The organism is Allobosea sp. P2_A10 (genome assembly GCF_056405115.1).
Map to the genome: position 1 here is coordinate 226,103 of NZ_JBFUCS010000004.1, position 54,859 is coordinate 280,961.

The 54,859-nt window shown below is 67.1% G+C and carries 56 protein-coding genes (1 of these 56 only partly in view); 30 read left to right on the top strand and 26 right to left on the bottom strand.

Annotated features, from left to right (window positions below; translation table 11 throughout):
* The first annotated feature begins 116 nt into the window (after positions 1-116).
* The 11 genes from AC1DZY_RS08510 (at position 117) to AC1DZY_RS08560 (ending at position 10,286) form a co-directional block, all read left to right on the top strand.
* Positions 117-995 carry an IclR family transcriptional regulator gene (locus tag AC1DZY_RS08510; RefSeq protein WP_476819660.1) on the top strand — a complete coding sequence of 293 codons (879 nt, stop codon included), beginning with the start codon at positions 117-119 and terminating at the stop codon, positions 993-995.
* A 28-nt stretch (positions 996-1,023) separates the two neighbouring features.
* Positions 1,024-2,661: an acyl-CoA synthetase gene (locus tag AC1DZY_RS08515; RefSeq protein WP_476819661.1), complete on the top strand. Its 1,638-nt coding sequence runs from the start codon at positions 1,024-1,026 to the stop codon at positions 2,659-2,661.
* On the top strand, positions 2,658-3,506 hold the full coding sequence (locus AC1DZY_RS08520; protein ID WP_476819747.1) for a PCC domain-containing protein: 849 nt from the start codon (positions 2,658-2,660) through the stop codon (positions 3,504-3,506). Before AC1DZY_RS08515 ends, AC1DZY_RS08520 begins: the two co-directional genes overlap by 4 nt.
* A 130-nt stretch (positions 3,507-3,636) precedes the next feature.
* Complete coding sequence (locus tag AC1DZY_RS08525; protein WP_476819662.1) at positions 3,637-3,897, top strand: AbrB/MazE/SpoVT family DNA-binding domain-containing protein; 261 nt, start codon at positions 3,637-3,639, stop codon at positions 3,895-3,897.
* Positions 3,894-4,304 (top strand): type II toxin-antitoxin system death-on-curing family toxin, encoded by a 411-nt coding sequence (locus AC1DZY_RS08530; RefSeq protein ID WP_476819663.1) that lies wholly within the window; start codon positions 3,894-3,896, stop codon positions 4,302-4,304. The genes AC1DZY_RS08525 and AC1DZY_RS08530 overlap by 4 nt, the downstream gene beginning before the upstream one ends.
* A complete protein-coding gene (locus AC1DZY_RS08535; RefSeq protein ID WP_476819664.1) occupies positions 4,301-5,182 on the top strand; it encodes a beta-keto acid cleavage family enzyme in 882 nt (293 codons plus the stop codon). The genes AC1DZY_RS08530 and AC1DZY_RS08535 overlap by 4 nt, the downstream gene beginning before the upstream one ends.
* A gap of 79 nt (positions 5,183-5,261) precedes the next feature.
* Entirely contained in the window at positions 5,262-6,629 is a 1,368-nt protein-coding gene (locus AC1DZY_RS08540) for an ABC1 kinase family protein (protein WP_476819665.1), read from the top strand.
* Positions 6,630-6,935: 306 nt separating this feature from the next.
* Positions 6,936-7,235: an aa3-type cytochrome c oxidase subunit IV gene (locus tag AC1DZY_RS08545; protein WP_476819666.1), complete on the top strand. Its 300-nt coding sequence runs from the start codon at positions 6,936-6,938 to the stop codon at positions 7,233-7,235.
* 29 nt (positions 7,236-7,264) lie between these two features.
* Positions 7,265-8,440 carry a Re/Si-specific NAD(P)(+) transhydrogenase subunit alpha gene (locus AC1DZY_RS08550; RefSeq protein ID WP_476819667.1) on the top strand — a complete coding sequence of 392 codons (1,176 nt, stop codon included), beginning with the start codon at positions 7,265-7,267 and terminating at the stop codon, positions 8,438-8,440.
* A 1-nt stretch (position 8,441) separates the two neighbouring features.
* Positions 8,442-8,873, top strand: coding sequence for an NAD(P) transhydrogenase subunit alpha part 2 (locus AC1DZY_RS08555; RefSeq protein WP_476819668.1), 432 nt, complete (start codon positions 8,442-8,444; stop codon positions 8,871-8,873).
* Positions 8,874-8,879: 6 nt separating this feature from the next.
* Positions 8,880-10,286 (top strand): NAD(P)(+) transhydrogenase (Re/Si-specific) subunit beta, encoded by a 1,407-nt coding sequence (locus AC1DZY_RS08560; RefSeq protein WP_476819669.1) that lies wholly within the window; start codon positions 8,880-8,882, stop codon positions 10,284-10,286.
* A 42-nt stretch (positions 10,287-10,328) separates the two neighbouring features.
* On the opposite strand, the gene AC1DZY_RS08565 is transcribed toward AC1DZY_RS08560, so the two are convergent.
* The gene (locus AC1DZY_RS08565) at positions 10,329-10,592 is read right to left on the bottom strand and encodes a PilZ domain-containing protein (protein WP_476819670.1); all 264 of its coding nucleotides are present in this window, start codon (positions 10,590-10,592) and stop codon (positions 10,329-10,331) included.
* 228 nt (positions 10,593-10,820) lie between these two features.
* On the opposite strand from AC1DZY_RS08565, the gene AC1DZY_RS08570 reads away from it, so the two are divergent.
* Positions 10,821-12,035, top strand: coding sequence for an amidohydrolase (locus tag AC1DZY_RS08570; RefSeq protein ID WP_476819671.1), 1,215 nt, complete (start codon positions 10,821-10,823; stop codon positions 12,033-12,035).
* Positions 12,036-12,053: 18 nt separating this feature from the next.
* On the opposite strand, the gene AC1DZY_RS08575 is transcribed toward AC1DZY_RS08570, so the two are convergent.
* From AC1DZY_RS08575 to AC1DZY_RS08595, 5 genes are all read right to left on the bottom strand, one after another.
* Entirely contained in the window at positions 12,054-12,893 is an 840-nt protein-coding gene (locus AC1DZY_RS08575; RefSeq protein ID WP_476819672.1) for a tetratricopeptide repeat protein, read from the bottom strand.
* A 271-nt stretch (positions 12,894-13,164) separates the two neighbouring features.
* Positions 13,165-13,401 carry a 30S ribosomal protein S21 gene (gene rpsU / locus AC1DZY_RS08580; RefSeq protein WP_476819673.1) on the bottom strand — a complete coding sequence of 79 codons (237 nt, stop codon included), beginning with the start codon at positions 13,399-13,401 and terminating at the stop codon, positions 13,165-13,167.
* A gap of 234 nt (positions 13,402-13,635) precedes the next feature.
* Positions 13,636-14,736: a 5-(carboxyamino)imidazole ribonucleotide synthase gene (locus tag AC1DZY_RS08585; RefSeq protein ID WP_476819674.1), complete on the bottom strand. Its 1,101-nt coding sequence runs from the start codon at positions 14,734-14,736 to the stop codon at positions 13,636-13,638.
* On the bottom strand, positions 14,733-15,245 hold the full coding sequence (purE, locus tag AC1DZY_RS08590; protein ID WP_476819675.1) for a 5-(carboxyamino)imidazole ribonucleotide mutase: 513 nt from the start codon (positions 15,243-15,245) through the stop codon (positions 14,733-14,735). Before purE ends, AC1DZY_RS08585 begins: the two co-directional genes overlap by 4 nt.
* Before the next feature lie 93 nt (positions 15,246-15,338).
* Entirely contained in the window at positions 15,339-15,557 is a 219-nt protein-coding gene (locus AC1DZY_RS08595) for a YdcH family protein (protein ID WP_476819676.1), read from the bottom strand.
* A 227-nt stretch (positions 15,558-15,784) separates the two neighbouring features.
* Here AC1DZY_RS08595 and AC1DZY_RS08600 point away from each other — a divergent pair, with 227 nt between their 5' ends.
* From AC1DZY_RS08600 to argE, 5 genes are all read left to right on the top strand, one after another.
* Positions 15,785-15,973, top strand: coding sequence for a DUF465 domain-containing protein (locus tag AC1DZY_RS08600; RefSeq protein WP_476819677.1), 189 nt, complete (start codon positions 15,785-15,787; stop codon positions 15,971-15,973).
* A gap of 201 nt (positions 15,974-16,174) precedes the next feature.
* Positions 16,175-16,975 carry an AraC family transcriptional regulator gene (locus AC1DZY_RS08605; protein WP_476819678.1) on the top strand — a complete coding sequence of 267 codons (801 nt, stop codon included), beginning with the start codon at positions 16,175-16,177 and terminating at the stop codon, positions 16,973-16,975.
* A 31-nt stretch (positions 16,976-17,006) separates the two neighbouring features.
* Entirely contained in the window at positions 17,007-17,732 is a 726-nt protein-coding gene (locus AC1DZY_RS08610) for an alanyl-tRNA editing protein (RefSeq protein WP_476819679.1), read from the top strand.
* 8 nt (positions 17,733-17,740) lie between these two features.
* A complete protein-coding gene (locus AC1DZY_RS08615; RefSeq protein ID WP_476819680.1) occupies positions 17,741-18,688 on the top strand; it encodes a DMT family transporter in 948 nt (315 codons plus the stop codon).
* 8 nt (positions 18,689-18,696) lie between these two features.
* Complete coding sequence (gene argE, locus AC1DZY_RS08620; protein WP_476819681.1) at positions 18,697-19,827, top strand: acetylornithine deacetylase; 1,131 nt, start codon at positions 18,697-18,699, stop codon at positions 19,825-19,827.
* A 239-nt stretch (positions 19,828-20,066) separates the two neighbouring features.
* Here the strand turns inward: argE and AC1DZY_RS08625 are convergent, their stop codons facing one another.
* Positions 20,067-21,695 carry an acyl-CoA synthetase gene (locus tag AC1DZY_RS08625; protein WP_476819682.1) on the bottom strand — a complete coding sequence of 543 codons (1,629 nt, stop codon included), beginning with the start codon at positions 21,693-21,695 and terminating at the stop codon, positions 20,067-20,069.
* A 98-nt stretch (positions 21,696-21,793) separates the two neighbouring features.
* A complete protein-coding gene (locus AC1DZY_RS08630) occupies positions 21,794-22,558 on the bottom strand; it encodes a sulfite exporter TauE/SafE family protein (protein ID WP_476819683.1) in 765 nt (254 codons plus the stop codon).
* 157 nt (positions 22,559-22,715) lie between these two features.
* Here AC1DZY_RS08630 and AC1DZY_RS08635 point away from each other — a divergent pair, with 157 nt between their 5' ends.
* The gene (locus AC1DZY_RS08635; RefSeq protein ID WP_476819684.1) at positions 22,716-24,632 is read left to right on the top strand and encodes a propionyl-CoA synthetase; all 1,917 of its coding nucleotides are present in this window, start codon (positions 22,716-22,718) and stop codon (positions 24,630-24,632) included.
* A gap of 155 nt (positions 24,633-24,787) precedes the next feature.
* Here AC1DZY_RS08635 and AC1DZY_RS08640 read toward each other — a convergent pair whose 3' ends face one another.
* The 3 genes from AC1DZY_RS08640 to AC1DZY_RS08650 form a co-directional block, all read right to left on the bottom strand.
* A complete protein-coding gene (locus tag AC1DZY_RS08640; RefSeq protein ID WP_476819685.1) occupies positions 24,788-25,678 on the bottom strand; it encodes an MBL fold metallo-hydrolase in 891 nt (296 codons plus the stop codon).
* 55 nt (positions 25,679-25,733) lie between these two features.
* Positions 25,734-26,456, bottom strand: a complete 723-nt coding sequence (locus tag AC1DZY_RS08645; protein WP_476819686.1) for a DUF1013 domain-containing protein — start codon at positions 26,454-26,456, stop codon at positions 25,734-25,736.
* 334 nt (positions 26,457-26,790) lie between these two features.
* On the bottom strand, positions 26,791-27,789 hold the full coding sequence (locus AC1DZY_RS08650) for an NAD(P)H-quinone oxidoreductase (protein WP_476819687.1): 999 nt from the start codon (positions 27,787-27,789) through the stop codon (positions 26,791-26,793).
* Between the two features lie 92 nt (positions 27,790-27,881).
* Here AC1DZY_RS08650 and AC1DZY_RS08655 point away from each other — a divergent pair, with 92 nt between their 5' ends.
* A complete protein-coding gene (locus AC1DZY_RS08655; RefSeq protein WP_476819688.1) occupies positions 27,882-28,082 on the top strand; it encodes a DUF1192 domain-containing protein in 201 nt (66 codons plus the stop codon).
* 294 nt (positions 28,083-28,376) lie between these two features.
* Positions 28,377-28,928 carry a protease adaptor protein RcdA gene (gene rcdA, locus AC1DZY_RS08660; RefSeq protein WP_476819689.1) on the top strand — a complete coding sequence of 184 codons (552 nt, stop codon included), beginning with the start codon at positions 28,377-28,379 and terminating at the stop codon, positions 28,926-28,928.
* Positions 28,929-29,180: 252 nt separating this feature from the next.
* Here the strand turns inward: rcdA and rpmE are convergent, their stop codons facing one another.
* Positions 29,181-29,417 carry a 50S ribosomal protein L31 gene (gene rpmE / locus AC1DZY_RS08665; RefSeq protein ID WP_476819690.1) on the bottom strand — a complete coding sequence of 79 codons (237 nt, stop codon included), beginning with the start codon at positions 29,415-29,417 and terminating at the stop codon, positions 29,181-29,183.
* A gap of 152 nt (positions 29,418-29,569) precedes the next feature.
* On the opposite strand from rpmE, the gene AC1DZY_RS08670 reads away from it, so the two are divergent.
* A complete protein-coding gene (locus AC1DZY_RS08670; RefSeq protein WP_476819691.1) occupies positions 29,570-31,348 on the top strand; it encodes an ABC transporter transmembrane domain-containing protein in 1,779 nt (592 codons plus the stop codon).
* A gap of 89 nt (positions 31,349-31,437) precedes the next feature.
* On the opposite strand, the gene AC1DZY_RS08675 is transcribed toward AC1DZY_RS08670, so the two are convergent.
* Positions 31,438-32,475, bottom strand: coding sequence for an LLM class flavin-dependent oxidoreductase (locus AC1DZY_RS08675; RefSeq protein WP_476819692.1), 1,038 nt, complete (start codon positions 32,473-32,475; stop codon positions 31,438-31,440).
* Positions 32,476-33,316: 841 nt separating this feature from the next.
* Here AC1DZY_RS08675 and AC1DZY_RS08680 point away from each other — a divergent pair.
* Positions 33,317-34,222: a S1C family serine protease gene (locus tag AC1DZY_RS08680; RefSeq protein WP_476819693.1), complete on the top strand. Its 906-nt coding sequence runs from the start codon at positions 33,317-33,319 to the stop codon at positions 34,220-34,222.
* A 309-nt stretch (positions 34,223-34,531) separates the two neighbouring features.
* Positions 34,532-35,005 (top strand): SRPBCC family protein, encoded by a 474-nt coding sequence (locus AC1DZY_RS08685; RefSeq protein WP_476819694.1) that lies wholly within the window; start codon positions 34,532-34,534, stop codon positions 35,003-35,005.
* Here AC1DZY_RS08685 and AC1DZY_RS08690 read toward each other — a convergent pair.
* From AC1DZY_RS08690 to AC1DZY_RS08725, 8 genes are all read right to left on the bottom strand, one after another.
* Positions 34,992-36,008, bottom strand: a complete 1,017-nt coding sequence (locus AC1DZY_RS08690) for a peptidoglycan -binding protein (RefSeq protein ID WP_476819695.1) — start codon at positions 36,006-36,008, stop codon at positions 34,992-34,994. The genes AC1DZY_RS08685 and AC1DZY_RS08690 overlap by 14 nt on opposite strands.
* A gap of 206 nt (positions 36,009-36,214) precedes the next feature.
* Entirely contained in the window at positions 36,215-37,234 is a 1,020-nt protein-coding gene (locus tag AC1DZY_RS08695; protein ID WP_476819696.1) for a flagellar motor protein MotA, read from the bottom strand.
* Positions 37,235-37,320: 86 nt separating this feature from the next.
* Positions 37,321-38,109, bottom strand: coding sequence for an inositol monophosphatase family protein (locus tag AC1DZY_RS08700; protein ID WP_476819697.1), 789 nt, complete (start codon positions 38,107-38,109; stop codon positions 37,321-37,323).
* Between the two features lie 187 nt (positions 38,110-38,296).
* Entirely contained in the window at positions 38,297-39,229 is a 933-nt protein-coding gene (locus tag AC1DZY_RS08705) for a tetratricopeptide repeat protein (protein WP_476819698.1), read from the bottom strand.
* Entirely contained in the window at positions 39,226-39,879 is a 654-nt protein-coding gene (locus tag AC1DZY_RS08710) for a thiamine phosphate synthase (protein ID WP_476819699.1), read from the bottom strand. The genes AC1DZY_RS08705 and AC1DZY_RS08710 overlap by 4 nt, the downstream gene beginning before the upstream one ends.
* A complete protein-coding gene (locus tag AC1DZY_RS08715; protein WP_476819700.1) occupies positions 39,876-41,027 on the bottom strand; it encodes a benzoate/H(+) symporter BenE family transporter in 1,152 nt (383 codons plus the stop codon). Before AC1DZY_RS08715 ends, AC1DZY_RS08710 begins: the two co-directional genes overlap by 4 nt.
* 408 nt (positions 41,028-41,435) lie before the next feature.
* A complete protein-coding gene (locus AC1DZY_RS08720; RefSeq protein ID WP_476819701.1) occupies positions 41,436-41,756 on the bottom strand; it encodes an EthD family reductase in 321 nt (106 codons plus the stop codon).
* Positions 41,753-42,466 (bottom strand): GntR family transcriptional regulator, encoded by a 714-nt coding sequence (locus AC1DZY_RS08725; protein ID WP_476819702.1) that lies wholly within the window; start codon positions 42,464-42,466, stop codon positions 41,753-41,755. The genes AC1DZY_RS08720 and AC1DZY_RS08725 overlap by 4 nt, the downstream gene beginning before the upstream one ends.
* 287 nt (positions 42,467-42,753) lie before the next feature.
* Between AC1DZY_RS08725 and AC1DZY_RS08730 the strand changes: the two genes are divergently transcribed.
* Genes AC1DZY_RS08730 through AC1DZY_RS08750 form a run of 5 tightly spaced genes read left to right on the top strand, consistent with a single transcriptional unit; the run spans position 42,754 to position 47,269 of the window.
* Positions 42,754-43,662, top strand: a complete 909-nt coding sequence (locus tag AC1DZY_RS08730; protein WP_476819703.1) for a fumarylacetoacetate hydrolase family protein — start codon at positions 42,754-42,756, stop codon at positions 43,660-43,662.
* 1 nt (position 43,663) lies between these two features.
* On the top strand, positions 43,664-44,389 hold the full coding sequence (locus AC1DZY_RS08735; RefSeq protein ID WP_476819704.1) for an SDR family NAD(P)-dependent oxidoreductase: 726 nt from the start codon (positions 43,664-43,666) through the stop codon (positions 44,387-44,389).
* A gap of 45 nt (positions 44,390-44,434) precedes the next feature.
* The gene (gene dctP / locus AC1DZY_RS08740) at positions 44,435-45,424 is read left to right on the top strand and encodes a TRAP transporter substrate-binding protein DctP (RefSeq protein WP_476819705.1); all 990 of its coding nucleotides are present in this window, start codon (positions 44,435-44,437) and stop codon (positions 45,422-45,424) included.
* A 7-nt stretch (positions 45,425-45,431) separates the two neighbouring features.
* A complete protein-coding gene (locus tag AC1DZY_RS08745) occupies positions 45,432-45,953 on the top strand; it encodes a TRAP transporter small permease (RefSeq protein WP_476819706.1) in 522 nt (173 codons plus the stop codon).
* Between the two features lie 17 nt (positions 45,954-45,970).
* Entirely contained in the window at positions 45,971-47,269 is a 1,299-nt protein-coding gene (locus AC1DZY_RS08750; protein WP_476819707.1) for a TRAP transporter large permease, read from the top strand.
* Positions 47,270-47,514: 245 nt separating this feature from the next.
* Here the strand turns inward: AC1DZY_RS08750 and fba are convergent, their stop codons facing one another.
* From fba to tkt, 5 genes are all read right to left on the bottom strand, one after another.
* Positions 47,515-48,597, bottom strand: coding sequence for a class II fructose-bisphosphate aldolase (fba, locus tag AC1DZY_RS08755; RefSeq protein ID WP_476819708.1), 1,083 nt, complete (start codon positions 48,595-48,597; stop codon positions 47,515-47,517).
* A gap of 429 nt (positions 48,598-49,026) precedes the next feature.
* On the bottom strand, positions 49,027-50,217 hold the full coding sequence (locus AC1DZY_RS08760; RefSeq protein ID WP_476819709.1) for a phosphoglycerate kinase: 1,191 nt from the start codon (positions 50,215-50,217) through the stop codon (positions 49,027-49,029).
* A complete protein-coding gene (locus AC1DZY_RS08765; protein ID WP_476819710.1) occupies positions 50,214-50,672 on the bottom strand; it encodes a hypothetical protein in 459 nt (152 codons plus the stop codon). The genes AC1DZY_RS08760 and AC1DZY_RS08765 overlap by 4 nt, the downstream gene beginning before the upstream one ends.
* A gap of 74 nt (positions 50,673-50,746) precedes the next feature.
* Complete coding sequence (gene gap, locus AC1DZY_RS08770; RefSeq protein WP_476819711.1) at positions 50,747-51,757, bottom strand: type I glyceraldehyde-3-phosphate dehydrogenase; 1,011 nt, start codon at positions 51,755-51,757, stop codon at positions 50,747-50,749.
* A 115-nt stretch (positions 51,758-51,872) separates the two neighbouring features.
* A complete protein-coding gene (gene tkt, locus AC1DZY_RS08775; RefSeq protein ID WP_476819712.1) occupies positions 51,873-53,885 on the bottom strand; it encodes a transketolase in 2,013 nt (670 codons plus the stop codon).
* Between the two features lie 330 nt (positions 53,886-54,215).
* Between tkt and AC1DZY_RS08780 the strand changes: the two genes are divergently transcribed.
* Positions 54,216-54,515: a DUF4164 domain-containing protein gene (locus AC1DZY_RS08780; protein WP_476819713.1), complete on the top strand. Its 300-nt coding sequence runs from the start codon at positions 54,216-54,218 to the stop codon at positions 54,513-54,515.
* A 72-nt stretch (positions 54,516-54,587) separates the two neighbouring features.
* Positions 54,588-54,859, top strand: partial view of a cell division protein ZapA gene (locus tag AC1DZY_RS08785; protein ID WP_476819714.1) — the 5' portion only. Its footprint extends 97 nt past the window's final position; only the first 272 of its 369 coding nucleotides appear in the window; it begins with the start codon at positions 54,588-54,590; the stop codon falls past the right edge of the window.

Sequence of the window (54,859 nt, forward strand, 5' to 3'; positions counted from 1 at the left end):
AGCTCCCTGCGTGGTCCATATTGCAGACCACTTATCGTTGAAATTCTTTGTCCTTGACGAAATACAAGAGATGAAACAGTTGTCAACGCTATAAGGACACTAAAAGGGTCCACAATATGGATCGTCCAATTCTTGCTGCGCGGGAGGCCAGCTCGGAGCCGAATGGCGCGCAGAGCATAGGGCGCGCCGCGGCCTTGCTGCGTCTCGTCGCCTCCAGTCGTTTGCGCGGCGCCAGCCTCAGCGAGCTGGTCGAGGGCTCGCAGCTGCAGAAGCCGACCTGCCGGCGTATCCTCGTGGCGCTGATCGATGCCGGCCTCGTCGAGCAGGAGCCGGTGACGCGGCGCTACTTCCTCGGTCCTGAATCCTTTATACTCGGCACTGTCGCAGCCGACCGCTTCGGAATCCATCGCCTTGCGCAGGATGGCGTCGTGCGTCTGGCGCAGGCGACGGGCGACGCCGCCTTCCTGCAGATACGGCGCGACTGGTCGGTGGTCTGCCTGCAGCGCGAGGATGGCGATTATCCAATCCGCTCCCATGTGCTGGCCCCCAGCGACCGGCATCCGCTCGGCGCGGGCGTCGGCGGCATCGCGCTGCTGGCTGCGCTCGACGATGACGAGGTCGCCCGCGCCATGGAAGCCAATGCCGGCGTGCTGGCGCAACGCTACCCGATGCTGCCGCCGCCGGTCGTCGCAGGACTCGTCCGCGAGGCGCGCGAGCGCGGCTATGCGATGAATCGCGGTCTTCTGTTTCCGGGCTCCTGGGGCATGGCCGTGGTGGTGCGTGATGCGCAGGGGCGGGCCGAGGCCTGCCTCTCGCTCGCCTCGATCGAAAGCCGGATGCAGCCTGATCGCGAGCCCTGGCTGGCGCAACTGTTGCGCGACGAGGTCGCCAGGCTCGAGGCGCGCTTACGCGAATTCCGCATCGCTGAATCGTGCGGCTCGGTCCGGACGGCCGCGCCCGCGCCGCAGCGGCGCCGGGCTGGCGAGCGGCGATGACACACGGCAAGACAGGACAGCAGGTGGAATGAACGACATGACCGAGACAGCGCCGAAGGGCGGCAGCGCGCCGATGTCCAAGCGGGTGATGAACCTCGCCCATATCGTCAGCCAGAACGCCAAACGCCATGCGGACAAGCCAGGCTTCATCTGGGGCGAACGGAGCTGGAGCTGGGCCGAAATCGATGCCCAGGTTTCGGCGCTGGCGGCGGGGCTGGCCAAGCGTGGCATCGGCAAGGGCGACCGCGTTCTGGTGCATTCCAAGAACTGCGATGCGATGTTCGTCTCGATGTTTGCGACCTTCCGGCTCGGCGCCGTCTGGGTACCGACGAATTTCCGGCTGTTGCCCGACGAGGTCGGCTATCTCGGGACTTCTTCGGGCGCCAAAGCCTTTCTCTGCCATGGCGATTTCCCGGCCCATGCGGCCGCAGTCGCGGCCGCCAGCCCCGCGCCCGAATTCATCTGGCGGATCGGACCCGGTGATTTCGGCGAGGACGATGTCGAGGCGGTGATCGCGCGCCATTCCGGCGAGACCGTCGCCAACGCCGCCGTCGAGCATGACGACCCGTGCTGGTTCTTCTTCACCTCGGGCACGACCGGGCGCTCCAAGGCGGCCGTCCTGACCCATGGCCAGATGGGTTTCGTGGTGACGAACCACCTCGCCGATCTCGTACCCGGCGCGACCGAGGCCGACGCCTCGCTCGTGGTCGCCCCGCTCTCGCATGGGGCGGGCGTCCACCAGCTCGTCATCTCGGCGCGCGGCGCACCCTCGATTTTGCTGCCGACCGAGCGCTTCGACATCGACGAGGCCTACCGGCTGATCGAAAAATACCGCATCACCAACATCTTCACGGTGCCGACGATCCTGAAGATGCTGGTCGAGCATCCGGCTGTCGACGCCCACGACCATTCAAGCCTGCGCTACATCATCTATGCGGGCGCGCCGATGTATCGCGAGGACCAGAAGGCGGCGCTCGCCAAGCTCGGCAAGGTGATCGTGCAGTATTTCGGGCTGGGTGAGGTCACCGGCAACATCACGGTGCTGCCGCCGGCGCTGCACGAAGCCGAGGATGGCCCCAATGCCCGGATCGGCTCCTGCGGCTATGAGCGCACGGGCATGGAGGTGCAGATCCAGGACGATGACGGCAATGCGGTCGCGGCGGGTCAGCAGGGCGAGATCTGCGTGATCGGGCTTGCCGTCTTCGCCGGCTATTACGACAACCCGGAAGCCAATGCGAAATCCTTCCGCAAAGGCTGGTTCCGCACCGGCGATCTCGGCCACATGGACGAGCAGGGTTTCGTCTACATCACCGGCCGACAGTCGGACATGTACATCTCCGGCGGCTCCAACATCTATCCGCGCGAGATCGAGGAGAAGATCCTGACCCATCCCGCGATCGCCGAGGTCGCGGTGCTCGGCCTGCCCGATCCGGTCTGGGGCGAGATCGGCGTCGCGGTCTGCGTGGCGCGTGCGGGGGCCAGAGCGAGCGAGGCCGAGATCGCCGAATTCCTCTCGGAGAAAATCGCCCGCTACAAGATGCCCAAGCGCTTCTTCTTCTGGGATGCGCTGCCGAAATCGGGATACGGCAAGGTGCCCAAGCGGCTGGTCAAGGACGAGCTGGAAGCGCGCGGCGAGCTCGAATGGCTGCGGGGGAAGGCGTCGTGAGGCGCATCCAGCAGCCCGGCCCTGAGGTCGAACCGCGCGTCCAATGGGTGGAATGCCATGGCAAGCGCTTCGCGATGACGCTGCGGCCCGGCCTGACCCTGCTTGAGGCGGTGAGGCGCAGCTTTGCCGCGGCGGGCTTCACCTCTGGCGTCGTCAAGGTCGACGGCGTCGCGCTCCAGCCTTTCGCCTATGTCATGCCGGCGCTCACGACCACGACCGACCATGCGGCATTTTACAGCGAGATCTATCGCCCGTCCGGCGTCGCGCGGCTTCAGGTCGGCGCGATGACCTTCGGCGAGCGCGACGGCGCGCCCTTCTTCCACTGTCACGCGCTCTGGACCGATGGCGAGGGCAAGACCAGCGGCGGCCATATCCTGCCCGACGAGACGATGGTCGCCGAGGAGATCACGGTCGAGGCTGTCGGGATCGATGGCGCGGGCTTTGCGGCCTATGTCGATGACGAGACGCATTTCAAGCTGTTTGGACCCAATCCCGTCGAGCCGCATGGCGCAACGCGCGAGGGGCGCTTCTTTGCGCTCCGTGTCAGGCCCAATATCGAGCTGTTTTCGGCGCTGGAGAGCTTCTGCGCCGAGCGCGGCGTCTCGCGCGCCACGATCCACGGCGGCGTCGGCTCGACCATCGGCGCGCGCTTCGAGGACGGACGGGCGGTCGACAACTTCGCCACCGAGGTTGCTGTCACGCAAGGCACGATCACGCCCGACGGCACGGGCTCGACGATCGACGTCGCGCTGGTCGACTACACCGGCGCCATGGCGAGCGGCCGGCTGAAACGCGGCGACAACCCGGTGCTGATGACCTTCGAGCTGGTGCTGGAGGCGGGGTAGGGGCGGCGATTGCAGGTCGATCGCCTGGCCACAGCGCAGTAGCTGCAACGCTCGTCGTGTCGGGCCATGGCTGGCCCACATCGTCGTTTCGTGTTATACGGATCGTACAACATCGTGAGGACTGGATGCCATGAACGAGAGCGTCAAGCCGCCTGAGGCCGAAGGCGATGTCGTACAGCTCCGAAAGATCGGCAATTCCGTGGGCATCATCCTGCCGAAGGAGATGCTGGGGCGTCTGGGACTGGCGGAGGGCGACAGGTTCACGGTCGTCCGGCAGCCGGACCGCGAGATAAAGCTCGTGCCTCATGACGATCTTCATGCGCGCACGATGGCGATCGCTCGCAAGGCGATGAAACAGTATGCCGGCGCGCTGCGTGAATTGGCCAAATGAGCGAGCCGATCTGGCTTCTGACGAAGGCCGTGATCGACATCCATACCGAGCAACTCGCGCAGTTCGGCGGGCCAGACGGGGTGCGCGACATCGGCTTGCTCGAATCGGCCTTGGCACGGCCGATAAATCGTCATGCCTATGGTGAAACAGAGCTCGCCGCGCTGGCCGCGAGCTACGCATTCGGCATCGCCCGCAATCATCCTTTCATCGATGGCAACAAGCGGGTCGCGCTTTTGGCCATGGTCACGTTCCTGGGTCTCAACGGCGTCGCACTCGCCGTCTCGAATGCAGAGATCGCAGCCGCCATCCTCGCGCTCGCTGCTGGCGAGGTCGACGAGGATGGGCTCACCCGCTGGATCCGCGATAGCTGGCCCGAGGATTTTGGGCATAAGGATGCTCCCGCGTGACCACTCCGATCTGGATCGAAGCCGCCATCAACGGCCCCTGGGGCCAGGAGCGCCAGCCCGGCATTCCGATCACGATTCCTGAGATCGTCGCGGACGGGATCGCCGCGGTCGAGGCTGGCGCGGCGATTGTGCACCTGCATGTCTACGACGTCGAGACCGGGCGGCAGCGCGACGACTGGGAGCTTTACGCTCAGGCGATCGAGGGTATCCGGGCAAAAGTCGACGCCATCGTCTACCCGACCATTCCGATTTTGGGCTCGGGCTATGCCGGCGACATGATCGGGTCCGGCCGCTACACCCATCTCGAGGAACTGGCGAAACGCGGGCTGGTCGAATGGGGCGTGCTCGATCCCGGCTCCTGCAACTGGACGACGTTTGCCGGCATTCCCGATGGCGAGCCCGGCTTCATCTACCAGAACCCCGGCGAGCATATCCGCGAGGGCATGGCGGTGGCGCACGCCCACAAGATCCATCCGAGCTACGCCATTTACGAGCCCGGTTTCACGCGGCTGGGCGCGGCGCTGGCCAAGGCCTATCCGGGCCTGCCCACGCCCATCTACCGGCTGATGTTCTCTGACCACTTCGCCTGGGGCTTTCCGCCGCGCGAATGGGCGCTCGACGCGCATCTCGCCTTGCTGGCGGAGGATGCGCCGGGCGCGCCGGTGATGATCGCGGGGCTCGGCGTCGATCTCGGCTCGCTGATCGGGCCGGCCGTGGCGCGCGGCGTCCATGTCCGGGCCGGGCTGGAGGATGCACCGTTCGGCTGCGAGGTTCCCAACGCGGCGCTGGTGGCGGCGACGGTCAGTCTGGTCGAGGCGGCCGGGGGCAGGGCTGCGAGCGTTGCCGAGGTGAGGGCGGAGTTGAAAGCGATCGGCTGATACGTCAAGCCGCACTGGCGCTTCGTCGGCGACGGCCTACATCGTGACGGCAGGTCGCGCCCTCTGTCCCGGAAGCCCCATGTCCGACCACGATTCCGAAGCCAACCGCTTTTCCGCCCGCGCCGCGCGCTATGCCCGCGTTGGGGCCAGTGTCGGCGGGGTGGCGGCGCGGATGGCCGGCGCGCGGCTGTTCAATGTCGACAACCGCAACCTGTCGAATGCGGAGGCGCTGGCCAAGGCGCTGGGTGGGCTGAAGGGGCCGATCATGAAGGTGGCGCAGCTTGTCGCCACCATTCCCGATGTCGTGCCGCCGGAATACGCCGCCGAATTGCAGAAGCTGCAGTCGCAGGCGCCGCCGATGGGCGCTGCTTTCGTCAAGCGCCGGATGATGGCCGAACTCGGCGCCAGCTGGCGCGAGCGTTTTGGCGAGTTCGACCTCAAGCCGGCCGCTGCCGCTTCGCTGGGGCAGGTGCATCGCGCCACGACGCTGGAGGGCGTGCCGCTCGCCTGCAAGCTGCAATATCCCGACATGGAATCGGCCGTTGAGGCCGATATCTCTCAGCTCGACATCCTGTTTGCGCTGCACCGGCGCATGGACCCGGTGATCGACACCACCGAGATCGCCAAGGAGATCGGCGCTCGCGTTCGCGAGGAGCTGGACTATGTTCGCGAGGCCAGGCACGTCGCGCTTTATCAGGACATCCTGAAGGACACGCCCGAGGTGCGCGTGCCGGCGCTGGAGGCTTCGCTCTCGACCAAGCGCCTGCTGACGATGCACTGGCTCGAAGGCGACCGCATCCTCGACCACAAGCAGGACGACCAGCCCTCGCGCGACCGCATCTCGACGGCGATGTTCAAGGCGTGGTGGCGGCCCTTCAGCCATCACGGCGTCATCCATGGCGACCCGCATCTGGGGAATTACACCGTGTTTTCGGAGGGCGGCGCGCCTGATGGTATCAACCTGCTCGACTATGGCTGCATCCGCATCTTCCCGCCGAGCTTCGTCGGTGGCGTGGTCGATCTCTATCGCGGCATTCTCGAAGGCAATGAGGCCCGTGTCGTCCACGCCTACGAGACCTGGGGCTTCAAGGGCCTGACCAGGGAGCTGGTCGATACGCTCAACATCTGGGCGAAGTTCATCTACGGGCCGCTGCTGGAGGACCGTGTCCGGCGCATCGCGGAGGATGTCAGCCCGGCGGAATACGGCCGCAAGCAGGCGTTTCAGGTGCATCAGGCGCTGAAGAAGCGCGGCCCGGTGACGGTGCCGCGCGAGTTCGTCTTCATGGACCGCGCCGCGATCGGGCTCGGCGGGGTGTTTCTGCATCTCGACGCCGAGCTGAACTTCCACCAGCTGTTCGAAGCGGAGATCGAGGGATTTTCGGTCGAGGGCGTGGCACAGCAACAGTCGCTGGCGCTTTCGCGGGCGGGTTTGACGACGACGGCGTGAGAGGGCGCAAGGCTTTCTCCCTTCCCCCCTTGCGGGGGAAGATGGCAGCGCGAAGCGCTGACGGATGAGGGGTCGCACCACCCCTTCCCTCACTTTCGGTTCTCGCCAGACGCCAGCGCCTCATAGCGCAGCGCGACCCCTCACCCCAACCCTCTCCCGCAAGGGGAGAGGGGGCGCGGTCGGGCCGTCCGCGCCAAACCCTGCGACGCGGGATGCCATGCCTGGATATTGCCCTTCCCCTCGTTGCAACGCACCCGGCGAAACGCTACACGGCAGATAGCCTCTTCAAATCCTGGGACCCTCTTCATGGCCGATCACGGACACCCCGCTGGCGACATTCCGCAGATGGACTACGCCGAGCACGAGCGCACCTATCATGGCTTCATCCACTTCGCCGAGGTCGGCACGGTTGCGTGCCTGGCCATCGTCGCGGTGCTGGCCGTCGGCGGGGCGAAGCACGCCTGGGGCATCGCGATCATCGGCACGCTCTTGACGCTGGTCTGCACCGGTGTCGGAATTGCGTCTAAGTCGATCGGCTGGCGGGCTCCCGCCGTGCCTTTCGCCCTGATGATGATCGCGCTGGTCCTCCTGCCCGCCGCTCACTGAGACCAGAAGCCGAAAGAGGTCCGCCCGCCATGCGCATCGCCGTTCCAGCCGAAACGCAAGGGGGCGAGACCCGCGTCGCCGTGACGCCGGAGACCGTCCGCAAGTTCATCGGGATCGGGGCCGAGGTCGCGGTCCAGAGCGGGGCCGGACTTGCTTCGGGCATCAGCGACGCCGATTACGAAGCGGCCGGCGCCAGCATCGCCAAGAACGCCAAGGATGCGCTCAAGGGCGCGGCGATCGTCCTCAAGGTGCGCCGCCCGGCCGATGCCGAGATCGCGGGCCTGCCCAAGGGCGCGCTCGTCGTCGGCATCATGGACCCCTATGGCAACGAGGCGACAGTCGCTGCGCTGGGCGCGGCCGGCGTGTCGGCCTTCGCGATGGAGTTCATGCCGCGCATCACCCGCGCGCAGGTGATGGACGTCCTGTCCTCGCAGGCCAATCTCGCGGGCTATCGCGCGGTGGTCGACGCCGCCGCCGAATATGGCCGGGCGCTGCCGATGATGATGACGGCGGCCGGCACCGTGCCCGCCGCGCGCATCTTCATCATGGGCGTCGGCGTCGCCGGCCTGCAGGCGATCGCGACAGCGCGCCGCATGGGCGCGATCGTGACCGCGACCGACGTGCGCCCCGCCACCAAGGAGCAGGTCGAATCGCTCGGCGCGAAGTTCCTGGCCGTCGAGGACGACGAGTTCAGGCAGGCGCAGACGGCCGGCGGCTACGCCAAGGAAATGTCCAAGGATTATCAGGCCAAGCAGGCCGAGCTGACCGCGAGCCACATCGCCAAGCAGGATATCGTCATCACCACCGCGCTGATCCCCGGCCGCCCCGCGCCGAAGCTGATCTCGGCTGCGATGGTCGAGAGCATGAAGGCCGGCTCCGTGATCGTCGATCTCGCGGTCGAGCGCGGCGGCAATTGCGAACTGGCCAAGCCCGGCGAGGTTTTCGTCACGCCCAATGGCGTCAGGATCGTCGGCCATCTCAACGTGCCCGGCCGCCTTGCTGCGACCTCGTCGCAGCTCTACGCAAAGAACCTCTTCTCCTTCGTCGAGACGCTGATCGACAAGGCCGCCAAGACGGTCGCGGTGAACTGGGACGACGAACTGGTCAAGGCGACCGCCCTGACCAGGGACGGCGCGGTGATACATCCGAATTTCGCGCCGAAGGTTGAGCCGAAGTCAGAGCCTGTCGTCGAGGGGAGCGTCTAACATGGCCAATCCGACACCCGAGCAGGCGCTCGAACAGGCCCGCTCCGCCGCCGTGCTGGCGCGGCAGGCGGCTGAACTCGCCGAGAAATACGCCGAGCAGGCGGCCCATGCGGCGGGCGCGGCGACCGGCGTCGACCCGACCGTGTTTCGCCTCGCGATCTTCGTGCTCGCCGTCTTCGTCGGCTATTACGTCGTCTGGTCGGTGACGCCGGCGCTGCACACGCCGCTGATGTCGGTCACCAACGCGATCTCCTCGGTCATCGTGGTCGGCGCGCTGCTGGCGGTCGGTGTTTCGAGCGCGCCCGCGCTCGGAGACGGGCCGCTCTGGGCCAAGATCTTCGGTTTCGTGGCGCTGGTCCTCGCCTCGGTCAACATCTTCGGCGGCTTCCTCGTCACCGAGCGGATGCTGTCGATGTACAAGAAGAAGGGCTGAGCCCCGATGGCCGCGAACCTCTCCGCCCTGCTCTACGTCGTCTCCGGCGTCCTGTTCATCATGGCGCTGCGGGGCCTGTCGCACCCGACGACGTCGCGCCAGGGCAATCTCTTCGGCATGGTCGGCATGGGCATCGCCATCGCCACCACCATCGTGTTCTATCCGCCGGCGGGCTTCTCCGGCTGGTTCCTGGTCGTGCTGGGCATCGCCATCGGCGGCGGCATCGGCGCCTTTATGGCCAAGCGCGTGCAGATGACGCAGATGCCGCAGCTCGTGGCCTTCTTCCACTCGCTGGTGGGCCTGGCGGCGGTGCTGGTGGCGGCGGCCGCGCTCTATGCGCCCGAGGCTTTCGGCATCGGCAACACCGGCCGCATCCATGGCGGCAGCCTGTTCGAGATGGGTCTGGGCGTCGCCATCGGCGCGATCACCTTCACCGGCTCGATCATCGCCTTCCTCAAGCTCGATGGGCGCATGAGCGGCAAGCCGATCATGCTGCCGCAGCGCCACGGCATCAATATCGGGCTCGGAATCGCGCTCGTCGTGCTGCTGCTGCTCTTCATCAAGACCGAGAGCCATGTCGTCTTCTGGCTGATCGTGCTGGTCTCGTTTGCGCTCGGCGTGCTTCTGATCATCCCGATCGGCGGGGCGGACATGCCTGTCGTCGTGTCCATGCTCAACTCCTATTCGGGCTGGGCGGCGGCCGGCATCGGCTTCACGCTCGGCAACATGGCGCTGATCATCACCGGCGCGCTGGTCGGCTCGTCTGGCGCGATCCTGTCCTACATCATGTGCAAGGCGATGAACCGGAGCTTCATCTCCGTCATCCTCGGCGGGTTCGGCGGCGACGACGCGGCTGCCGGCGCGGGCGGCGCGGTCGAATCGCGGCCGGTCAAGCAGGGCTCGGCCGACGACGCCGCCTACATCATGAAGAACGCCGCCAAGGTGCTGATCGTGCCGGGCTACGGCATGGCGGTGGCCCAGGCCCAGCACGCGCTGCGCGAGATGGCCGACATCCTCAAGAAGGAGGGCGTCGAGGTGAAGTACGCCATCCATCCGGTGGCGGGCCGCATGCCCGGCCATATGAACGTGCTGCTGGCGGAAGCCAACGTGCCCTATGACGAGGTCTTCGAGCTCGAGGACATCAACTCGGAATTCGGCCAGGCCGACGTGGCGTTCGTGATCGGCGCCAACGACGTCACCAACCCGGCCGCCAAGACCGACAAGTCCTCGCCGATCTACGGCATGCCGATCCTCGACGTCGAGAAGGCCAAGACCGTGCTCTTCATCAAGCGCGGCATGGCGGCGGGCTATGCCGGCGTCGAGAACGAGCTGTTCTTCCGGCCCAATACGATGATGCTGTTCGGCGACGCCAAGAAGGTCACCGACGCGATCGTCAAGGCGATGGCGCACTGAGGCTCGCGCGCGGCAGCCTCGCTGCCGCAGCGATCCGACCGCTCAGGCCGGCAGGATCAGGCAGCCGAAGCGCCAGCCTTCCGACCAGCGGACCTCGGCCCGGACAGTGCCGCGATCGGGCAGGTCGACATCGACGATCGAGCCGACGAGCACAGTCTCCTCGGCCTCGGCCATGAAGCCCTTTTCCGAGATATTGCCGAGCCTGGCGAAGAGTTCGCGCCCGCCATGGTCGACGATCGTGATGTCGGCGCTGCAGGCCCAGCGCGCCGGCCGGTTGACGTGCTTATGCTCGGACGCAGGCATCATTGGCGCAAACCCCCTGATAATCCAGCGGCCAGACTGCGCGAAAGACCTTGCCGTCCTTCCAAGAACACCGCGACAATTGTCCGGATTCAGCGTCGCGCAGCCTTGATGACGTGTGGGCGGGTCGGCACATACGCCAAAGCGGCTCGACAGTTCCGCGCCGGCGCGCCACGATCGAACCGCATGACAATGCTTTGACGCCGCTTCCAGAACGAGCCGGACATTCCAATCATGAGCACCGACACCCTCGACGCCTGGCTGACGAAGAGCCACGCCGATCTGACCGCGATCCGCCGCGACATCCACGCCCATCCCGAGCTCGGCCTCGAGGAGCACCGCACGGCGGCGCTGGTGGCGGCCAAGCTGCGCGAATACGGCGTCGAGGTTACCGAGGGCGTCGGCGGCACGGGCGTCGTCGGCGTCATTCGCGGCAAGCGGGCCGGCCAGCGCGCGGTCGGCCTGCGCGCCGACATGGATTGCCTGGCGCTGGAGGAGCAGACCGGTCTCGCTTACGCCTCGACCCATCCCGGGAAGATGCACGCCTGCGGCCATGACGGCCACACCACGATGCTGCTGGGCGCTGCCGGCTATCTCGCCGCCAATCCCGATTTCGGCGGCACCGCGATCATGATCTTCCAGCCGGCCGAGGAGGGGCGCGGCGGCGCGCTCGCCATGCTCGCCGACAAGCTGTTCGAGCGCTTCCCCTGCGATGCGATCTACGGGCTGCACAACACGCCGGGCATGGCGCCCTCGACCTTCGGCACCTGTGTCGGCCCAATGCTGGCCTCGGCCGATTCCTGGGCTGTGACCTTCCGTGGCGTCGGCGGCCATGGCGGCTCGCAGCCGCATCTCTCGACCGACATCACCTATGCCCAAGCGCATTTCGTGCTCGGCCTGCAGGGCATCGTCGGGCGCAACGTGCCGCCGCTCGACACCGCCGTGATCAGCGTCGGCTATGTCCATGCCGGCTCGACCGAAGCCTCGAACGTGATCCCCTCCGAGCTGCGCATCGGCGGCACGGCGCGGACCTATTCGGCGGCCGTGCGCGACACCATCGAGCGCCGCATCGCCGAACTCGCCGAGGGTACGGCGCGCAACTGGGGCGCCAAGGCGGAAGTGTCGTACCATCGCGGCACGAGCCCGCTGGTCAATCGGCCGGAGCAGGTCGCGGTCGCGGTTGCGGCGGCGACGAGCACGGTCGGCGCGGCCCATGTCAACGGCGCGATCCGGCCTGGCACCGGCGGCGAGGATTTTGCCGAGATGATGCTGATCAAGCCCGGCGCCTTCATGCGCATCGGCAACGGCGTCGAAGCCGATGGCAGCTTCAAGGGGCTGCACACGCCGCTCTACGACTTCAACGACGCGATCATTCCCGACGGCGTGCGCTACTGGGTGAATATCGTGCGCGAGGAACTCGGCCCCGGCTGGCAGGCGAAAGCGGCCTGAGGCGGCCGCAGCCCCGGTTCAGCTCTTGAACAGGCCGAAGCCGCCGCCACCGCCGCCGACACGGGCTTGACCGGCGCGGGCTGTGGCGTTGCTGCCGTCAAGGCTGAGCGCGCGAGAGTAGTTCTCGGTCGCTTCGTTCTTCTTGCCGAGCTTTTCACTCGCCAGCCCGCGTCCGGCCCAGGCTTCGGCATTGCGGTTGTCGACATTGAGCGAGGCGGTAAAGTCCTCGATCGCGGCGTCGAACTTGCCGACCGCGATCAGGCTCTGCCCGCGCGCCGTATAGGGCGCGGCGGTGTAGGGGTTGCGGTCGATCACCGAGTCGAAATCCGAGATCGCGTACTGGTGCTGGCCTTCCTTCTGGTAGACCAGCCCGCGCGCATGGAAGGCCTCGGCCGATTCTGGGTTCAGGCGGATCGCGGTGTTGAGGTCGGCCAGGGCCTGCTGGCTGTTGCCCTGCAGACGCAGCAGATTGGCGCGGCCGATATAGGCCGGCGCGTAGTTCGGATTGGCGGTGGTGGCGCGGTTGAAATCGGCCATGGCCGCGTCGTTGCGGCCGCTCTGGCGCAGCGCCAGCGCACGATTGGTGTAGGCGGAGGCGAGGTTGGGGTCGAGTTGGACCGCCTTGGTGAAGTCGGCGATGGCGTCCGAGAACCGACCGGTGCGGGCATAGGCCGCGCCGCGCGTGTTGTAGGCGTTGGGATCGTTGGGATTGCGGCTGACGACTTCGCTGAGCGAGCCGATATTGACGCTGGCGTCGGCGGCGGAGTTGGTGTCGATCTCGGCGACCGCCTGCTGCGAACCCAGGCTGGAGACCGTGTCGCAGCCCGAAAGCGCCAGCGCCAGAACTGCCGCGGCCATCAGGTTTCTGCTTGCATGCATGCTGTGCGTCATCGATTCCGGTTCCGTGCCTTGTCCGTCGCCTGCGGCTTCAACGCCTGTGGCGACGGGATTGCGCTCCCCCAACCGAAAGCGCCCCAACAGAGAACGCCTGCATAGTGCCAAGACTTGGTTAACGGCGCTCGAAATGCAACAGCGCCCGGAGCGGGCTCCAGGCGCGGCTTGCGTGGTCATGGTCTCCTGCAAAAGCGGCTCGGTAGCCGCCCGGCAAGCGAATCAGGGGCGCCTGGGCTCAGGGCCGCTTGGGCTTGGCGACCGGCGCGGGCAGCAGGCCCTCGCGCTGCATCTTCTTGCGCATCAGCTTGCGGGCGCGGCGAACGGCCTCGGCCTTCTCGCGTGCCTTCTTCTCGGAGGGCTTCTCGTAATGGCCGCGAAGCTTCATCTCGCGGAAAACGCCTTCCCGCTGCAGCTTCTTCTTGAGAGCGCGGAGAGCCTGATCGACATTGTTGTCGCGAACGAGAACCTGCACGTGAGTGTCCGTCTTTAGCGGGTTGGTCTAAAATTCGGGCCGGCGGACCTGCAATGCAGATCGCCGAGAACATGAGGGTTAGAGCAGGATGTTCGCGAAAAACCGGTTTCCACTTTTTCGCATCCTGCTCTAGAGGATCGTGCGGATAACAGAAAATATTTTGGCTGTCCACGCCGCATTGCAGCGAAAACCGTGCGGAAACCGGGGTTTTCGGCGGTGCTCGCTGCTCCGGTTTCAGCCCGGTTCGGGCGTCACGCGGGTGACATGGCCCATCTTGCGGCCAGGCCGCGCGTCGCGCTTGCCGTAGAGATGCAGATGCGCGCCGGGCTCGGCCAGGAGATCGCGCCAGCGCAAGGCGGCGTCGCCGATCAGGTTTTCCATTTCGACGCGGCCCCGCCGCGCGGCCGAGCCGAGGGGGAAGCCGCAGACGGCGCGGACATGCTGGTGGAATTGGGAGGTCTGCGCGCCTTCGCTGGTCCAGTGTCCGGAATTGTGGACGCGCGGCGCGATCTCGTTGACGACGATGCGCTCGTCCTCGCCCTCGCCGACGACGAAGAGCTCGACCGCGAAAACCCCGACATAGCCCAGTGCAGCGCCGATCTTACTGGCTGCGTCGATCGCAGCGGCTTCGGACGCACCCGACAGCCGCGCGGGGATGCGGGTGAAGGCGAGGATATGGTCGCGGTGCTCGTTCTCGCAGACGTCGAAGGCGGCAAACGCGCCACCCGCGCCGCGTGCGGCGACGACCGAGATTTCGCGGGTGAAGGGCACGAACCCTTCGAGGATCGCGGGAAAATGGCCGATCGCCTCATAGGCCTCCGTGAGATCGGTTGAGGCCGCGATCTTGACCTGGCCCTTGCCGTCATAGCCGAAACGGCGGGTCTTCAGGATCGAAGGGCGGCCGAGCTCAGTGACGGCGGCTTCGAGATCGGCCAGCGAATCGACCGCGCGGAAGGGCGCCACAGTCAGCCCGAGCCCGGCGACGAAGCTTTTCTCGCTCAGGCGGTCCTGCGTCACGCCGAGCGCGCGCGCGCCGGGATGCAGTGGTGTGCGGGCTGCCAGAAAGGCCGCGGTCGCTGCGGGCACGTTCTCGAATTCATAGGTCACGACATCGACGGCGTCGGCGAAGCGGGCGAGCGCCGCCTCGTCCTCATAGTCGCCGACGGTGTGGCGCGCGGCGACGTCGAAAGCCGGGCTGTCGGGTTCGGGCGCGAAGATATGAGCACGGATGCCGAGATCGGCCGCCGCCAGCGCCAGCATGCGCGCAAGCTGGCCGCCGCCGAGAATGCCGAGCATGGCGCCGGGCGCGAGGCCGCTGGAATCGGGCGCGTTCATGCCTTTACGCCGGCCTCGTCGGAGACCGGGCGCTCGGCGATCGCCGCGCTTTGCCTGGCCCTGTAGGCGTCGAGACGGTCGGCCAGGGCCTCGTCACTGAGCGCCAGCACGGCGGCGGCCAGCAACGCAGCGTTGACGGCGCCGGCGCGGCCGATGGCGAGCGTGCCGACAGGGATGCCGGCCGGCATCTGCACGATCGAGAGCAGGCTGTCCTGGCCCGAAAGCGCCTTCGATTCGACCGGCACGCCGAAGACCGGCAACGGCGTCAGCGAAGCCGTCATGCCCGGCAGATGCGCAGCGCCGCCGGCGCCCGCGATCACGACCTTGAAGCCCTCGGCCTTGGCGCCTCTTGCGAAGGCGAACATGCGGTCGGGCGTGCGATGCGCCGAGACGATGCGGGCGTCATAGGCGATAGCGAGCGCGTCCAGCGTCTCGGCGGCATGGCGCATCGTCGCCCAGTCGGACTGGCTGCCCATGATGATGGCGACGACAGGATAGGTTTTGGCCATGAAACGGAACGCTTCCGCAGCTTGGGAGAGGAAGCGCGCGATCTAGACCGGGCAACGCTGCGGAAGCAAGCAGGGAATCGGCGATTTGCCCGCTCAGGCGATGATATCGGGCGTCAGGGCGTCCTCGATCTGGGCGATGCGGTCCTTCAGGTAGAGCTTGCGCTTCTTCAGCCGCTGCACCTGGATCTGGTTGACAGCGCCGACCCGCTCCAGCGCGTCGATGGCCGAGTCGAGATCGCGGTGCTCCTCGCGCAGGCGCGCCAGTTCTGTGGTGAAGGCCTCGACCTCCTCCGGGCTGAGCTCGAATCCCATAGCCATCTCATCATCGCCGCGATTGGCCGCGACTATGCGGAGACGCCGGCCGCGCCGCAAGAGCGCGTCGCCTCCGGCGCAGGCAGGAGCGCATCATATTCGCGCCTTCCGAAACAGAGGCCGTTCACGATCACAAAATCTCATGGTGCGCCGCGAGATTGCCCCGCAGACGTGAAGCCGGCTCTGTGTCAGACTTGCATCGTCAACCGCTCATCAGGAGGATCCAGATGTCGCTGCAGACCCATCTCGTCGAACTCGAACGCAAACATCGCCAGCTCGAGGAAGCCATTGCGCAGGCCGTATCGAGCCCGTCCTCGGACGATCTCAGCGTGACCGAGTTGAAGAGAAAGAAGCTGCTGCTGAAGGAAGAGATCGAACGGGTCAGGCAGACGATGCCGGATCGAACGCTGCATTGACGGTGCGTCGCCGGGCAGATGCGGCCCGGTTGAAAGGTTGTTTCGAGTGAGACCAGCCGGTCCCGAAAGGGGCCGGTTTTATTGACTCGGCGGCAATGATCGTCGTCATCTTGCGGTGCCGAACGGCGAAAGGAATACGCATTGCCTCGCCTCGATCCGCGTAACACGTCCCGATACTGGAACGCGTCCGGCGTCGACGGGGTGAGCTGTCTTCATGCCGATTTCACGACGCATGACTACGCCCCCCACCAGCACGAGGCCTTCGTCGTGGCGGTGACGGAGAACGGCGGCGCCGAGTTCAAGAGCCGCGGCCGCAGTGACGAAGCGCGCGAAAGCGTGTTGCTGGTGTTCAACCCGGCCGAGCCGCATTCGGGCCGCATGGGCCGTAGCAGGCGCTGGCGCTATCGCTCGATCTATCTGACACAACCCGCCATCGATGAACTGGCCGGCGATCTCGGCGTCGCCCGGACGCCGTATTTCATGGGCAACGTCTTTCCCGATGCCGATCTCATCACGGCGTTCGCGCGGCTGCACCGCGCGCTCGACCAGGGCGACGATCCGCTCGAACGGCGCGAGCACCTCGTCGCCAGCTTCGGCCAGCTCTTCGTCCGCCATGGCGATCGCGCCCGGCCGATCGCTGTCGCGCCGCGCGACAAGGCGGCGGTTGCCGCCGTGGTGGCCAGGATGGAAGCGCGGCACGCCGAAAGTGGGCTGACACTGAACGAGATGGGCCTTTGGGTCGCGATGACCCCGTTCCAGCTCATCAGCCTGTTCAAGCGCACGGTTGGGCTGACTCCGCATGCCTACCTGACCCAGATCAGGCTGAAGACGGCGGCGCGGACGCTGCAGGCCGGCGCGCCGCTGGCCGAAGCGGCTCTGTCCTGCGGCTTCTAYGACCAGAGCGCGCTGACGCGGCACTTCAAGCGCTCGTTCGGCATCACGCCGCTGCAGTATCAGAGGGCTGGCGCGCCCGGCGATCAATTTCCGCCAATACCGCGCTGAACCGGCCCGGCAAGGCTCCCCGAAAGGGAGCATGCGGGTGACGCGATATTTCTGCCTGGACGAGCCGGAGGTCTTCGATCTCGAAACCGTCGTGACAGCGGCCGAGCCGGGGCGCGTTCAGCTTGGCCGCTCGCCGTTTTATCCCGGCGGCGGCGGCCAGTTGCCCGACCGGGGCAGCCTGCAGTGGTCTGGCGGCGAGGTTGCAGTCACCGGCTTCGAGATATCGGGAGGCCAGATCTGGCACCTGCTCGGCGAGCCGGTTGCGCTTTCGGGCGATGTGCTGGCGCGGGTCGAGCGCTCGTTCCGGCAGATCATGCGTGAGCTCCACACCGACCTGCACATCGTCAATGCGCTGGTCTACCAGGGCTTCGACGGCGCGCTGGTGACCGGGGTGCAGATGAACGAGGACGGGACGGCGCGGATCGACTTCGACCTGCCGGAAGCGGATAACGAGCGCCTGCGCGGGCTCGAAGGCGCGATCAACGACGTCATCAGGCAGAACCTCCCGGTTCTCGAAACCTATGTGACGGAGGACGAGGCCTTCGACGAGCCCGGCCTGATCCGGTCGCGCTCCGTCACGCCGCCGCCGACCGCCGATGGCAGGATCAGGGTGGTCGAGATCGCGGGTCTCGATCGTCAGGCTTGCGGAGGCACGCATCTGAGCGCGACGGGCGAGTCCCGCGCGGTCAGGATCCTCAAGATCGACAATAAGGGGCGCCATAACCGACGCCTGCGCATCGGCCTCGAAGGCGCATGAAGCCCGGCATGGCGGCGGTGCTGTACCGGCTCTGGGCGCGGCCGGTGTGGCTTTTGTGGCTGCCGCCGCTGTTCTGGGCCGGAAATCTCGTGCTCGGCCGGGCGCTCGGTTCAGTCTTCCCGCCGGTCTCGCTGGCGGTGGGGCGCTGGCTCGTGGCGCTGGCGTGCCTTGCGCCCTTCGTCGCCGCGCAGGCCTGGCGGGAGCGGGCGCTGCTGCGGCGACACGGCCTTCTGATCCTTGCCTGCGGGGCTTTCGGTGTGGCCGGCTACAATGCGCTCGGCTATCTCGCCTTGCAGACCACGCCCGCGGCCAGCGTCGCCTTCCTGAACTCGACTTTGCCGTTGATGGTGCCGCTGGCGGCCTTCGCTCTGGGGGTCGAGCGCGTCTCGCGCCGGACGCTGGCTGGCATCGCGCTCTCCTTTGCGGGCGTCGGCTGGATCGTTGCGCGTGGCAATCCGCGCGTGCTCGCCGGGCTGCGCGCCGATGGCGGCGAGCTTCTCGTCCTCGTCGCGGTCGCAAACTACGCGGTCTATTCCGTGCTGTTGCGGCGCAAGCCGGCGAGCTTGAGCCCGCTCGTCTTCCTGGCGGCCTGCATGGCGGCCGGTCTCGTCGTCCTTGCGCCGTTCTGGGTGTTCGAGCTGGCGGGCGGAGCCCGCATCCCGACCGATGCAGGCTCCATCGCGGCGGTGCTCTATATCGGCGTCTTCGCCTCGCTGCTGGCCTTCATCATCTGGAATCGCTGCGTCGCGACGCTGGGCGCAAGCGTCACCGGGGTGTCGTTCCATCTGGTGGCGCTGTTTACGGCGCTGCTCGCCTTTGCGGTTTTGGGCGAGCCGGTGCGGGCTTTCCATCTTGTCGGCATGGCGCTGATCCTCGCCGGGTTCGCGCTGGCGACCTCGCGCACGAACGGCACAGCGCTCATGACGGCGCGCCCGCGCGGCGGGCTGCGGTCCTGAGGGCCGCGATGGAGACGCTCGAAATCCTGCGTGTGCTGGTGGCCTTCGACACGACCTCGCGGCGTTCCAATCTCGATCTGGTCCACTGGGTCGCGGATTATCTCGAAGCCGCCGGCGCAAGGCTGCGCCTGACCAGCGACGACACCGGCACGAAAGCCAATATCCTGGCGACGATCGGTCCCGATGCGCCAGGCGGCATCGTCTTGTCGGGCCATACCGACGTCGTGCCGGTCGACGACCAGGATTGGGCGAGCGACCCGTTCGCATTGACGGAGCGGGACGGGCGGCTCCATGGCCGTGGCGCCACCGACATGAAGGGCTTTATCGCCGCCTGCCTTGCCGCTGTGCCTGGTTGGCTCGCCCGAAGGCCGATCCGCCCGATCCATCTCGCGCTGTCCTATGACGAGGAGATCGGCTGCCTTGGCGTGCCCCGGCTCATCGCCGATATGCTCGCCCATCATCCGAAGCCGGCGCTCGCCATCATCGGCGAGCCGACATCGATGCAGATCGGGCTCCGGCATCGCGGTTTCTACGGCTACCGCACGGTTTTCCGGGGCCGCGCCGCCCATTCGAGCGATCCGGGCCTCGGCGCCAGCGCCATCATGCCGGCGTCACGGTTCGTCGCGGCCCTTGCGGCGCTGGGAGCGTCGCCGGCAGGAGGTGACGGCACCTCCGTCAATATCGGCCAGATCGTGGGCGGCAGCGCCATCAATATCGTGCCCGAGCGCTGCGAGGTCGTCTGGGAGTTCAGGCCGTCCGACGCCGCCCGCGCCGACGCCGTGCGAGCGGCGGCCGAAGCGGCTGTGGCGCGCCTCGCATCGGGTGTCGCGGTCGAGACAATCGCGCTGGCGAGCGTGCCGCCACTTGTCTGCGACCCCGACAGCCCCGCCGTCGTCCTGGCGCGCCGGCTCGGCGGATCATGGCCGCCGATGACGATGCCGTTTGGGACCGAGGCGGGCTTTTTCGAGCAGGCGGGGATTCCGGCACTGGTCTGCGGCCCGGGCTCGATCGCGCAGGCGCATCAGCCCAATGAGTGGATCGAGGCTTCCGAACTGGCTGCCGCGGATCGGTTTCTGGCTCGCATCGGCGACTGGGCGGCGGCTGACGTTGAAGGGGCGGCCAAAAGACAGACGGCATGAATGGCGTCCCCTGAATCGGCCGGGAACGATGTTCCTGTTTTCAATGGCCTGACCATCAGCGACAACTGCGCCGTCATCCCGGGCGCAGCGCAGCGAAGACCCGGGATCCATTCCTGAACCTCTGCGGCAAGCGTTCAGGAATGGATCCCGGGTCTCCCTTCGGTCGCCCGGGATGACGGCGTGGTTCAGTGCGAAATTCCGGTAAGTTCGAATCAGCGATCACATGATCGGTGAGGCGTTCACAACTCCCGCGCCATCTCCCGCAGCCTGAATTTCTGGATCTTGCCTGTCGAGGTCTTCGGCACCTCGCAGAACACCACCGTCCTCGGGCATTTGAACGAGGCGAGCAGGCTCTTGCACCAGGCGACGATCTCGGCCTCTGTCGCGCTCTGGCCGGGTTTGAGCTCGACGAAGGCGCAGGGCGTCTCGCCCCATTTCTCGTCGGGGCGGGCGACCACCGCCGCCGCCTGCACCGCCGGATGCTTGTAGAGCGCGTCCTCGACCTCGATCGAGGAGATGTTCTCGCCGCCGGAGATGATGATGTCCTTGGAGCGGTCCTTGAGCTGGATGTAGCCGTCGGCATAGCGCACGCCGAGATCGCCCGAATGGAACCAGCCGCCGGCGAAGGCGGCCCTGGTCGAGGCCGGATTGCCGAGATAGCCCTTCATCACGACATTGCCGCGCATCATCACCTCGCCCATCGTCGTGCCGTCGCGCGGCACCGGCTGCATGGTGTCGGGGTCGAGCACGTCGAGCCCTTCGAGCGCGGGATAGCGTACGCCCTGGCGCGCCTTGAGCGCCGCCTGCTCGGCGGCCGGCAGGGCGTCCCAGTCGCGGTTCCATTCGTTGACGACGGCGGGGCCGTAGATCTCGGTCAGGCCATAGAGATGCGTCACCTCGAAGCCGGCCTGCGCCATCGCGGCCAGCACCGCCTCGGGCGGTGGGGCTGCGGCGGTGAAGAACGAAACCTTCTGTCCGAAATCGCGCCGCTCTTCGGGAGGTGCGTTGAGCAGGGCCGACATCACGATCGGCGCGCCGCAGAGATGCGTCACGCCATGGTCGGCGAGCGCGTCGTACATCGCCTTGGCCCGGACCTGGCGCAGGCAGACATGGGTGCCGGCCAGGATCGAGATCGACCACGGGAAACACCAGCCGTTGCAGTGGAACATCGGCAGCGTCCAGAGATAGACCGGGTGCCTGCCCATGCCGCAGGTGACGACGTTGGAGGTCGCCAGCAGGTTCGCGCCGCGATGATGGTAGACCACGCCCTTGGGGTCGCCGGTGGTGCCCGAGGTGTAGTTCAGCGAGATCGCGTCCCATTCGTCGGATGGCATCGCCCAGGCGTAGTCCTGCTCGCCGGTGACGAGAAAATCCTCGTATTCGACCGTGCCGATGCGCTCGCCCTGGCCATCATAGACCGGGTCGTCATAGTCGATGACGAGGGGTTTCGCCCGGCACAGCGCCAGCGCAGCCTTCATCACGCCCGAGAATTCGCGGTCGACGATGACCGCCTTCGCCTGACCGTGGTCGAGCGAAAAGGCGATGATCGCGGCATCGAGCCTTGTGTTGAGGGTGTTCAGAACCGCGCCGCACATCGGCACGCCGTAATGGCATTCGAGCATCGCCGGCGTGTTGGGCAGCATCGCCGCGACGGTGTCGTTCTTGCCGATGCCGTGCTTGCCCAGCGCGGATGCCAGCCGGCGCGAGCGGGCATAGAACTCGGCATAACTGCGCCGCAGCGGCCCATGGATGACCGCGACATGGTCGGGGAAGACGCTCGCTGCACGCTCCAGAAAGGTCAGCGGTGTCAGCGGCTGGAAATTCGCCGGGTTGCGGTCCAGGTCGGTGTCGTAGGCGCTGATCGGCATGGCGGGCGTGATCCTTGGCGGCCCGCCTTGATAGAGCGCGCGGGCCTTGCCCGTAATCCATCCTTTTTTCCGAGGCGGCGCAATCGTCGGCGCGTCTCTCAGACGAAGAGATGCAGGCCCCGCAGACCGTCGAAGATCAGCTTCGCGCCGACAGCGAGCAGCAGCCAGTAGATGATCGTGTAGAACCGCTCGGCCGGTACGCGTCGCACCAGCCAGACGCCGGCGAGCGTGGCGACGATCGCGATCGGGAACAGCGCGGCCGAGGCCTGGAGGTTTGCCGCCGTGAACTGGCCGAGCGCGACATAGGGCGCGACCTTGATCAGGTTGATGGCGGCAAAGAAAATCGCATTGGTGCCGACATAGACCGCCGGCGGCAGCTTCTGCGGCATGACGTAGATCTGGAAGGGCGGGCCGCCGGCATGGGCGATCATGCTGGTGAAGCCGCTGAGCGCGCCCCAGAAGGTCGCCGGAGCGATCGCGCCCGGCGTGGCCGGCGCTGCGGCCTGGTTCGCGCCGAGCATGCGGCGCAATGCGAAGCCGATCGAGATCACACCGACCGCCAGGCCCACCGCAGCGTCCGATACCTGCGCCGCCAGAAGATATCCCACGAGGATGCCCAGCCCCGCGCCCGGCAGCATCATCGCGAGATTGCGGCTGTCGAATTCGCGGCGATAGGACCAGACCGTCACCACATCCTGCGAGATCAGCAGCGGCAGCATGATCGCGGCCGCCTGCACCGGCGAGACGACGAGCGCCATCAGCGGCAGCGAGAGCAGGCCGAGGCCGGAGAAGCCGCCCTTGGCCAGCCCCATCAGGATGACGGCCGGCACCATGGCGGCGAAGAAGGCTGAGTCGAAGGTCATCGAAACAATGCACGCCTGCTCTGCGAAAGTCTGACATGGCAGGCGCTTGCGCGGATGGATGCTTGCTGCGCACGATCCCGCGCAAAATCAGCCTCCCCCGCAGCCGGTCTCCCGAACGCGGTGTAGGCCAGAACGTGGCGAAGAGGAACGCAGCCTCATGAATGGCTCGCATGCACATGGCTATGCGCAGACCTATGCGCGCTGGCAGGCCGACCCGGAAGGGTTCTGGCGCGAGGCGGCCGAGGCGATCGACTGGATCAGGCCGCCGCAGACGATCTTCGAGGCGTCGTCAGGCCCCTATGGCCGCTGGTTTCCCGACGCGACCTGCAACACCTGCTTCAACGTGCTCGACCGCCATGTCCGCGATGGGCGCGGGCAGCAGACGGCGCTGATTTACGACAGCCCCGTCACCGGCGCGAAGGCGAGCTTCACCTACGCCCAGATGCTCGACGAGGTTGCGACGCTGGCGGCCGTGCTCCGGGATCTCGGCGTGGCCAAGGGCGACCGCGTCATCCTGTACATGCCGATGATCCCCGAAGCCGCCTTCGCGATGCTGGCCTGCGCCCGCATCGGAGCCGTGCATTCGGTGGTGTTCGGCGGCTTTGCGGCCAAGGAACTCGCGACGCGCATCGACGACGCCCTGCCCAGGGTTATCATGACCGCGACCTGCGGCGTCGAGCCGACGCGGATCGTCGAATACAAGCCGCTGCTCGACGCGGCGATCGAGCTTGCGACCCACAAGCCGGAGACCTGCGTCGTGCTGCAGCGGCCGCAAGCCGACGCGTCCATGCATGTCGCGCGCGACCGGAACTGGCGCACGCTGACCGCCGCCGCCAAGGCCGCCGGCCGCAAGGCCGACTGCGTCGAGGTCGCGGCGACCGACCCGCTCTACATCCTCTATACCTCGGGCACGACCGGCCGGCCCAAGGGCGTGGTGCGCGACAATGGCGGCCATCTGGTCGCGCTGAAATGGACGATGGACAATCTCTACGGCGTGAAGCCCGGCGAGGTGATGTTCACGGCGTCCGATGTCGGCTGGGTGGTCGGCCACAGCTACATCGTCTACGGGCCGCTGCTGCAGGGCGCGACCTCGGTGCTCTATGAGGGCAAGCCGGTCGGCACGCCCGATCCGGGCGCGTTCTGGCGGGTCATCGCCGAGCACAAGGCCGTGGTGATGTTCACCGCGCCGACCGCCTTCCGCGCCATCCGCAAGGAGGACCCGCAGGCCAAGCTGCTCGCCGGGCACGATCTGTCGCAGTTCCGGGCGCTGTTCCTCGCCGGCGAGCGGGCCGATCCCGATACGCTGAAATGGGCCGAAGAGGTGCTGAAGGTGCCGGTCATCGACCATTGGTGGCAGACCGAGACCGGCTATTGCATCGCCGGCAATCCGATGGGGCTGGAATTGCTGCCGATCAAGCATGGCTCGCCGACCGTGCCGCTGCCGGGCTTTGCGGTGGAGTGTCTCGACGAGGGCGGCAGGCCCGTCCCGGCCGGGACGATGGGCGCGATCGTGGTCAGGCTGCCATTGCCGCCCGGCGCGCTGCCGACGCTGTGGCAGGACGATGTGCGCTTCCGCGAGGCCTATCTCGCGGCCTTTCCCGGCTACTACAACACCTCGGACGCCGGTTTCATCGACGCCGACGGCTATGTCTTCATCATGGGGCGCACCGACGACATCATCAATGTCGCAGGCCACAGGCTCTCGACCGGCGGCATGGAGGAGGTGCTGGCCTCGCATCCGGCGGTGGCCGAATGCGCCGTGGTCGGCATCAGGGACGCGCTCAAGGGTGAGCAGCCCTGCGGCTTCGTCGTGCTGAAATCGGGCGTCACGCAGAGCGCGGCCGAGGTCGAGCGCGAGCTCGTGGCGCTGGTGCGCGACAAAATCGGTCCTGTCGCGGCATTCAAGCTGGCGCTGACGGTCAACCGGCTGCCCAAGACGCGCTCGGGCAAGATCCTGCGCGCGACCATGAAGAAGATCGCCGATGGCGAGGACTACGCGATGCCCGCGACGATCGAGGATCCCGCCGTGCTGGGCGAGATCGGGGTCGCGCTGAAGGGCAGGGGGATCGGGTAGAGGGGCGGAGCGGCTCAATTCTCCAAACAGCCCTCATCCTGAGGAGCGCCGCAGGCGCGTCTCGAAGGATGCTCCAGCCAGATGCAGTCGTTGCGTACTGGAGCATCCTTCGAGACGCCGCTTCGCGGCTCCTCAGGATGAGGGCTGTGGGGGCGTCAGAATCCGATCGTTGCGCCGTTCCAGCGCAGCAGGCGTTCGGGCCATTCCAGCCGCATCAGGTCCTCGCCGACGATCAGCGGGCCTGAATAGCCGGCGGCCCTGATCTCGCGGGCGAGCGCCGTGGTGTCGGCCGCAGGAGGCACGAGATGGGTCAGCGCCAGCGCCCTGGCGCCGGAACGCGTCGCCAGACCTGCCACGACCGCGGGCGTCATGTGGTAGCTCGCGACCGAGGCTACCGTCTCGGCCGAGCGGACGCCGGCGACCACCGGCATCTGGCTGTCGATGAAGACCTCGCAGACCAGCAGGTCGCAACCTTCAGCCGCCTGTTCCAGCGACGGGGTCAGGCGGGTGTCGCCGGAAAAGACGATGCGGCTGCCGGCGCAGGCGAAGCTCAGCCCGAAGGCGGGCTCGACCGGCCTGTGGTCGACGAGAAAGGCTTGCACCGCGAGGTCGCCGAGGCCGGGGATCGCACCTTCGCGCAACTCCTCGAAGACGGCCTCCAGACCGGTCGCGTCGGGCCGCTTCTCGAAGGCGATGCGCAAGGCGCGTTCACGCGCGAAGGCCTCGTATTGGGCTTTCATATTGGCGAGCGCGGGCGCGGGCGCCATGACACGCCAGGGCCGGTTGCGGCCCTGATGCCAGCTTGAGACCACGAGCTGGTAGAAATCGACCAGATGGTCGGAGTGCTCATGGGTGACGACGAGCAGGTCGATGTCGGCTCCGCGCGCTCCCGCGGCGACGAGGCGCTGGCTGACGCCCGAGCCGCAATCGACCAGCACGCGCTGGCCTGCCGCCTCGACGAGATGGGACGGGCCGGCCCGGCGCAGGCTGACGGGCGGCGCGCCGGTGCCGAGAAAGGTGAAGGAAAGGCTGTTCGCTTCGGTCATCTGCCGAGGCTGGCAGAGCGCGCCGGCGGCTGCAAGTGTGGCCGGCGCGGAAGGCTCAGCCTTCGTCCTCGTCGGCCGGGCGCTTCATCTGCTTCAGCTTGGAGAATACCGAATCGACGTCGATCTTCGCCTCTTCCTCGCGCTTGGGCTTGCCCATGTCGGCGAAGGTCTGGTTGAGCGGCGCGGGCGCCGGCGCGGTCGTCACCTCGGCCGGCAGCAGCGTCGAGCCGATTTCGGCGGTCGCGGCGGGACGGTCCTTGGCGGCGCGGCCGACCTCGAAATCCAGATCGATCTGCGAGCACAGGCCGAGGCTGACCGGGTCGATCGGCGAGAGCGTCTGGGCGTTCCAGTGGGTGCGGTCGCGAATCTGCGCGATGGTCGACTTGGTCGTGCCGATCAGACGGATGACCTGCGCGTCCTTGAGCTCGGGGTGGTTGCGCAGCAGCCAGAGGATCGCGTTGGGGCGGTCCTGGCGCTTCGACACGGGCGTGTAGCGCGGGCCCTTCGACTTCTTCATCTCCGGCACCTTCACCTTGCGCTCGGCGAGCTTGAGGTGGTGGGCCGGGTTCTTGGCGGCGCGCTCGAGCTCCTCGCGGGTGAGCTGGCCCGAGGTGATCGGGTCGAGGCCCTTGATGCCGGCGGCGACTTCGCCATCGGCGATGCCGCGCACTTCCAGCGGGTGCAGTCTGCAGAACTCGGCGATCTGCTCGAAGGTCAGGGAGGTGTTCTCGACGAGCCAGACTGCGGTTGCCTTCGGCATCAGCGGGGGATTTGACACGGGGAACCTCTCCTCAGATCTCGAAAGCCGGGCTTGAAACCCGATCGGCGTCGCGGACAATAGCTCTCAGGCGCAGACCGGCCTCTTCGGCCGGCCATCCAAATCATCGACGATGAGTGGGATGGCCGGCTTATAGGCGAGGGCGCGGCGGCTGTCCACGGAAAGCGTGCATTGCTCCACCTCCCCGAATCGAAACCCAACAGCCCTCATCCTGAGGAGCGATCCGGCAGGATCGCGTCTCGAAGGATGCTCCAGAAGCCTCCGGAGATATCTGGATCATCCTTCGAGACGCCGCTTTCGCGGCTCCTCAGGATGAGGGCTGCGGGAGGTCGGGTCACACCACCAGCACGATCTTGCCGATATGGGCGTTGCTTTCCATCAGCGCATGCGCCGCCGCGGCCTCCGCCAGCGGGAAAGTCCTGAACATCACGGGCTTGCAACGGCCGGCCTCGATCAGCGGCCAGACTTTCTCGTGCAGTTCGGCGGCGATGGCGGCCTTCTGCGCGATCGTGCGCGGGCGCAGCGTCGAGCCGGTGTGGGTCAGCCGCTTCATCATCAGCTTGCGGAAGTCGACCTCGGCTTTGGGGCCGTTGAGGAAGGCGATCTGGACGATGCGGCCGCTATCGGCCGCCGCCTCGTAGTTGCGGGCGATGTAGTCGCCCCCGACCATGTCGAGGATCAGGTCGACGCCGCGTCCGTCGGTCGCGGCTTTCGCCGCCGCGACGAAATCCTCGTCACGGTAGTTGATCGCGTGGTCGGCGCCGAGATCGCGGCAGGCCCGGCATTTCTCGGCCGAGCCGGCGGTCGCGATGACGCTCGCGCCAAAAGCCCTGGCGAGCTGGATCGCCGTCGTGCCGATGCCCGACGTGCCGCCATGGACCATGAAGCTCTCGCCGGATGCAAGCCGGCCGCGCTGGAAGACGTTGGTCCAGACGGTGAAATAGGTTTCGGGGATGGCGGCGGCTTCCGTCAGCGTAAGGCCGGCGGGAACGGGCAGGGCGTTGCTCTCATGGACCACGGCGTATTGCGCATAGCCGCCGCCGGCGACCAGGCCGCAGACCGCATCGCCCAGCTTGAAGCGGGCCGCGCCCTCGCTCAACGCCACGACCGTGCCGGCGATTTCGAGGCCCGGGATGTCCGATGCGCCGGGTGGGGGCGCGTATCCGCCCATGCGCTGGAGCACGTCGGGGCGGTTGATGCCGGCCGCCGCGACCTTGACCAGCACCTCGCCTGAGCCGGGCTGCGGCACAGGCCGCGTCTGCGGGCGCAGCACCTCGGGCCCGCCGGGAGCCTCGAAGCCGATGGCGGTCATGGTGTCGGGCAATGCGGTCATGAGGTCTCGAAATCCTGTTGCCGGCGTGGGATGTGGAGTTGCGGGCGCGACCCGACTAGGCTGGTCTAGCAGAGCGTGAATGTGAGGCAGCCATGTCGATCTTTCCAGAGGATGACCGCCCGAAGGCGAAATCAATCCACGAGATCGGGCAGGATCTGTCGATGCTGTCTCTTGAGGAGATCGACCTGCGGGTCGCGGCGCTCAAGGCCGAGATCGAGCGGCTGGCGCAGGCGCGCGCGAAGAAGGACGCCTCGCGCGTCGCGGCCGACGCCTTCTTCCGGAAAACCGACTGAAATCATGGCGTTGCCGCTGCGGCATTAACCGCTCCTTAACGATTCCAAAGTATGTATCGAACCGTCCAGTTTGTCTGGATGTCGAGTGGCTCCTGCCCACTCTGTTTGACGCCTCCCTGTTGACCTTCGAGCCGCCTCCGGGCGGCTCTTTTTTTGGCCCGGGCGTCGCGTTAAGGTTAACCCTATCTTACCGGCGCGGCCGCCGCGCATCGGCGCTATCCTTGCGAGGTTGCGGCATGAGCCTGCGTTTGCGTCCCGGATGCGAACGCTGTTGTGCCGATGGGGGACACCGCGATGAACGATGTGCTGACGAACGATCTGCTGGTGCTCGAGCCGCAAGCCGATGATGGCGCGATCTCGTTTGCGCGCGGCTTCGTCAAATCCGATGCTTTCATGGTGCTGTTCCGCGAGGGCATGGGGCTGGTCGAGCAGACCGCCGCCTATCTCGACGGCGACGGTCGCAAGGAGTCGGCGGCGCTGCCGCGCGAGGTCTCGCTGACCTACGCCACCGAGAGCATGCGCCTGACGACGCGGCTGATGCAGATCGCCTCCTGGCTCTTGGTCCAGCGCGCCGTCGCCGAGGGCGAAATGACGGCCGAGCAGGCCCGCGCCGAAAACAGCAAGGTCAGGATTTCCGACGCGATGGTCCGGCCCCACCAGGACGAGGCCGCGCGGCTGCCGCAGGGCTTGCTAGACCTGATGGCGCATTCGATCCGCCTGCAGGACCGCATCCGTCATCTCGAAGGCCAGATGTCGGGCGCGAAGCGTTTCGAGGAGAAGGCCAACCCGGTGCAGGACCAGCTTGCCAGCCTTCAGGCCCGGCTCGGCTTCGCATTCGGCCGCTGAGCCCATCGTCTTCTTCCAGAAACACTGCGTCATCCCGGACAAGCGGCGTCAGCCGCGCCGATCCGGGATCCATCATGGAGCGCCGTCGTTCTTTATGATGGATCCCGGGTCAAGCCCGGGATGACGCAGTGTTTCCGAGCGAAATAAAGCGGCGGAGAGCTTTTTTGCCGCGACCAATCGCCGCCCAAACGCAAAACGCCCGGCCAGTCTGGCCGGGCGTTTCGATTCAGATCGCAGCTATTCGCCGCGAAATCACTTCTTGCCGAGGGCGCCGAAAGCGCCGAAGCGCGAGTTGAAGCGCGAAACGCGGCCGGCGCGGTCGAGCATCGCGCCCGAGCCGCCGGTCCAGGCCGGGTGCGTCGTCGGGTCGATGTCGAGGTTGAGGGTGTCGCCCTCCTTGCCGAGCGTCGAACGGGTGAAGTATTCCGTGCCATTGGTCATGACGACCTTGATGGTGTGGTAATCGGGGTGGATGCCGGTCTTGGCCATGGGGCGAAATCCTCAAACGTCGATAAGCGGGCGTGGTTGACAAGCAGGCGAGCCTGCCCGGCCCGTCGAAACAATTCGTATGAGCCTGTCGTGAAGTCGCGTGCACATATCGCAGCCGCGCCGACAGTGCAAGCATGACAGGATAAAGACGCGTGACCGAGGCCGATAAAGACGACCCAAAAGCACGGCCCGATTTCCGTTCGCTCTCCTCGTTCTGGCCCTATGCGCTGGCGCAGAAGGGCCGCATCGCGCTGGCCCTGCTGGCGCTGGCGGTGGCGTCGGCCGCGACGCTGATCCTGCCGCTGGCGGTCCGGCGCGTCATCGATGTCGGGTTCTCCGGCGGCGAGCAGCAGATGGCCAACAGCTATTTCCTCGTGCTGGTCGGCATCGTCGCGGTGCTGGCGCTGGCGAGCTCGGCGCGGTTCTACCTGGTCATGACCGTCGGCGAGCGCATCGTGGCCGATCTGCGCTCGGATGTGTTTTCGCACCTGACGCGGCTCGAGCCCGCTTTCTTCGATTCGAGCCGGGCGGGCGATCTCGTCTCGCGGCTGACCGCCGACACCACCCAGATCAAGTCGACCTTCGGCTCGACCGCGTCGATCGCGCTGCGCAACGGCATCATGGTGATCGGCGCACTCGGACTGATGATCTTCACCAGCCCGCAGCTCTCGGCGATCGTCATCGCCGCGATCCCGCTGATCGTCCTGCCGCTGGTGCTGTCGGGCCGCTCGGTGCGCAGGCGCGCAAGGGCGGCGCAGGACCGGCTTGCCGACGCCTCGGCCTTCGCGTCGGAGGCTGTCGGCGCGATCCGCACCATGCAGTCCTTTGGGGCGGCGCGGCAGACGGCGCAACGCTTCGCCTCGGCCTCCGACGAGGCCTATGACGCCTCGCGCTCGGCCACGGCCTCGCGGGCGCTTCTGTCTGGCGTCGCGATCTTCCTCGTCAGCGCCAGCGTCGTCTGGGTGCTCTGGACCGGCGCGACCGAGGTCTTCGAGGGCCGCATGACCGGCGGGCGGCTGTCGCAGTTCATCCTCTACGCGGTGATGGCGGCCAGCTCGCTCGGCCAGCTCTCGGAGGTCTATGGCGAGATTTCGGCCGCCGCGGGCGCGGCCGGACGGCTCGGCGAAATCCTCGCGATGAAGCCGGCCATCGCCGCGCCGCCCAACCCAAGGCCGATGCCGCAGCCCTCGCGCGGCGAGCTTTCCTTCGACAACGTCTCGTTCAGCTATCCAAGTCGGCAGGGGTTGGCGCTGGCCCATCTCAGCTTCAGGGTGCGGCCGGGCGAGCGGGTCGCGCTGGTCGGTCCCTCCGGCGCGGGCAAGAGCACGGTGCTGCAACTGGCGCTGCGGTTCTACGATCCGGCGTCGGGCCGCGTCGTCGTCGACGGCGTCGCCGGGCCGGAGGCCGATCCGGAGATCTGGCGCGAGCGCTTCGCGCTGGTGCCGCAGGAGCCGACGGTGTTTGGCGTCTCGGTGCGCGACAACATCGCCTATGGTCGGCCGGCGGCTGGCATCGCCGAGGTCGAGGAAGCCGCGCAGCTGGCCGCCGCCGACGCCTTCATCCGGGCGCTGCCAGACGGCTACGACACCATCGTCGGCGAGCGCGGCGTGACGCTCTCGGGCGGCCAGCGCCAGCGCCTGGCGATCGCGCGCGCGGTTTTGAAGGACGCACCGATCCTGCTGCTCGACGAGGCGACGAGCGCGCTCGATTCCGAGAGCGAGCGCGCCGTGCAGGACGCGCTCGACGCGCTGATGCAGGGCCGCACCACGCTGGTCGTGGCGCATCGCCTCGCCACGATCCTCTCGGCTGACCGCATTCTCGTGATGGACGAGGGCAGGGTGGTCGAGGAGGGCACCCATGCCGAACTCAAGGCGCGCGGTGGGCTCTATGCGCGGCTGGCGGCGCTGCAGTTCGGGCTGGAGGCGGCCTGAGGGTCGGAGTCCGACTCTCTTGTAAGAACCTCTTCGTCATCCTTGGGCTTCGCGGCTTGTCCAGGATGACGCCCTCCTTCCACCGGGCCTCAGGGGCTCTTCAGCAACTCGCGCACCATCGGCACGACCTTCGTGCCGTAAAGCGCGATGCTGCGCATCATCTGCTCATGGGGCAGGGCGCCGGCGCTGTATTTCATCTGGAAGCGCGACAGGCCGAGCGTCATGACGGTCGCGGCGATCTTGCGCGCCACCGTCTCGGCCGAGCCGGCATAAAGCGAGCCGCGCGCGATCTCCTGCTCGAACTCGGCGCGGCCCATCGGCCCCCAGCCGCGCTCGCCGCCGATCCGGTCGCGCATCGCCTTGTAATGCGGCCAGAGCTGCTCGCGGGCCTCGTCGTCGGTCTCGGCGACGAAGCCCGGCGAATGCACGCCGATCGGCTGGACGGGCAGGTTCATCTGCGCGAAGGCGCGGGCGTAGAGATCGACATAGGGCTTGAAGCGGGCGGGATCGCCGCCGATGATCGCCAGCATCAGCGGCAATTCGTAGCGGGCGGCGCGGACAACCGATTCCGGGCTGCCGCCGACGCCGATCCAGGTCTTCAGGCGGCCGGTCTCGATCGGCGGGAAGACGCGCTGGTTCGTCAGCGGCGGCCGCAGCGCGCCCTGCCAGCTCACGGCTGCCTTGCTGATCAGCTCGCAGAAGAGATCGAGCTTTTCCTCGAAGAGCTGCTGGTAATCGGCGAGTTCGAAGCCGAAAAGCGGGAAGGATTCGGTGAAGGAGCCACGTCCGAGAATGACCTCCGCGCGCCCGGCCGAGACCGCGTCCAGCGTCGAGAAGCGCTGGAAGACGCGGATCGGATCGTCGGAGCTCAGCACCGTCACGGCCGAGCCCAAACGGATGCGCTGCGTTTTTGCGGCGATCGCCGCCAGCACCATTTCGGGCGAGGACACGGCGAAATCGGCGCGGTGATGCTCGCCGATGCCGAAGAAATCGATGCCAAGGCTGTCGGCGAGCACGCCTTCCGCGACGAGGTTGCGGATCACGGCGGCGTGGCTGAGAGGCGCGCCGTCGGCCCCGACCGTGACGTCGCCGAAGGTGTCGAGGCCGAATTCGAGATCATGTGTCATGGCCGGCATCTAGCGAGCGGGTGGCGCGTGTTCAATGGGTGGGGTACCGACCCCTTATCCGTCTCGGATTCGCCGAGCCGCCTTCTCCCGCAAGGGGAGAAGGGAAGGCGCGCCGAAAACCTCGGCCGGCTTGCGCCGCGAGGGTTTCGGGTCTTTCGATTGCGTATCCAAAAGGGGATGCGCGGGGAAAGGTGGCGTCGCAGTCGACGGCTGCGTGCCGATGTCGATGTCGAGATGTCTGTCGAAGCAGCGCCAAAAGCCGCCACCCCGCCCCGCGCGCGGTTGTCTTTCGGTGTCCCCGCCGTGCTTTGATGTCTCGGCACGAGACCGGACCCGCCTCGGTCCGGACGACGATCGACCCCTCCATGGCCCGAGCCAGCGACGGCCGAGAACCATGAACACCGCAATCCCACCCGGCCGCACGACGCCTCGCGACAGCCCCCTTGGTCGGGTGGAACGGGGGGGAGAATAGGCATGGGTTTGGGGGGCGGGGATAAGTTCGGAGCACGTCGATGGTACACGAACCGGGCTGTCATTCCGGGCGCAGCGAAGCGGACACCCGGAATCCATCATAAAGCGCGACAGTGCCCTACGATGGATTCCGGATCGGCGCGGCTTCGCCGCTTGTCCGGAATGACGGCGGGGTTCCGCGAAAAGCAGCAGGATCCAGCGCCCGCCGCCCCCGCGCGCCTTCGGCACGACATCCGGGGGATCGATGCGCAATCGTCGCCAGGGCCTTGCCTTGGCCGGCCAGATTCATACCTTCTTGCAAAGGCAAGCATCTTCAGCCGGCCAGTGCGTCCCGCACCGCCCGGCGCTTGCGTCCTTTCGGAACAGAACGATGAGCATCGGCCCGGCCTTGCAATCTGTCGTGGGAGTGCGCTCCTCGATTCCCGACGACGCCTTCACGGCCGCCACTTTGGGCACCCGCAGGGAGGGCAGCGGCGTGGTCATTCGCGACAGCGGGCTGGTGCTCACCATCGGCTACCTGATCACCGAGGCGGAGGAGGTCTGGCTGACGACCCGAACCGGCCGCGTGGTTCCGGCGCATGCGCTCGCCTATGATCAGGAAACCGGCTTCGGGCTGGTGCAGGCGCTCGAGCGGCTCGACCTGCCGGCCATGGCGTTCGGTGCGATCGAGCGGGCCGATATCGGCGAACCCGTCGTTCTCGCCGATGGAATCGGCCAGATGGTGCGGGGCAGGATCGTCGCCAGGCAGGAATTCGCCGGCTATTGGGAGTACCTGCTCGACGAGGCGATCTTCGTCGCGCCCGCGCACCCGTCATGGGGTGGCGCCGCGCTCATCGGCTCGGACGGCACGCTGCTGGGCATCGGCTCGCTGCACCTGCAGATGGGCCGGGGCAAGGAAATCTCGGAGGTCAACATGGTCGTGCCGATCGATCTGCTGCCGCCGATCCTGGAGGACCTGCTCGCCCGGGGCAGGGCCGACCGGCCGCCGCGCCCCTGGCTTGGCGCCTATGCGACCGAGAGCGACGGCAAGGTCGTGGTGATGAGCGTGGCCGAAGGCGGCCCGGCGGACCGGGCCGGCCTGCGTCCCGGGGACATCATCTCGGATGTCCGCGACGGCGAAATCGACGGCCTGGCCGATTTCTACCGGAAGCTCTGGGCGAGCGGGCCGGCGGGCGCGGAGGTTCCCATCCGGATCGTGCGCGCCGGTCGCGAAAGCTGGCTTCGCGTGAGATCGGCCGACCGCGCCAGCTTCCTGAGAAAGCCGCATCTGCAGTAGCTGCGGGCTGTTCGCCTTGGGGCCGATGGCCGGACGGGAGTCTCCGTTAGAGCCATGGCAGACACCCGTGGGCCGGATTGTGCAGGCCCACGCGGTCGCGGGGCGCGTCTGGCCGCCCATTGCATGTCGCCGATCAATGAACTAAACACTTAATCATAAGGTTAAGTATCTAGCTCCTCCTCTCGATCGACCTTATGCGTTGCGATGGCCGCCGGTCGTGGCGTTCCAGAGCGCGCAGACCTGCGGGCCGGCCTGCGCAGGCTCGAGGGCGAGGCGGCGTGGATCGAGAGAACCGTCAGGAGAAAATCGATGACCGGTCAAACGACGATCGAACGGAAGTCCGAGCGCGAGCTCGTGGTTGTGCGCAGCTTCGACGGTTCGGCGCGCATTGTGTTCGAGGCGTGGACCAAGCCCGAGCTGATGAAGCAGTGGTGGGCCCCCAGATCGATGGGCGTGCCTCTGCTGTCGTGCGACATGGATGTGCGCGTTGGAGGCGGGTACCGTCTCGAATTCGGGCAGGACGCTGCAACGTCCATGGCGTTCTTCGGCAAGTACATCGAGGTGACGCCACCCTCGCGCCTCGTCTGGACCAATGACGAAAGCGAGACTGCGTCTGTCACCACGCTGACCCTTGAAGACAACGACGGCAGGACGCTGCTGGTCCTGCACGAGCGCTATCCCTCGAAGGAAGCGCTCGACGAGGCCATCGCCGGGATGGAGAACGGGATGCGCGAGCAGTTCGAGCAGTTGGATATGGTGCTCGCGACCCTCACCGCTCGGTGATCTTGAACTCGATCCTGCGGTTTCTGCGCCAGGCTTCGTCGTTGTTGGCGACGTCGAGGGGCTGGTTGTCGCCGAAGCCGGTCGCGGCGATGCGGTCGGCCGGGATGCCCTTGGTGATCAGGTACTCGACCACCGAGACGGCGCGCGCGGTCGAGAGGTTCCAGTTCGACGGGAATTGCGCCGAGCGGATCGGGCGGTTGTCGGTGTGGCCGTCGACGCGCAGGATCCACGGGATGTCCGGCGGCATCTCGCGGCCGAGATCGGCGATGATCGCGCCGAGCTTGTCGAGTTCGCCGCGCCCGTCGGGCTTGAGCACGGCCTGGCTGGCGTCGAAGAACACCTCCGACTGGAAGACGAAGCGGTCGCCGACGACGCGGATGTCGGGGCGGGTGCCGAGCACCTGCCGCAGGCGGCCGAAGAAGTCCGAGCGGTAGCGCGCCAGCTCCTGCACGCGCTGGGCGAGCGCCACGTTCAGCCGCGAGCCGAGCTCGGAGATGCGCGCCTGCGATTCCTTGTCTCTGTTCTCCGACGCGCCGAGCGCCTCCTCGAGCGCGGCGAGCTGGCGGCGCATCGCGATGATCTGCTGGTTGACCAGCTCGACCGTGGCCTGCGCCCGGGCCGAGAGCTGCTTTTCGGTGTCGAGGGCCTTTTGGGTTTCGGCGAGCTGGCTTGGCGCATTGCTCGCCTGCGCGCTGAGCAGGCCCTGGACGCGGCTGCGCTCGCCCTGTTCGCGGGTCAGGCTCGATTGCAGCAGGGTGAGGCTCTCCTGCGCCTGCCGGTTCGAGGAGCGCTCGAGCGCGAGCAGGTCGGTCAGCTCGGAGATCTGCCGGCCAAGCCGATCGAGCGCGGTGTCCTTGCCGGTCAGCTCCTGCGACAGGAAGAACTGGCCGAGCACGAAGACCGAGAGCAGGAAGACGATGCCGATCAGCATGGTCGAGAGCGCGTCGACGAAGCCGGGCCAGAAATTGACCTCTTCGCGGCGATGGGAGCGGGACAGGGCCATGGCTTACGTGTCCTAATCTAGCTTCAAACGCATTTGCCAAACTGCGCCGTCATTCCGGACAAGCCGCGAAGCGGCGCTGATCCGGAATCCATCATCGAGCACGACGGCGCCTTATGATGGATTCCGGGTCTCCGCTGCGCTGCGCCCGGAATGACGGCGTGGTTCACTACGCAAAACCCGAACCCACGGTGCGCGTTCGTTTTCGCTCATGGCTCGCTCACGCTGTCGGCCGTCAGGCGGTCGATCAGGCGCTTCAGGTCCTTTTCGCGGGAGGCCTGCGCCTCGACCCAGTCGCGGATCAGCTGCTGCTCCGAGCGCATGTGCTGGACGAGGCCCTGGATGCCTTCGGCGAGATTGGCCAGCGCCTGCGTCGCGGCGCGGTTGTTGGCGCCGCCCTCGCTCATGGCGGCGCTGAGCCTGTCGAAGCGTTCCGACAGCGGATCGCCGCCGGCGAGCGGCTGGTAGACCGCGGCCGCGCCGGCCTCCGCGCCGGTGCAGGTTCCCAGCCAGCTCTCGATCTCGTTGCGGAAGCGGCGCTGGGCCTGCGCCACCTGCAATTCGAGGAAGCCGAGGATCAGCGAGCCGGCGATGCCGAAGAGCGAGGACGAGAACGACAGGCCCATGCCGGCGAGCGGAGCGGCAAGGCCCGCCTTGAGCTCGTCGAAGAGCACGCCGGCCTCCGCGCCGGTGCGCAGCGACTTGATGACGTTGCCGACCGAGGAGACCGTGTCGAGCAGGCCCCAGAAGGTGCCGAGCAGGCCGAGGAACACCAGCAGCCCGCCGAGATAGCGCAGGACCTCGCGCCCGTCGTCAAGCCGAACAGCGACCGATTCGAGCACGGTCGCGGCCTGTGCCGGCGCGAGCGTGCGGTTCTCCAGCGCGGGCAGGATGCTGCCGAGCGGCGCGATCACCTGGCCGCGCTTGACCTGCGCGTAGATCGGCTGGGCGGCAAGATGCGTCGCGGCGCGCGCCTCGCTGAAAACGCGCCAGAGCTCGCGCAGCGCGATCAGCACGCCGACGAAAAGCGAGCCGAGGATCAGGCCGTTCAGGCCCGGATTCGTCAGGAAGGCGGTGGCGAGCCCGCCCTGCAGGATGAAGCCGAGGAAGCCGATCAGAGCGAGAAACAGCACCGTGCGGATGATGTAGCGCAGCGGACGCGAGAAGCGGGTCTCGTCCCGCGCCGATCCGCTCGCGACCATCCGGGCCGCCATATCCTCAGTCGCCATGCTTCGTCTTCCGTTCGTATCGCGCCGCGGAAGGACTGTCGCCTCCCGTGCCGCCATGATCAAGCGTGAAAGACCAAAGATATATGTCAGCCTGCCGACTTGAGCGCGGCGCGCAAAGCCTGTTCGCCGACTTCATTGCCGCAGATCACATCCCTGGCCTGTGTCGGCTGCTTGCCGTCGAGCGTGCCGAACGTCCCGCCGGCCTCGCGGATCATCACGGCGCCGGCCGCGAAATCCCAGGTGTTGAGGTTGCGTTCCCACCAGGCGTCCATGCGCCCGGCCGCGACATAGGCGATGTCGAGCGCGGCGCAGCCCATGCGCCGGACATTGGAGAAGCGCGGCATCACGGCGGCGAGTTCGGAGAGGAAGAGCGGGTGGCCGCCCTTGCCGATATGGGGCACGCCCATGCCGATCAGCATCTCGGAAGGCTCGCGCCGGCCCGAGACGCGCATGCGGCGGTTGTTGACATAGGCGCCCTTGCCCTTCTCGGCCATGAACATCTCGTCCTTGGCGGCGTCGTAGATGACGCCGGCGATGAACTGGTTGTCGCGTTCGAGCGCGATCGAGATGTTCCAGTGCGGAATGCCGCGCAGGAAGTTGTGCGTGCCGTCGAGCGGATCGATATGCCAGCGGTTGCTCTCGTCGGTTCCGGCGACGACACCGGCCTCCTCCATCACGAAGCCGTAGCCGGGACGGGCCTTCTCCAGCGTCGCGCGGATGATCTCCTCGGCCTTGGTGTCGGCCTTGGAGACGAAATCGCCGGGGCCCTTGGCGAGCACCTGCAGGTTCTCGACCTCGCCGAAGTCACGCTTCAGCGAGCGCGACGCCTTCATCGCAGCATCCGTCATCACGGTCATCAGGGGGGAGCGGATCATGGATACCTCTTGCGGGTCGGCGCACCGCTTTGAAATCGGCCTCGTCTCCCAAAGCCCTCATCCTGAGGAGAAGCCGCAGGCTTCGTCTCGAAGGATGCTCCGGAGCTGGCTGGAGCATCCTTCGAGACGCAAGCTACGCTTGCTCCTCAGGATGAGGGCTGAGGATGTCAGCCGAAGAATGAAACGGTCACTTGCTCGTCTGGCCGGGCGTCGTCAAGGCCGCGCCCTCCATGCGGGTGGCGGCGAGCTCGGCCGCGCGGCTCTGCTGCTCGGGGTTCAACTTGTCGAAGAGCTGGTCCAGCTCGGGATCGTCGAGCCCGCGCGCGCGCGCGGCGAGATGCCAGGCGGCGGCCTCGATCGAGTCCCGCGAAATCCCCCGGCCGGCCTGGTAAAGTCGCGCCAGCCGGTTCTGGGCGATCGGATTGCCCTTGAAGGCCGCGCGCAGAAAATGCCTTGCCGCCGCGTCCTCGTCCCTGGCGACGCCGGTTCCGTTGAACAGCATGATCGCGTATTCGATCTCGCCGGCGATATGGCCGGCCGCGGCCGCCCTCTTCATCCAATTTGCCGCCGCGACATCGCTTTTGGGCAAGCCGCGCCCCTGTTTGGCGAGGATGCCGAGCGCGTGCAGCGCGTCGCCGATATCGCTCTTGGCCGCGATCTCCAGGCAAGCGACGGCGCGGATCGCATCCTCGTCGGAGCCCGTCGCGAGAAGCGTCAAGGCGAGGTTGTAGTTGGCGGCGGGGTGGCCGGCGGCCGCAGCCTGCTGCATCAGGGCGCTGCCGCGCGCGACGTCGCGCTTCTCGTTGCGCTCGTCGAGCAAAGCGGTCGCCAGCGCATAGGTTGCATTGTTGTCGCCGCGCATGGCGGCGCGGTCGAACCATTCGGTCGCGATGACGAAGCTCTCGCGCACGCCGAGCCCCTGCCGGTAGATCTCGCCGATCAGGGTCATTGCGGCGGCGTCGGTGCTGTCGGCCTCGGCGCGCTTGAGCGCCTCGTTCAGGGCGCGGCGGTAATGCCCGGCCTGATAGGCGCCAAAAGCGAGATCGGGCTCGGCCGCGCCGGCTGCCGTCGTCGCCAGAAGCAGGCCGGCGAGCACGAGGCCGCGGCTGCCGGCTCTCATCGCGCCGACTTTCGCGCGGCGCGGGCCGCGATCGTGGCGTTGGCGGCCTCGACCAGCGCGCGGATGTCGCTGCCCTCGTCGAAGGCCCAGGCTCCGAGCGCGACGAACTCGGCCCCGGTCTCGACCAGGGCTGCAACCGAGTCGGCGTCTGGTGCATAGGCGACGCAAGGGGTCTCGAAGATCTCGGCCCACCAGCTGGTCCGCTCGACCACCGCCGCCAGGGACGGCACCGAGCCGTCCGGACGGGGATCGCCGAACATCACGTAATCGACGCCGGCCTCGCCGATATCCATGGCGTCGTGGCGGGCGCGCAGGCTGCCCGCGCCGATGATGCGCTCGTTCTTGAGGCTGGAGCGCGCCTCGGCGACGGCCTCGGGGCCTTGCGTCAGATGAACGCCATCAGCGCCGCCGCGCGTCGCCACCAGCGCCGTGCCCTCGACCACGAGCGCGACATTGCTCGCCTGCACTGGTCCGGCGAGACGCTTGACGCGATCGATGCGGCTGCGCTCGTCGCCCTCGCTCAGGCGCAGCAAAACGGCTGCGACATCGCCGCCGGCAAAGGCCTGCATCAGGCGGAAGGCCATCGCCTCGGCATCCGCGACAGGCGGAGTGACGAGCATCAGGCGGGTGGGTGTGGGGGCGCTGGTCATGATCTTGCGCGCAAACGGCCCATGAGCGCGTCCAATGTCAAGACCGCCAGCCCCGCAATGAGGCTCCAGAATGCCGATCCGACGCCAAACAGCGACAGGCTGGAGGCGGCGACCGCGAAGGCGACGACGGCGGCGAAGCGGTCCTTCTCCGACGCCATCGCCTGGCCGAGTGCGCCGGTCAGCGAGCCGATGAGGCCAAGCCCCGCGACCGCGATGATCAGTGCCTTCGGCATGGCGACGATCAGCGCGAGCAGCACACCGGCGAACGCTGCCACCACGAGCCAGAAGAAGCCGTAGACGATACCGGCCTTCCAGCGCTGGGCGGGGTCGGGATGAGTGTCGGGCCCGGTGCAGATCGCCGCGCTGATCGCGGCCATGTTGACCATATGGGCCCCGAACGGAGCGGTGAGGAAGGACATCAGGCCGGTGACGAAGAGGGCAGGGGCGGTCGGTGGCGCATAGCCTTCGGCGCGCAGCACGGCGAAACCGGGGAGGTTCTGCGACGCCATCGTGACGAGATAGAGCGGCACGCCAAGGCCCAGCACGGCGGCAAGGTCGAACCGCGGCATCGTGAATTCCAGCGCGGTCAGGCTGACCGCGCCCGGCAGGCTCGCGAGCCCCGAGCCGAAGCTCATCGCGATGCCGGCGGCGAGCGCCGCGATGACGCCGAGGAACGGGCTGATCAGCCGCGCCAGCAGGAACACGGCGACGAGCGGCAGCACGAGCGTGGGCGAGAGCCTCGCCTCGTCGAACACCGCCACGACGAAGCGGAAGATGATGCCCGCCAGCATGGCGGAGGCGATGCTCATCGGGATGCGCTCGGTCAGCGCGCCCAGCGGCCGGAATGTCGCGGTCAGCATCATCAGCGCGGCGGCGACGAGGAATGCGCCGATGGCGGCGGACAGATCGAGCCCGGTCGTGGCCGCGACCAGGGCCGCGCCCGAGGTCGACCATGCGCAGATGACCGGCAGGCGGTAGCGCCAGGACAGGACGAGGCTCGAGAGCCCCTTGGCGATGGCGAGGCCCGCCACCCAGGACACGGTCTGCGCCGGCGTCGCGCCGACGGCCTGCGCGGCTGCAAGCACCACGGCGATGGAGGCGGCGTAGCCGACGAAGACCGCAACCAGCGCTGAGAAAACGATCGACATGGCTGTTCCGGCGTGGTCTGGCGCGGTGTCGCCGCTGATCGGGCGAAACGCAGAGCGGGCCGATCCTTCAAGCAGAAAAGCCGAAACGCCGGAAGGGCTTCAGCGGCGCGCCGCCATGCCGCTTGCGGGGGCGTCCTGCGTGGGCGCTGTTTCAGGCCGGGCATGACGTTGCGGCCTTCGGTGGTGGCGATCACGAAGGAGGGCGGCGGCAAGAGGGGCGGCGGCAAGAGGGGCGTTTGTGGCCGCCGGCCGACGGCGATCAACCATACGCCTGAACGACCGCCGTCATCCCGGGCTTGACCCGGGATCCATCACAGGGCGCGACGGAGCTCTACGATGGATCCCGGATCTCCGCTTCGCTGCGTCCGGGATGACGGTGGTGGGTGCTGGATGCGGGCAGAGCGGGGTTCAGCCGTCCTCGCGCATGACGAGGTGGTACACGCGGCCCTTGAACAGCGGCATGATCGTGCCGAGCTGCTGGCGCACCTCCTGCCGGATCTCGCTGGCGAGCGCTGCATGCATCGCTTTGAGACTGTCGAAATAGAGATCGAAGATGACATAGACCGGCGGCGCGCCGGCTTCCTGCTCGGCAAGCCAGCGCAGCTTGCAGTCGCGGATGCCGGGATAGCGCCTGATCGCGGGCAGCACCGTCTCGTTCATCTCACGGTCGAAATGGGCGCGGTCGGCGGCGGGAACGTCGCCTTCGAGCACGGCTGAGCGGATGATCATGCGGATGTCTCCTTGGCGGGGTCGAGGCCGATTTGCAGGAGGCGCACGACGCTGGTCTGCGTGGTTTCGAGATGGGCGTCGAGCAGCGCGCAGGCCCGGCCGGCATCGCGCGCCAGCACCGCTTCCATGATGGCGGAGTGCTCGGCGCTGACGTCGCGGACCTCGGCCTGCGCCTGCCGGTGATGCAGCAGGCGGATCTTGCGGTAGCGCTCGGAATGGTCGGCGAGCGTCGTCCAGAAGCGCAGCAGCCAGTCCGAGCCGCAGGCTGAAACCAGAGCCAGATGGAAACGCCGGTGCCGGCTCTCCCACAGCGCCGCCGCCTCGCGATCATCCTGCGAAGCGGGCAGTGGCGTGCGCGAGAGCATGTGCATGGCCGCGACGATCTCGGCCTCCCAGGCGGCGTCGCCCAGCGCGATCGCCTTGGTCAGGCAGAGCTGCTCGATCTCGCGGCGCGTCGCCATCAGGTCGTTGAATTCGGACAGCGAGGTGTCCGTGACGCGCGAGCCGCGATGGGTTTCGGCGGCGACGAGCCCCTCTGTCGAGAGCCGCATCAGGGCCTCGCGGATCGGCGTCAGGCCGAGCTGGAAGCGATCCTGCAGATCATTGGCGCGCAGGCGTTCACCCGGCATCAGGTCGCCATGCAGGATTTCGCCGCGCAGGCGCTCATAGGCGCGCTCGGCCTGCGAGCGGCTGTCGGTCAGGCTGTCCATTGGAGCTCGGTCATTCGCGCTTCGCCGTCGCCGGTTCACATTTCATGTTGACTCGCTGATTTTATAAAATCATCCTGATCTCATAGCAAGTCGTATGGGCCGACCTGATCTGCCCAACCCTGAGCCCTCATCCTGAGGAGCCGCGTCAGCGGCGTCTCGAAGGATGGTCCAGTTCACGGGGATGGCACCCTCTGGAGCATCCTTCGAGACGCGCTTCCTTTGGAAGCGCTCCTCAGGATGAGGGCTGAGAGGGAATGCAGATGACGTTCGGAATGGAGATGACAACGATGGCGGATGCTGGATGGGCGCTAGTGACGGTCGAGGCGGCGGGCAAGCCGCTCGCCTGCATCGAGGCCGACGGCCGGTTTTACGCTCTGGAGCCTTCGCTGGCGCGCGCCGGGCTTGTCGGGCAGTCTTCGGTGATCGACCTGTTTTCGGATTGGGCTGCCAGCAAGGCGGCTCTCGATGCGGCTGCCGGTAGGCTCGATCCAGCCGATCTGGTGACGCCGACGCGCCGGCTCGCACCGCTGCTCTACCCTGGCAAGATCCTCTGCGCCGGCGCAAATTATTTCGACCACCTCGCCGAGATGGGCATGCCGGGCGCCAAGAAAGAAGAGCAGCGGCTGTTCTTCTTCATGAAGCCGCCGCGCAACGCCGTCGTCGGCGAGGGCGCGACCGTGCACATGCCGATCGGGACGGAGAAATTCGACTGGGAGATCGAGCTTGCCGCCGTGATCGGCAAGAGCGCGCGCAACGTCTCCGTCGAGAGCGCGCTCTCGCATGTCGCCGGCTACACCGTCGCGATCGATTTCTCGGCGCGCGACCACAATCGCGCGCCGGAGACCTTCTACAAGCTCGACTGGGTGGCGGGTAAAGCCAACGACACCTGCTGCCCGCTCGGCCCGCGTTTCGTGCCGGCGTCCGCCATCGCCGATCCGCAGAACCTGGGGCTGAAGCTCTCCGTCAACGGCGAACTGAAGCAGGATGGCCGCTCGACCGACATGATCTTTTCGCTGGCCGAGCAGATCGCCACGGCGTCGCGGATCATGACGCTCGACCCCGGCGACGTCATCCTGACCGGGACGCCCGCCGGCGTCGGCGTGCCCAAGAACACGTTCCTCAGCGTCGGCGACAGGGTCGAAGCCGAAATCGAAGGCATTGGCCGGCTCGACATCGTCATCCAGGCGGCGCGCTGAGATGACCGACGCGCCCGTCGCATTCGTGACTGGCGGAGCGTCCGGCATCGGGCGCGCAACGGTGCTGCGTCTGATCGCCGACGGATTTCACGTCGTCGCCGCCGATCGCGACGCCGACAAGCTCGCGGAGCTCGAACAGGGCGATCAGAGCGGGCGGCTTGAAACCTGCGTCCTGGATGTCTGCGACCGGCCGGCGGTCGCTGCCGCCATCGCGGCACCGGCCTCGCTCGACGCGCTGGTCTGCGTCGCCGGGGCCTATCAGCCACGCGCCTTCGACGAGATCAGCGACGCGGATTTCCGCCTCATGCTGGAGGTGAACCTGCTCGGCGTGTTCATCGCCAGCCAGGAGGCCGCGCGCCGCATGGAAGCGGGAGCGCGTATCGTGACGGTGTCGTCGCGCGCCGCGATCGGCGGCACGAACTTCGCGCATTACGTCGCCTCGAAAGCCGGCGTGGTCGGGCTGACGCGGGCGACGGCGATGGAATTGCGGCCGCGCCAGATCGCGGTGAACTCCGTCGCGCCGGGATTCACCGACACGCCGATGACACGGACCATGCCGGCCGACCAGTATGCCTGCGCGCAGGCGCTGGAGCCGAGCGGGCTGGCGGCGGACCCCGACGACATCGCCGGCGCAATCGCGTTCCTGGCGTCGCCGGCGACGAAATTCATTACCGGCCAGACGCTTTTCGTGGATGGCGGCAAGTCACTTGGCGGGCTTGGCGTATGAGCGCCGGATTTTGCATGGCGTATCCGACAACAGGGGAGAACGGCTATGACGACGCGTCGTGACGTGGTGAAGGGCGCCCTTGCCGGCGCGATGATGGGATATGCCGGACAGGCCCTGGCCCAGACGCCGGTGCAGGTCCGGATTTCGACGGCGGCGCCGCCGAGCGACTTCCTGGCGAAATCGCTGGAGGCGCTGAAGGCGGATGTCGATGGGGCGTCGGTGGGGCTGAATGTCAGCGTTCATACGGCCTCGACCCTGTTCAAGCAGGGCACCGAGGTGCAGGCGTTGCAGCGCGGCAATCTCGAAATGAGCACGATGACGACCTTCGAGGTGGCCCAGCAGGTCGCCGAACTCGGCTTCTTCAATCGTGGCTATCTGTTCAAGGACCATGCCCATCTGCGCCGCGTCTTCGACGGGCCGATGGGCGAGGAATACCGCAAGGTCGTCGCCGACAAGATGGGCATCGAGATCCTCGCGACGCATTATCTCGGCACGCGGCAGGTCTCGCTGCGCACGAAACGCGCCGTGAAGGGTCCCGCCGATTTCGCGGGCACCAAGCTGCGCATGCCGGCGGGCCCGGAATGGCTGCTGCTGGGCCGCACGCTGGGCGTCAGCCCGCTGCCGCTGGGCATGCCCGAGGTCTATCTCGCGCTCAAGACCGGCACGGTCGACGGGCAGGAGAACCCGCTCTCGATCTTCAACGCCGCCAAGCTCTACGAGGTCAGCGAGCAGGTCGTGCTGACCTCGCACATGCTGCAGCCGGTTTTCTTCGCCATCGCCAAGCCGGTCTGGGACAAGCTTTCGGCCGCGCAGAAGACGGCGCTTCAGGCCGCCGCGCGCAAGGCCGCGAAATCGGGCGACGATGGCCGTCTCGCCGACGAGGCTTCGATCATCGACGCGCTCAAGGGCCGGGGCCTGAGCGTCGATGCGATCGATCTCGCGCCGTTCCGCGAGGCGGCCGACAAGGCCTATACCGGGGCGGACGCGACCAAGGCCTGGGACATGGCCTGGCTCAAGCGAGTCAGCGAAGCCTGACGCCGCGATGAAGGCTGTCGCAACGGAGGCGGAGGCCGGCGCGGCGGGGGACGCCCTCCCGCCGTCGCGCCTGCAGCGGCTGGCGGCGCTGGTTCCGGCGCTGATGTTCGCGCTCGTTTTCCTGATCTTCAACTACAAGATCATCACCCGCTATCTCGAGCATGACGAGGCGGCCTGGGCCGACGAGGTCTCGGTGATCCTGTTCATCTGGATCATCTTCTGGGCCAACGCCTTCGTCGTGCGCGACAAGGAGCAGATCACCTTCGATCTGGTCTACCGGCCGCTGCCCGATCGCTGGAAGCGCGTGATGGCCCTGGTGCGGCTGGTCTTCGTCGGCGGCATCTTCGCCTGGGCGCTGCCGGGTTCGCTCGACTATATCGCGTTTTTGTGGCGCGAGCGGACGCCGGTTTTGAACCTGCGGCTCGACTTCATCTATTCCTGCTTCGGCCTCTTTCTCATCGCCGTGGTGGCGCGCTCGCTCTGGCTCGGCTTCCGGCTGCTCGGGCCGCGCTGGCGCTCCTACATCTGAACGGGGGCGGAGCTGGCATGTCAGACGGTCTGTGGGTCCTGCTCGGCGTCTTCACGCTTGCCGCCATCCTTGGCGCGCCGCTGGGCCTGTCCATGCTGGCGGCGGGCTTCGCCTATATGATTTCGACGCATCAGGATGTCGGACTCGTCGTCGACCAGACGATGAACGGGCTCTACAACTCCTATCTGCTGATCGCGGTGCCGCTCTTCATCTTCGTCGCCAATGTCATGAACGCCAGCGGCGTGATCGAGCGGCTGCTGCGCTTCGGCTCGGCCATGGTCGGGCATCTGCCGGGCGGGCTGGCGCAGGTCAATGTCGTCTCGAACCTGATCTTCTCGGGCATGAGCGGCTCGGCGGTCGCCGACGCCTCGGGGCCGGGCCTGATCGTGGCGCGGATGATGACGAAGAACGGACGCTATCCGCGCGGCTTTGCGGCGGCGACCTCGGTCGTCTCGGCGACGCTGGGGCCGCTGATGCCGACCTCGATCCCGATGATCTTCTACGCGCTGATCGCCAATGCCTCGGTCGGCGCGATGTTTCTGGGCGGGCTCGTGCCTGCCGCGATGATGGCGCTGGCGCTGATGGGCGTCATCGCGATCATCTCGCGCCGGCGCGATTTTCCGCGCGAGGAGAAGGTGTCATGGGGCGAGATGCCCGCCGTCTTTGGACGGGCGCTTGCGCCGCTGGCGCTGCCCGGCATCCTGCTCGGACTGATTTATTCCGGCGTGACGACGCCGACGGAAGCCGCCGCGATCGCCGCAAGCTATGCGCTGATCCTCGCCTTCGTGGTCTATCGCACGCTGCGGCCCGCCCAACTCATCGGCGTGATGGGCGACACCGTGAAGGCGACCGCGATGATCGCGCTGATCATGGCCGGGGCCTTCGTGTTCAACTATGCGGTGGCCAACGAGGGCGTGCCGCGCCTGATCCAGTCGACGCTGCTCGGCTGGAACCTGTCGGCGACGCAGTTCCTGCTGATCGTCGACCTGCTCATGCTACTGCTCGCGATCGTGCTCGACGAGGTCACGATCCTGCTGGTGATCGTGCCGCTGATCGTTCCGGTGGCGCAGGGGCTCGGCATCGACCTCGTGCATTTCGGCATCGTCGTGGTGCTCAACATGATGGTCGGGCTGACGCTGCCGCCGCACGGGCTGCTGCTCTTCGTGATGGCCGGCCTGACCGGCACGCCGCTCTCGGAAATCTTCCGGGAAGTGCCGCCCTTCATCGTCGCGATGCTGGGGATCGTGATCGCGGTGACGTTCTTCCCGGAGATCGCGCTCTGGCTGCCGCGGACGGCGGGGCTGATCAAGCCGTAGGGGCGAGGGTCTTTTCGCTCGGAACCCTCGGAACCACCGCGTCATTCCGGACAAGCGGCGAAGCCGCGCCGATCCGGAATCCATCATGGAGCACCGTCTCGCTCTACGATGGATTCCGGGTCTCCGCTGCGCTGCGCCCGGAATGACGGCGCGTTTATTGCCAGCCGAAGGCTCGCCATAGCGAAAAGGGCGCGACCACCTTCGGTCGTCACGCCACTCCGGTGGATATCAACAAGCGCGAAACCTCACGCCGCCTTCTTGCCCGCGAAGGTCGGGTCGAGTTCGCCCTTGGCGTAGCGCTTGGCCATGTCGGCCGTGGTGGCGACGCGCTTGATCTTGCTGGCCTGGCCGGCGGTGTTGAACTCCTTCAGCCGCAGGCTGCAGAGCTTCGTCATCGCCTCCATGGCGGGCTTCAGATATTTGCGCGGATCGAACTCGCCTGGGTTCTCGGAGAGGATTTTCCGGATCTGGCCGGTCATCGCCATGCGGTTGTCGGTGTCGATGTTGATCTTGCGGACGCCATGCTTGATGCCGCGCTGGATCTCCTCGACCGGCACGCCCCAGGTCTGGGGCATCTTGCCGCCATACTGGTTGATGATGTCCTGGAGATCCTGGGGCACGCTCGACGAACCGTGCATGACGAGATGCATGTTCGGCAGCTTGGCGTGGATCTCCTCGATGACGTTCATCGCCAGGATCGCGCCGTCGGGCTTTCGCGTGAACTTGTAGGCGCCGTGCGAGGTGCCCATGGCGATGGCGAGCGCATCGACCTTGGTCTCGGCGACGAACTTCACCGCCTCCTCGGGGTTGGTCAGGAGCTGGTCATGGGAGAGCTTGCCCTCGAAGCCGTGGCCGTCCTCCTTCTCGCCCTCACCGCTTTCAAGCGAACCCAAAACACCGAGCTCGCCCTCGACGGAGATGCCGCCGAGATGGGCCATCTCGGTCACTGTTTTGGTCACGCCGACATTGTAGTCCCAGTCGCCGGGCGTCTTGCCGTCGGCATGGAGCGAGCCGTCCATCATCACTGAGGTGAAGCCGGCCTGGATCGCGGTCATGCAGGTCGCCGGCTCGTTGCCATGGTCGAGATGCACGCAGACGGGGATGTGCGGATAGATCTCGGTGACCGCATCCATCATGTGCTTGAGCATGATGTCGTTGGCGTAGCTGCGGGCGCCGCGCGAGGCCTGGATGATGACGGGCGCGTCGGTCGCGTCCGCCGCCGCCATGATCGCCAGCGCCTGCTCCATGTTGTTGATGTTGAAGGCGGGCACGCCGTAGTCGTGTTCGGCGGCGTGATCGAGCAATTGGCGAAGCGTAATACGGGCCACGATGGAACTCCCCTTGAGGCAAACGGACAAGCGGAGGGTTTAGCGGTCAACTACGACGCAGGTAAAGCGAAAGCGGCCAAAGCGCTTAAGATCGGCAGCTATCGCGGGCTGACTCACTGCTTATGGGGAGGGGAACAGGGCCACGAAGCGATCTTCGAACCGCAGGAGGCGATCAATCTCGCGCTCCATCGCTGTCAGCTCGGCTCGTCCCTCGCGAAGGTGCTTTGCCCAGACTGAGCGGCGATGAATTGTCGCAGCACAAGCTGCTTCCGGAGACAGGTTGCACATGCGCTCGCGCCGAGCACATCTCAGAGCGGCGACCTGCCGCCGGGTCGCTTGCCGCACATTTTCGGCTGTTTTGCTTTCCTCGATCACAGGGAAAGCCTAGCATTGCAACGCCCTGCCGCAAGGGCAAAGCGCCAGAGCGCGTCAGCCCTTCCGCAGCGCTTCCACCCCCGGCAGGGCCTTGCCTTCCATCCATTCGAGGAAAGCGCCGCCCGCCGTCGAGACATAGGTGAGGTCGTCGGCGACGCCGGCATGGTTCATCGCGGCGACCGTATCGCCGCCACCGGCGACCGCGACCAGCGTGCCGGCCTTGACCTTCTGCGCGGCGGCTTTGGCGACCGTCACCGTCGCGGTGTCGAACGGGGCCAACTCGAACGCGCCGAACGGCCCGTTCCAGACCAGCGTCTTGATATGGTCGAGCTTGAGCACGACCTCGGCGACGCTCAATGGCCCGGCGTCCAGAATCATTTCGTCGGCCGCGACATCGCCGATGGTGACGACGCGATGGCCCGGATGGGCCTTGAACTCGCGCGCGACCAGCGCATCGACCGGCAGGATGATCTCGCAGCCGGCGGCCTTGGCCTTCTCCTCGATCTCGCGGGCGGTGGCGACGAGATCATGCTCGCAGAGCGACTTGCCGACATTGACGCCGCGCGCGGCGAGGAAGGTGTTGGCCATGCCGCCGCCGATGGCGAGGACATCGACCTTCCTGACCAGATTGCCGAGCAGATCGAGCTTGGTCGAGACTTTCGCGCCGCCGACGATCGCCATCACCGGGCGGGCGGGGTTGTCGAGGCCGGCCGACAGCGCCTCCAGTTCGGCCTGCATGGAGCGGCCGGCGAAGGCTGGCAGAACATGGGCGAGGCCCTCAGTGGAGGCGTGGGCGCGGTGGGCGGCCGAGAAGGCGTCGTTGACGAAGAGATCGCCATTGGCGGCGAGCGCCTTGACGAAGTCGGGGTCGTTCTTCTCGTCGCCTGCGTGGAAGCGGGTGTTCTCCAGCAGCAGAACCTCACCGTTCTTCGCGGCGGACACGGCTTTGGCGACGTCGTCGCCGATGCAGTCCTCGACGAAGATCACCGGCTGCCCCAGCGCATGGGCGAGCGCGACGGCGACCGGTTTCAGGCTGTCCTTGGGATCGCGGCCCTTGGGCCGGCCGAAATGGGCGAGCAGCACGACCTTGCCGCCCTTCTGCGCGATCTCGCGGATCGTCGGCAGGACGCGGTCGATGCGGGTCGAATCCGTGACCTTGCCGTCTTCCATCGGAACGTTGAGATCGACCCGGACCAGCGCGCGCTTGCCGGCGAGATCGGCGTCGTCGAGCGTCCTGAACTTCATTTCGGCAGCAGCCCCGGCATGACGCCCGGAACGCCGTATTTCAGCACCAGCACCGTCAGGACGACGGTCAGGACGGCGGTGACGATCGCCGTCGTGAACAGGGTGGCGGCGCGCGGCGTCGCATCGACGCGCTGGCGCAAGGCCGCGACCTCGTCGCGGATCGAGGCGAAATCCATCGTGCCGGCGGCGAGATCGACCTTATGGGCGCTGCGTTCCAGCGAGGCCTCGGCGCGGGTCAGAACTGCTTCGTAGCGGGCGAACTTCTCCTCGATGCGCGCCGCCTTCTCCTCGATGCGGGAGAGCTGGTCGAGCTGGCGCGGTTCGGTCGCCGGGGTCGCGCCCGCGGGCGTCTCGGGCGCTGCCGGCGTGGCGGTTCCCACGACGTAGGGCGTGCCGAAGACGGCGCCGGGCGTGACGATGGTCGGCTCTGCGACAGTCGGCTCGATCTTGGCCATGGAGGCTCCGTTGAATGCGAGAAGGTTTCTGCCGAGACCGCGCGGACCCCGCGCGGTCTCGTTTTCGTATTGCCTCAGAGCAGCCTGGCCATCGCCACCGCAGTGTCGCTCATGCGATTCGAGAAGCCCCACTCGTTATCGTACCACGACATCACCGAGACGAACTTGTCGTCCATGACCTTGGTCTGGTCGAGCGCGAAGGTCGACGAGGCCGGGTCATGGTTGAAGTCGATCGAGACGTTGGGCTGGTCGGTGACGGCCAGGATGCCCTTCAACGGGCCGCGCCTGCTGGCCTTGATGATCGCGTCGTTGATCTTCTCGACCGTAGTCTTGCGCTTGGCCATGAACTTGAAGTCGACCATCGAGACGTTGGGGCAGGGCACGCGCACCGAGACGCCGTCGAGCCGGCCCTTGAGCTCGGGAATGACGAGGCCAATCGCCTTGGCGGCGCCCGTCGAGGTCGGGATCATCGACATGGCGGCGGCGCGGCCGCGATAGAGATCCTTGTGCATGGTGTCGAGCGTCGGCTGGTCGCCGGTATAGGCGTGGATCGTGGTCATGAAGCCCTTGTCGATGCCGACGGCGTCATGGAGCACGCGCACCAGCGGCGCGAGGCAGTTGGTCGTGCACGACGCGTTGGAGACGACGATGTGGTCCTTCGTCAGCTCGTGCTGGTTGACGCCATAGACCACCGTCAGGTCGGCGCCGTCGCAGGGGGCCGAGACCAGCACGCGTTTCGCGCCGGCGGCCAGATGCGCCGATGCCTTCTCCCTGGTGGTGAAGATGCCGGTGCATTCGAAGGCGATGTCGACGCCGAGCGCCTTGTGCGGCAGGTCCTTGGGATCGCGGATCGCGGTGACCTTGATCGGGCCGCGGCCGACATCGATCGTGTCGCCGGAGACCGTTACGGTGCCGGGAAAGCGGCCATGGACCGAATCGAAGCGGAAGAGATGGGCGTTGGTCTCGACCGGGCCGAGATCGTTGATCGCCACGACCTCGATGTCCTTGCGCTTCGACTCGATGATCGCGCGCAGAACGTTGCGCCCGATGCGGCCGAAACCGTTGATCGCCACCTTGACCGTCATCTCAAACCTCTCCTCAGCCGAACCACGGCGCGGTGCACCATTCATGCGGGCAATTCGGCCAAAGCGTGGCGCAACGCAAGTCCCTTGTACGAATATCTGCCCTGTTTGTCGGGTATCAGCCGTTGTGGCGCTTCATCGCGAGATCGACCACCGCCTCGGCGGTGATGCCGAAATGCTTGTAGACCTCCTTGTAGGGCCCGCTCGCCCCGAAGGAGGACATGCCGACGAAGCCGCCATCATGGCCGATCACCGCATCCCAGCCGAAGCGGACGCCGGCCTCGATCGCGATCCTGACCGGAGCCGTGCCGATGACCGCAGCCTGCGTCGCCTCGTCCTGCGCGAGCAGCAGTTCGAGCGAAGGCACCGAGACGACTCGGGCGCGGACGCCCTTGTCCGCCAGCAGCTTGCGGGCGGCGACGGCGAGTTCGAGCTCCGAACCCGAGGCGAAGAGCGAGACCTGCGCCTTGCCGCCTTCGGCTGCGAGCAGTTCGTAGCCGCCCTTGGCCGAGTGGTTGGTCGCGGTCGCGTCGGTGCGCAGTTGCGGCAGGTTCTGGCGCGAGAGCGCGAGCACGGTCGGCCCGTCCGTCCGCTCCAATGCGAGCTGCCAGGCTTCGGCGGTCTCGATCGTATCGGCCGGGCGGAAGACGCGCATGTTGGGCATGCAGCGCAGCGAGGCGACCTGCTCGACCGGCTGGTGCGTCGGGCCGTCCTCGCCAAGCCCGATCGAATCATGGGTCATGACGTAGACGACCGGCAGGCCCATCAGGGCGGCGAGCCGCATCGAGGGGCGGGCATAGTCGGCAAAGACGAGGAAGGTGCCGCCGCCGGTGCGGAAACCGCCATGCAGGGTGATGCCGTTCATCGCAGCCGCCATGGCGTGCTCGCGGATGCCGTAGCGGACATAGCGCCCCTTGGGCGTCTTGATGGTGAAGTCCTCGGCGGCCTTGGTGCGCGTGTTGTTGGAGGGCGTCAGGTCGGCCGAGCCCATCACGAGTTCGGGCATCACCGGCACGATCGCCTCGAGCGCGAGCTCGGAGGCCTTGCGGGTCGCGACCGCCTGCGGCGCGGCCAGCAGCGCCTTCTTGTGGGCGAGGATCGCCTTGTCGAGCCTGGCGGGAACCTTGTGGGCGAGGCGGCGGTCGAACTCGTCGCGCTTGCGCTCCGAGAGCAGGCCGAAACGGCTTTTCCAATTGGCATGCTCGTTCGCGCCGGCCGCACCAAAGCCGCGCCAGGCCTTGAGCACGTCGGCCGCGACCTCGAAGGGCCCGCCGGTGATGCCGAGCGCCTTCTTGGCGGCGGCGAGTTCTTCCGCGCCGAGCGGCTCGCCATGGGCCTTGGAGGTGCCGGCCTTCTTGGGCGCGCCGAAGCCGATCACGGTCTTGCAGGCGATCATGGTCGGCTTGTTCGACTTCTGGGCGCGGCGGATCGCTGCCTCGATCGCGGCGGGGTCGTGCCCGTCGATGCGCTCGGAGCGCCAGCCGCACGCCTTGAAGCGGGCGACCTGGTCGACATTGTCGGTGATCGTCAGCGGGCCGTCGATCGAGATGCCGTTATCGTCCCACATCACGATCAGCTTGTTGAGCTTCTGGTGGCCGGCGAGCGCGATCGCCTCCTGGCTGAGGCCCTCCATCAGGTCGCCGTCGGAGGCCAGCACATAGGTGTGGTGGTCGACGACCTTCTTGCCGAATTCTGCGGCGAGCATGCGCTCGGCCATCGCCATGCCGACGGCGGTCGCGAGACCCTGGCCGAGCGGGCCCGTGGTGGTCTCGACGCCAGCGGTCATGAAGTTCTCGGGATGGCCCGGCGTCTTCGATTCGAGCTGGCGGAATTTCTTCAGGTCGGCGAGCTCCATGCCGGGCGCGCCGGTGAGATAGAGCAGCGCGTAGAGCAGCATCGAGCCGTGGCCGGCCGAGAGCACGAAGCGGTCGCGGTCGGGCCAGCGCGGATCGGCCGCGTCGTATTTCATGACGCGGGTGAACAGCACGGCGGCGACGTCGGCTGCGCCCATGGGCAGGCCGGGATGGCCCGATTTCGCCTGTTCGACGCCGTCCATGGCCAGCCCGCGAATGGCGTTGGCGAGCCTGTCGTGCTGGGTGCGGTCGGTCGCTGTCGAGGTTTGCGCGGTCATGGTCGTCTCTGGCTCCCGCCGGCGGATGGGGACAAGGCCGAGGCCGGCGGCTGCGCTGGGCAGGGCGGCGACGGTTCTGATTCTGGCTGCGCGCGGCTGTTTTTCGTTCGCGGGCTCGATTAGGCCGCCGGGTCGCCGGGAGTCAATTCATCAGCGCGGGCCTCGTCGTTCCGCCGTGCAGCCTGCTCGCCGACCCTGCGGCTGAGCAATCGGACGCAAACCCTTGGGATAACGCGGCTCCTGCGGGCTGCTGCGATTCACGGTCCGTCCGCAGATAGGATAGGGTCTCGAATCGTGTGAGCCGGCTTTGGTCTGAAAGGGAGAAGGACCGTGGCGAGCCTGATGCTGGAGAATGCGCTGGCGCGCCTCGACGGCGCGCTTGGACAGCTCGAAGCCGCCGCGCGGCGTCGCATCGAGGCGGAACGCGGCCGGGCCAATCTGGAAACGGAACTGACGCTGATGCAGGACGATCGCGCCCGGCTCGCCGCCGAACTCGACGGCGCCGTCGCCCGGCTCCAACAGGTCGAGCATGCGGCTGGAGAGGTCGATCAGCGCCTGGCGCGGGCGATCAACGTCGTCGGCGCGGTGATCGCCAGGATCGCGCCGGACCCTGTCCCCAACGAGAACTGACCTGTCCCAGCGAGAACAGACCTGCCCCAACGAGCACTGACCTGCCCCAACGAGAATTGAGCGGAGGCGACCATGCCGCAAGTCAATGTCACCATCGCCGGCAAGGCCTATCGCATGGCCTGCGGGGAGGGCGAGGAAGCCCATCTCGAAGGTCTGGCCCAAGCCTATGATTCCAAGATCGACGAGATGCGCCAGGCCTTCGGCGAGATCGGCGACATGCGGCTGCATGTCATGGCGGCGCTGATGGTCGCCGACGAGGTTTCCGAGCTGAAGCAGAGGGTTGCGCGGGCCGAGACCGAGCTTGCCACCTATCAGGGCGATGCCGGCGCCGCCGACCGGCGCCT

Bases quoted from the DNA above. Each gene is read 5' to 3' on its own strand.
- AC1DZY_RS08510 (WP_476819660.1), top strand. From the start codon at position 117: ATGGATCGTCCAATTCTTGCTGCGCGGGAGGCCAGCTCGGAGCCGAAT.
- AC1DZY_RS08515 (WP_476819661.1), top strand. From the start codon at position 1,024: ATGAACGACATGACCGAGACAGCGCCGAAGGGCGGCAGCGCGCCGATG.
- AC1DZY_RS08525 (WP_476819662.1), top strand. From the start codon at position 3,637: ATGAACGAGAGCGTCAAGCCGCCTGAGGCCGAAGGCGATGTCGTACAG.
- AC1DZY_RS08530 (WP_476819663.1), top strand. From the start codon at position 3,894: ATGAGCGAGCCGATCTGGCTTCTGACGAAGGCCGTGATCGACATCCAT.
- AC1DZY_RS08540 (WP_476819665.1), top strand. From the start codon at position 5,262: ATGTCCGACCACGATTCCGAAGCCAACCGCTTTTCCGCCCGCGCCGCG.
- AC1DZY_RS08545 (WP_476819666.1), top strand. From the start codon at position 6,936: ATGGCCGATCACGGACACCCCGCTGGCGACATTCCGCAGATGGACTAC.
- AC1DZY_RS08550 (WP_476819667.1), top strand. From the start codon at position 7,265: ATGCGCATCGCCGTTCCAGCCGAAACGCAAGGGGGCGAGACCCGCGTC.
- AC1DZY_RS08555 (WP_476819668.1), top strand. From the start codon at position 8,442: ATGGCCAATCCGACACCCGAGCAGGCGCTCGAACAGGCCCGCTCCGCC.
- AC1DZY_RS08560 (WP_476819669.1), top strand. From the start codon at position 8,880: ATGGCCGCGAACCTCTCCGCCCTGCTCTACGTCGTCTCCGGCGTCCTG.
- AC1DZY_RS08565 (WP_476819670.1), bottom strand. From the start codon at position 10,592: ATGATGCCTGCGTCCGAGCATAAGCACGTCAACCGGCCGGCGCGCTGG.
- AC1DZY_RS08570 (WP_476819671.1), top strand. From the start codon at position 10,821: ATGAGCACCGACACCCTCGACGCCTGGCTGACGAAGAGCCACGCCGAT.
- AC1DZY_RS08575 (WP_476819672.1), bottom strand. From the start codon at position 12,893: ATGGCCGCGGCAGTTCTGGCGCTGGCGCTTTCGGGCTGCGACACGGTC.
- AC1DZY_RS08585 (WP_476819674.1), bottom strand. From the start codon at position 14,736: ATGAACGCGCCCGATTCCAGCGGCCTCGCGCCCGGCGCCATGCTCGGC.
- purE (WP_476819675.1), bottom strand. From the start codon at position 15,245: ATGGCCAAAACCTATCCTGTCGTCGCCATCATCATGGGCAGCCAGTCC.
- AC1DZY_RS08595 (WP_476819676.1), bottom strand. From the start codon at position 15,557: ATGGGATTCGAGCTCAGCCCGGAGGAGGTCGAGGCCTTCACCACAGAA.
- AC1DZY_RS08600 (WP_476819677.1), top strand. From the start codon at position 15,785: ATGTCGCTGCAGACCCATCTCGTCGAACTCGAACGCAAACATCGCCAG.
- AC1DZY_RS08610 (WP_476819679.1), top strand. From the start codon at position 17,007: ATGCGGGTGACGCGATATTTCTGCCTGGACGAGCCGGAGGTCTTCGAT.
- AC1DZY_RS08615 (WP_476819680.1), top strand. From the start codon at position 17,741: ATGGCGGCGGTGCTGTACCGGCTCTGGGCGCGGCCGGTGTGGCTTTTG.
- argE (WP_476819681.1), top strand. From the start codon at position 18,697: ATGGAGACGCTCGAAATCCTGCGTGTGCTGGTGGCCTTCGACACGACC.
- AC1DZY_RS08625 (WP_476819682.1), bottom strand. From the start codon at position 21,695: ATGCCGATCAGCGCCTACGACACCGACCTGGACCGCAACCCGGCGAAT.
- AC1DZY_RS08630 (WP_476819683.1), bottom strand. From the start codon at position 22,558: ATGACCTTCGACTCAGCCTTCTTCGCCGCCATGGTGCCGGCCGTCATC.
- AC1DZY_RS08635 (WP_476819684.1), top strand. From the start codon at position 22,716: ATGAATGGCTCGCATGCACATGGCTATGCGCAGACCTATGCGCGCTGG.
- AC1DZY_RS08640 (WP_476819685.1), bottom strand. From the start codon at position 25,678: ATGACCGAAGCGAACAGCCTTTCCTTCACCTTTCTCGGCACCGGCGCG.
- AC1DZY_RS08650 (WP_476819687.1), bottom strand. From the start codon at position 27,789: ATGACCGCATTGCCCGACACCATGACCGCCATCGGCTTCGAGGCTCCC.
- AC1DZY_RS08655 (WP_476819688.1), top strand. From the start codon at position 27,882: ATGTCGATCTTTCCAGAGGATGACCGCCCGAAGGCGAAATCAATCCAC.
- rcdA (WP_476819689.1), top strand. From the start codon at position 28,377: ATGAACGATGTGCTGACGAACGATCTGCTGGTGCTCGAGCCGCAAGCC.
- rpmE (WP_476819690.1), bottom strand. From the start codon at position 29,417: ATGGCCAAGACCGGCATCCACCCCGATTACCACACCATCAAGGTCGTC.
- AC1DZY_RS08675 (WP_476819692.1), bottom strand. From the start codon at position 32,475: ATGACACATGATCTCGAATTCGGCCTCGACACCTTCGGCGACGTCACG.
- AC1DZY_RS08680 (WP_476819693.1), top strand. From the start codon at position 33,317: ATGAGCATCGGCCCGGCCTTGCAATCTGTCGTGGGAGTGCGCTCCTCG.
- AC1DZY_RS08685 (WP_476819694.1), top strand. From the start codon at position 34,532: ATGACCGGTCAAACGACGATCGAACGGAAGTCCGAGCGCGAGCTCGTG.
- AC1DZY_RS08690 (WP_476819695.1), bottom strand. From the start codon at position 36,008: ATGGCCCTGTCCCGCTCCCATCGCCGCGAAGAGGTCAATTTCTGGCCC.
- AC1DZY_RS08695 (WP_476819696.1), bottom strand. From the start codon at position 37,234: ATGGCGACTGAGGATATGGCGGCCCGGATGGTCGCGAGCGGATCGGCG.
- AC1DZY_RS08700 (WP_476819697.1), bottom strand. From the start codon at position 38,109: ATGATCCGCTCCCCCCTGATGACCGTGATGACGGATGCTGCGATGAAG.
- AC1DZY_RS08705 (WP_476819698.1), bottom strand. From the start codon at position 39,229: ATGAGAGCCGGCAGCCGCGGCCTCGTGCTCGCCGGCCTGCTTCTGGCG.
- AC1DZY_RS08710 (WP_476819699.1), bottom strand. From the start codon at position 39,879: ATGACCAGCGCCCCCACACCCACCCGCCTGATGCTCGTCACTCCGCCT.
- AC1DZY_RS08715 (WP_476819700.1), bottom strand. From the start codon at position 41,027: ATGTCGATCGTTTTCTCAGCGCTGGTTGCGGTCTTCGTCGGCTACGCC.
- AC1DZY_RS08720 (WP_476819701.1), bottom strand. From the start codon at position 41,756: ATGATCATCCGCTCAGCCGTGCTCGAAGGCGACGTTCCCGCCGCCGAC.
- AC1DZY_RS08725 (WP_476819702.1), bottom strand. From the start codon at position 42,466: ATGGACAGCCTGACCGACAGCCGCTCGCAGGCCGAGCGCGCCTATGAG.
- AC1DZY_RS08730 (WP_476819703.1), top strand. From the start codon at position 42,754: ATGGCGGATGCTGGATGGGCGCTAGTGACGGTCGAGGCGGCGGGCAAG.
- AC1DZY_RS08735 (WP_476819704.1), top strand. From the start codon at position 43,664: ATGACCGACGCGCCCGTCGCATTCGTGACTGGCGGAGCGTCCGGCATC.
- dctP (WP_476819705.1), top strand. From the start codon at position 44,435: ATGACGACGCGTCGTGACGTGGTGAAGGGCGCCCTTGCCGGCGCGATG.
- AC1DZY_RS08745 (WP_476819706.1), top strand. From the start codon at position 45,432: ATGAAGGCTGTCGCAACGGAGGCGGAGGCCGGCGCGGCGGGGGACGCC.
- AC1DZY_RS08750 (WP_476819707.1), top strand. From the start codon at position 45,971: ATGTCAGACGGTCTGTGGGTCCTGCTCGGCGTCTTCACGCTTGCCGCC.
- AC1DZY_RS08760 (WP_476819709.1), bottom strand. From the start codon at position 50,217: ATGAAGTTCAGGACGCTCGACGACGCCGATCTCGCCGGCAAGCGCGCG.
- AC1DZY_RS08765 (WP_476819710.1), bottom strand. From the start codon at position 50,672: ATGGCCAAGATCGAGCCGACTGTCGCAGAGCCGACCATCGTCACGCCC.
- gap (WP_476819711.1), bottom strand. From the start codon at position 51,757: ATGACGGTCAAGGTGGCGATCAACGGTTTCGGCCGCATCGGGCGCAAC.
- tkt (WP_476819712.1), bottom strand. From the start codon at position 53,885: ATGACCGCGCAAACCTCGACAGCGACCGACCGCACCCAGCACGACAGG.